Origin of the sequence: Pseudomonas sp. SCPG-7 (assembly GCF_002156405.1) — a bacterium.
In the GTDB taxonomy this organism is placed as follows: Bacteria; Pseudomonadota; Gammaproteobacteria; order Pseudomonadales; family Pseudomonadaceae; genus Aquipseudomonas; species Aquipseudomonas parakoreensis.
Genome location: NZ_MVOO01000002.1, coordinates 343,920 through 401,590, shown reverse-complemented (window position 1 = coordinate 401,590; position 57,671 = coordinate 343,920). Strand labels below are relative to the sequence as shown.

44 protein-coding genes (2 of these 44 cut by a window edge) are annotated in these 57,671 nt (G+C 60.9%); 21 read left to right on the top strand and 23 right to left on the bottom strand.

The window, feature by feature from the left end; genetic code table 11:
- The 4 genes from B1722_RS06125 to B1722_RS06110 form a co-directional block, all read right to left on the bottom strand.
- Positions 1-748, bottom strand: the 5' end (the start) of a protein-coding gene (locus tag B1722_RS06125; RefSeq protein WP_086791842.1) for a Tc toxin subunit A. The gene continues 2,876 nt to the left of window position 1, outside the view; the window shows 748 of its 3,624 coding nt (coding positions 1-748); the start codon lies at positions 746-748; the stop codon falls past the left edge of the window.
- Complete coding sequence (locus B1722_RS06120) at positions 745-4,272, bottom strand: hypothetical protein (protein ID WP_140395988.1); 3,528 nt, start codon at positions 4,270-4,272, stop codon at positions 745-747. The genes B1722_RS06125 and B1722_RS06120 overlap by 4 nt, the downstream gene beginning before the upstream one ends.
- Before the next feature lie 680 nt (positions 4,273-4,952).
- Positions 4,953-5,312, bottom strand: a complete 360-nt coding sequence (locus B1722_RS06115; protein ID WP_041068491.1) for a PilZ domain-containing protein — start codon at positions 5,310-5,312, stop codon at positions 4,953-4,955.
- Between the two features lie 228 nt (positions 5,313-5,540).
- Positions 5,541-5,927 carry a tol-pal system YbgF family protein gene (locus B1722_RS06110; protein ID WP_041068489.1) on the bottom strand — a complete coding sequence of 129 codons (387 nt, stop codon included), beginning with the start codon at positions 5,925-5,927 and terminating at the stop codon, positions 5,541-5,543.
- Positions 5,928-6,099: 172 nt separating this feature from the next.
- On the opposite strand from B1722_RS06110, the gene pyk reads away from it, so the two are divergent.
- Positions 6,100-7,551, top strand: coding sequence for a pyruvate kinase (gene pyk / locus B1722_RS06105; protein WP_041068487.1), 1,452 nt, complete (start codon positions 6,100-6,102; stop codon positions 7,549-7,551).
- A 204-nt stretch (positions 7,552-7,755) separates the two neighbouring features.
- On the opposite strand, the gene B1722_RS06100 is transcribed toward pyk, so the two are convergent.
- The 3 genes from B1722_RS06100 to B1722_RS06090 form a co-directional block, all read right to left on the bottom strand.
- Entirely contained in the window at positions 7,756-8,505 is a 750-nt protein-coding gene (locus tag B1722_RS06100; protein ID WP_041068485.1) for an enoyl-CoA hydratase-related protein, read from the bottom strand.
- 184 nt (positions 8,506-8,689) lie between these two features.
- Positions 8,690-9,625: an iron-sulfur-binding ferredoxin reductase gene (locus tag B1722_RS06095; protein ID WP_041068483.1), complete on the bottom strand. Its 936-nt coding sequence runs from the start codon at positions 9,623-9,625 to the stop codon at positions 8,690-8,692.
- The gene (locus tag B1722_RS06090; RefSeq protein ID WP_041068481.1) at positions 9,618-10,724 is read right to left on the bottom strand and encodes a GGDEF domain-containing protein; all 1,107 of its coding nucleotides are present in this window, start codon (positions 10,722-10,724) and stop codon (positions 9,618-9,620) included. Before B1722_RS06090 ends, B1722_RS06095 begins: the two co-directional genes overlap by 8 nt.
- A gap of 485 nt (positions 10,725-11,209) precedes the next feature.
- Here B1722_RS06090 and B1722_RS06080 point away from each other — a divergent pair, with 485 nt between their 5' ends.
- The 7 genes from B1722_RS06080 (at position 11,210) to B1722_RS06050 (ending at position 27,880) form a co-directional block, all read left to right on the top strand.
- Positions 11,210-12,733, top strand: a complete 1,524-nt coding sequence (locus B1722_RS06080; protein WP_027612504.1) for a fumarate hydratase — start codon at positions 11,210-11,212, stop codon at positions 12,731-12,733.
- A gap of 170 nt (positions 12,734-12,903) precedes the next feature.
- A complete protein-coding gene (locus B1722_RS06075; RefSeq protein ID WP_086791838.1) occupies positions 12,904-17,442 on the top strand; it encodes a SpvB/TcaC N-terminal domain-containing protein in 4,539 nt (1,512 codons plus the stop codon).
- A complete protein-coding gene (locus B1722_RS06070) occupies positions 17,442-20,219 on the top strand; it encodes an RHS repeat domain-containing protein (RefSeq protein ID WP_086791836.1) in 2,778 nt (925 codons plus the stop codon). Before B1722_RS06075 ends, B1722_RS06070 begins: the two co-directional genes overlap by 1 nt.
- A 26-nt stretch (positions 20,220-20,245) precedes the next feature.
- Positions 20,246-23,068: an RHS repeat-associated core domain-containing protein gene (locus B1722_RS06065; protein ID WP_086791834.1), complete on the top strand. Its 2,823-nt coding sequence runs from the start codon at positions 20,246-20,248 to the stop codon at positions 23,066-23,068.
- Positions 23,069-23,146: 78 nt separating this feature from the next.
- Positions 23,147-24,907: an ATP-binding protein gene (locus tag B1722_RS06060; protein WP_086791832.1), complete on the top strand. Its 1,761-nt coding sequence runs from the start codon at positions 23,147-23,149 to the stop codon at positions 24,905-24,907.
- Positions 24,907-26,238, top strand: coding sequence for a sigma-54 dependent transcriptional regulator (locus B1722_RS06055; protein ID WP_041068471.1), 1,332 nt, complete (start codon positions 24,907-24,909; stop codon positions 26,236-26,238). The genes B1722_RS06060 and B1722_RS06055 overlap by 1 nt, the downstream gene beginning before the upstream one ends.
- A 322-nt stretch (positions 26,239-26,560) precedes the next feature.
- Positions 26,561-27,880 carry an MFS transporter gene (locus B1722_RS06050; RefSeq protein WP_041068469.1) on the top strand — a complete coding sequence of 440 codons (1,320 nt, stop codon included), beginning with the start codon at positions 26,561-26,563 and terminating at the stop codon, positions 27,878-27,880.
- A 148-nt stretch (positions 27,881-28,028) separates the two neighbouring features.
- Here the strand turns inward: B1722_RS06050 and B1722_RS06045 are convergent, their stop codons facing one another.
- Positions 28,029-28,784: a membrane protein gene (locus B1722_RS06045; RefSeq protein WP_041068467.1), complete on the bottom strand. Its 756-nt coding sequence runs from the start codon at positions 28,782-28,784 to the stop codon at positions 28,029-28,031.
- Between the two features lie 342 nt (positions 28,785-29,126).
- Between B1722_RS06045 and B1722_RS06040 the strand changes: the two genes are divergently transcribed.
- Both B1722_RS06040 and B1722_RS06035 read left to right on the top strand, forming a co-directional pair.
- Positions 29,127-29,402 carry a hypothetical protein gene (locus B1722_RS06040; protein WP_086791830.1) on the top strand — a complete coding sequence of 92 codons (276 nt, stop codon included), beginning with the start codon at positions 29,127-29,129 and terminating at the stop codon, positions 29,400-29,402.
- A gap of 199 nt (positions 29,403-29,601) precedes the next feature.
- A complete protein-coding gene (locus tag B1722_RS06035) occupies positions 29,602-30,231 on the top strand; it encodes a flavin reductase family protein (protein ID WP_041068463.1) in 630 nt (209 codons plus the stop codon).
- Here the strand turns inward: B1722_RS06035 and B1722_RS06030 are convergent, their stop codons facing one another.
- Positions 30,232-30,474 carry a hypothetical protein gene (locus B1722_RS06030; protein WP_007965872.1) on the bottom strand — a complete coding sequence of 81 codons (243 nt, stop codon included), beginning with the start codon at positions 30,472-30,474 and terminating at the stop codon, positions 30,232-30,234.
- A 43-nt stretch (positions 30,475-30,517) separates the two neighbouring features.
- A complete protein-coding gene (locus B1722_RS06025; RefSeq protein ID WP_086791829.1) occupies positions 30,518-30,871 on the bottom strand; it encodes an antibiotic biosynthesis monooxygenase family protein in 354 nt (117 codons plus the stop codon).
- 430 nt (positions 30,872-31,301) lie between these two features.
- Between B1722_RS06025 and B1722_RS06020 the strand changes: the two genes are divergently transcribed.
- A complete protein-coding gene (locus B1722_RS06020) occupies positions 31,302-32,231 on the top strand; it encodes an AraC family transcriptional regulator (protein ID WP_041068459.1) in 930 nt (309 codons plus the stop codon).
- Between the two features lie 151 nt (positions 32,232-32,382).
- On the opposite strand, the gene B1722_RS06015 is transcribed toward B1722_RS06020, so the two are convergent.
- From B1722_RS06015 to B1722_RS05990, 6 genes are all read right to left on the bottom strand, one after another.
- The gene (locus B1722_RS06015; RefSeq protein WP_086791827.1) at positions 32,383-33,438 is read right to left on the bottom strand and encodes an ABC transporter ATP-binding protein; all 1,056 of its coding nucleotides are present in this window, start codon (positions 33,436-33,438) and stop codon (positions 32,383-32,385) included.
- Between the two features lie 13 nt (positions 33,439-33,451).
- Positions 33,452-34,300: an ABC transporter permease gene (locus B1722_RS06010; protein ID WP_041068455.1), complete on the bottom strand. Its 849-nt coding sequence runs from the start codon at positions 34,298-34,300 to the stop codon at positions 33,452-33,454.
- A complete protein-coding gene (locus B1722_RS06005; RefSeq protein ID WP_007965862.1) occupies positions 34,297-35,205 on the bottom strand; it encodes an ABC transporter permease in 909 nt (302 codons plus the stop codon). Before B1722_RS06005 ends, B1722_RS06010 begins: the two co-directional genes overlap by 4 nt.
- A 201-nt stretch (positions 35,206-35,406) precedes the next feature.
- Entirely contained in the window at positions 35,407-36,510 is a 1,104-nt protein-coding gene (locus B1722_RS06000) for an ABC transporter substrate-binding protein (RefSeq protein WP_086791825.1), read from the bottom strand.
- Between the two features lie 217 nt (positions 36,511-36,727).
- Positions 36,728-38,179 carry an aldehyde dehydrogenase family protein gene (locus B1722_RS05995; protein WP_086791823.1) on the bottom strand — a complete coding sequence of 484 codons (1,452 nt, stop codon included), beginning with the start codon at positions 38,177-38,179 and terminating at the stop codon, positions 36,728-36,730.
- A complete protein-coding gene (locus B1722_RS05990) occupies positions 38,176-39,813 on the bottom strand; it encodes a 5-guanidino-2-oxopentanoate decarboxylase (protein ID WP_086791821.1) in 1,638 nt (545 codons plus the stop codon). Before B1722_RS05990 ends, B1722_RS05995 begins: the two co-directional genes overlap by 4 nt.
- Before the next feature lie 228 nt (positions 39,814-40,041).
- Here B1722_RS05990 and B1722_RS05985 point away from each other — a divergent pair, with 228 nt between their 5' ends.
- The gene (locus B1722_RS05985; RefSeq protein ID WP_086791819.1) at positions 40,042-40,923 is read left to right on the top strand and encodes a LysR substrate-binding domain-containing protein; all 882 of its coding nucleotides are present in this window, start codon (positions 40,042-40,044) and stop codon (positions 40,921-40,923) included.
- Positions 40,924-40,982: 59 nt separating this feature from the next.
- On the opposite strand, the gene B1722_RS05980 is transcribed toward B1722_RS05985, so the two are convergent.
- Positions 40,983-41,597, bottom strand: a complete 615-nt coding sequence (locus B1722_RS05980) for an NAD(P)-dependent oxidoreductase (RefSeq protein WP_086791817.1) — start codon at positions 41,595-41,597, stop codon at positions 40,983-40,985.
- A gap of 220 nt (positions 41,598-41,817) precedes the next feature.
- Complete coding sequence (locus B1722_RS05975; RefSeq protein ID WP_086791815.1) at positions 41,818-42,696, bottom strand: MBL fold metallo-hydrolase; 879 nt, start codon at positions 42,694-42,696, stop codon at positions 41,818-41,820.
- Positions 42,697-42,810: 114 nt separating this feature from the next.
- On the opposite strand from B1722_RS05975, the gene B1722_RS05970 reads away from it, so the two are divergent.
- Positions 42,811-43,716, top strand: coding sequence for a LysR family transcriptional regulator (locus tag B1722_RS05970; RefSeq protein ID WP_217436720.1), 906 nt, complete (start codon positions 42,811-42,813; stop codon positions 43,714-43,716).
- Positions 43,717-43,804: 88 nt separating this feature from the next.
- Positions 43,805-43,981, top strand: a complete 177-nt coding sequence (locus B1722_RS29550) for a hypothetical protein (RefSeq protein WP_174376820.1) — start codon at positions 43,805-43,807, stop codon at positions 43,979-43,981.
- A gap of 133 nt (positions 43,982-44,114) precedes the next feature.
- Here the strand turns inward: B1722_RS29550 and B1722_RS05965 are convergent, their stop codons facing one another.
- Positions 44,115-44,999 (bottom strand): helix-turn-helix domain-containing protein, encoded by an 885-nt coding sequence (locus B1722_RS05965; RefSeq protein WP_041068438.1) that lies wholly within the window; start codon positions 44,997-44,999, stop codon positions 44,115-44,117.
- 187 nt (positions 45,000-45,186) lie between these two features.
- Between B1722_RS05965 and pobA the strand changes: the two genes are divergently transcribed.
- Complete coding sequence (gene pobA / locus B1722_RS05960; RefSeq protein WP_174376831.1) at positions 45,187-46,371, top strand: 4-hydroxybenzoate 3-monooxygenase; 1,185 nt, start codon at positions 45,187-45,189, stop codon at positions 46,369-46,371.
- A gap of 79 nt (positions 46,372-46,450) precedes the next feature.
- Positions 46,451-47,968, top strand: a complete 1,518-nt coding sequence (locus B1722_RS05955; protein ID WP_086791809.1) for an MDR family MFS transporter — start codon at positions 46,451-46,453, stop codon at positions 47,966-47,968.
- 97 nt (positions 47,969-48,065) lie between these two features.
- On the opposite strand, the gene B1722_RS05950 is transcribed toward B1722_RS05955, so the two are convergent.
- From B1722_RS05950 to B1722_RS05935, 4 genes are all read right to left on the bottom strand, one after another.
- Entirely contained in the window at positions 48,066-48,914 is an 849-nt protein-coding gene (locus B1722_RS05950; protein ID WP_086791807.1) for a cache domain-containing protein, read from the bottom strand.
- A gap of 233 nt (positions 48,915-49,147) precedes the next feature.
- A complete protein-coding gene (locus tag B1722_RS05945; protein WP_041068430.1) occupies positions 49,148-50,002 on the bottom strand; it encodes an ATPase in 855 nt (284 codons plus the stop codon).
- Between the two features lie 116 nt (positions 50,003-50,118).
- Positions 50,119-51,111 (bottom strand): NAD(P)-dependent oxidoreductase, encoded by a 993-nt coding sequence (locus tag B1722_RS05940; RefSeq protein ID WP_086791805.1) that lies wholly within the window; start codon positions 51,109-51,111, stop codon positions 50,119-50,121.
- Positions 51,112-51,164: 53 nt separating this feature from the next.
- A complete protein-coding gene (locus tag B1722_RS05935; protein ID WP_041068427.1) occupies positions 51,165-52,058 on the bottom strand; it encodes a LysR family transcriptional regulator ArgP in 894 nt (297 codons plus the stop codon).
- Positions 52,059-52,154: 96 nt separating this feature from the next.
- Here B1722_RS05935 and B1722_RS05930 point away from each other — a divergent pair, with 96 nt between their 5' ends.
- From B1722_RS05930 to B1722_RS05910, 5 genes are all read left to right on the top strand, one after another.
- Positions 52,155-52,556: an ACT domain-containing protein gene (locus B1722_RS05930; RefSeq protein ID WP_041068425.1), complete on the top strand. Its 402-nt coding sequence runs from the start codon at positions 52,155-52,157 to the stop codon at positions 52,554-52,556.
- Between the two features lie 6 nt (positions 52,557-52,562).
- Complete coding sequence (locus tag B1722_RS05925) at positions 52,563-53,165, top strand: LysE/ArgO family amino acid transporter (protein WP_086791803.1); 603 nt, start codon at positions 52,563-52,565, stop codon at positions 53,163-53,165.
- A 176-nt stretch (positions 53,166-53,341) separates the two neighbouring features.
- Positions 53,342-53,938 (top strand): superoxide dismutase, encoded by a 597-nt coding sequence (locus tag B1722_RS05920; protein ID WP_003227660.1) that lies wholly within the window; start codon positions 53,342-53,344, stop codon positions 53,936-53,938.
- A gap of 413 nt (positions 53,939-54,351) precedes the next feature.
- Entirely contained in the window at positions 54,352-56,403 is a 2,052-nt protein-coding gene (locus B1722_RS05915; protein ID WP_041068421.1) for a bifunctional diguanylate cyclase/phosphodiesterase, read from the top strand.
- 228 nt (positions 56,404-56,631) lie between these two features.
- Positions 56,632-57,671, top strand: the 5' portion of a protein-coding gene (locus B1722_RS05910; RefSeq protein WP_041068419.1) for an imelysin family protein. Its footprint extends 304 nt past the window's final position; only the first 1,040 of its 1,344 coding nucleotides appear in the window; the start codon lies at positions 56,632-56,634; the stop codon falls past the right edge of the window.

Sequence of the window (57,671 nt, the reverse complement as noted above, 5' to 3'; positions counted from 1 at the left end):
CGGGCTGCAGGAAGTAGGGATAGGCCAAATCCACCATCTGGACGATATTGCCCACCGACAAGCCGTGTTCACGGGCGACAAAATCAAGCGTGACCCAGTGCTGGTAGTACGGCAGACCGTTGGGATAACGGGTCTGGATCAACGCCTCTTCGAGGTCAGCAGTGTTATCGTTTTCCTTGATGAACGTCTCGAGCACCGGGACGATGATGTCCAGCGCCGACACCGCCTGATGCACGGCATTGAAGTCAACCAGCAGCCTCTTCAGATCCTGACGACGCCTATGCAAATCGAGTTTTTCGGCGCTGCCGACGGCGTATATTTTCTCCTCGATCCAGCGCAACAGCTCGATCAGGTAGGCCACCGGGGAGACGATTGACTCCAGTGCCTGCGGCGGGCACAGGCCATCGAAATCTGGGGAGAACAGTTGCTCGTAGCTTGGCCCTTCGACCCTCGACAACAGGCCGCTGGCGGGGCGGGTGACCCGGGCGTTCGAACCGCTCAACGAGTGTTCGATGAACCGGCGCCGGACAAAAACAGCCAGGCTGTTGGCTCTGCGTAAAAATGTCTGCGCATCGTCGGGGTTCAACCGGTAATGCTTGACCAGCCCCTGAACGCCTTGCTCGACCAGCGGAAAAATCGAACCACCGTTTTCGAGGTGTTCACAAAAATCGGCGTAGCTTTCCCGCTGTTCGTCACTGAATACTTGTTTCAGCCACTGCTGCACTGGGCGGATCAAAGGCTCGGTCATGGTCGGGCTCCCGGAGCAATCGACGCTATCTCGAAACGCTCGCTTTCAACCCAGTCGGATACGGTCGAGCCATCCGCTGCGTCGGTGATGGTTTGTTGGAATCGACACCACTGGCCGCCCGGGAGCAGGGGTTGCGTGGCCTCGCCGCACCAGCCTTCAGCAGTGACGGCAATGCCTGCGCTCAGCACGGTTTCAGGGTTGAACCAGGGCACTACGCGCCCGACGCCCGTGCGGCCTTTGCCGACGAAGCGCAGCGGATTTTCTACCCAGAACCCCGGCGCCGGTTCATCGAACGCTGGCAAATATGTGCCCAGTACCACTGGAAGTGCAGCCGAGGCGGCAGATTGGAAATCATCACGCGAAGCCACCGCCACCAGATCCGCGGGGCCGAGGGACTGCCCCGTTTCAAGCATCAATGACCAGGTACGGTCTTCAAGCACCGGAGCGCTCGCTCGCACCGTGCCTCCGTTGCCTGTCAGCGTCACAAGAACGGTGTCACCCGGATAGCCGAAGCCGGACACAACGACCTGACGACCGACATGCACGCCTCGCCCGGGGCTTTCGATAACGGGGGCGGCAGGCACCACTTTGTAAGTGCGCGGAGCGCTTTCCTTTGACTCGTGGGTCTCGAGAAATTGCCGGCCTTTTACGGTGTAATTGCCGACCGGCGACGTTACCTCGGCACGCCATTTTCCCAAAGAGTCGACCGGAACTTTATCGAGCAGGATTTCACTCGGATTTTCACGCCAGATCGTCACTTGACCAAAGGGTTCGGCGGTGCCCGAAAGCGTCGAGGTACGGGCCAGCGATTGATTCGGCGCCGGCACCTCGATGACCGGCGGCACCACCACTACAAAATAGCTGCGCACGGCACTGGGCAAAGAGGGTCTGCCAGCAATGGTTTGCACGGCATCGATCTGGTATTTGCGAAACTCGAGTTTTTTCAGTTCGACGAACCAGGCGCCATGAGTGGTCAGCCGTTTCGGCTCACCCAGATTCCGCCCGAATTGCGCGTCCCGCAGTTGCAACGTCGCACCGCTGTAGCCGTTGATACCGCGCACGGTCATGTCGTAGTGGGTGTCTGCGTTTTCACCCGGCTCGGTGATGACCGGTTTTTCCGGGCTGACCGAAAACGCTTGCGAAACTGGCGGCGAAGGACGTCCGGCAACGGTCTGGATCACTGTCACGGTGTGCTGCTTGTCCGGAGCGAATCCCGCGTCGCGCTTGAAGGTCCATGTGCCGCTGGTGCCGACCGGCCGGTGCTCGGTCGCACTGTCGCTGTACTTCAGGCTCAACGTCGCGCCGGGCCAGCAGGTGCCGGAGATTTTCGGTGACAGTCCATCGTCCTCGACGGCAGTGATGATGGGGGCCAGCAGCGGCACGGTGATCGTCATTTCCACCGGGTCGGAAGCCAGCGCACCGTCCTTTTGCACCAATAGCACCACCTTGGTGGTGTTCGGTTCCCAGCGTGCAGATGCCTGTGCCGACCAAACCTGAGCCGATACCGATGCCGGCGGCGCAATCGCCGCTCCGGTAGCCTTGTCCGTCACGTGCACCGTCGCGCCACTGATCCCCTTGCCAGTGAGTATCGGCGTGTAATCGACCACCGTATAAGACAGGTCGGTTGGCGCTGGAAAACGGTCGATATTGATGATCCGCTTTACCGCATCCGACACCGCATTACCCAGTTTTTGCAGGATGAGTACCGTGCGCGTCGAACCTGGCGCCCAGGCTTGAGAAGCCCGGGTCGACCAGCCTTGCGCCGTGACGGTGGTTGCCGGCGCAACCGCATTGCCATTGGCCTCGTCGGTAACCTCGACCGATGCGTTGGTAACGCCCTTTCCGGTGAAGGTGGGGGTGTAATTGGAAACGGTGTAAGTCACCTCCGTGGGCGCCGGCAACTTCGATGAAGTCTTGAACAGGTACTCGTGGGAGGGAATCCAGCCCCCGGCGTTATCGGAAACCTTCTGCACGATCTTCAGATCGTAGTCGCCGATGGGCCAGTTCTGTGAAGTTGCTCTCCAACTGCCTGCGGACACAACTACAGCAGGTGGCAGCGTCGCACCTGCCGGGCCTTTGACAATCGTGATCTCGACTGTGGCGTTGGTAAGCCCTGCACCGGAAAACTCGATGGTAGTGAGTGTCGGGTAAATGACGCTGACTGCGGTCAGTGCGGGCGGGCGAACCTTGAAAGTACGTGGCGGACCCGCATCAGAAGTAACCCCTGACACCGTTTGCTTTGCGACGATCGTGAACGAACCGAACGGCATGTCTCGGGTGAACGTCGTGACCCGCCATTGTCCGTTGCTATCTGCTGTGCCCTGGCCAATCTTGAATGAATGTTCTAAATCCTTGAGGACTTCGACGACGGCGCCTGAAACAGCTCGCCCCCCAGCGATTGTGCCTCTCGGATCGGTCACTGCGCCTTCGGCCGGCGTCGTGATTGTCGGGCGCAGAAGCAAGGTGAAGAATTGCGGAGTGGTCCAATCATTCATGTCACGGTGGCCAGCCGTGATATCGACGCGACCGCCGTCAGGGTAGTTGGACTGGTTGAATGATGCTTCCCATGTATCGTCAGGCTTGACGGTTGTCGTGGCGTGTAACACAGCGCCCCCCGGTGTCATCACATCGATGACTTTGCCTGGCGTGCCTCGGCCTTTGATCAGCAATCCGCTGGCCGACTGAAGCACAGCGCCGTTCGCCGGAGAGTCGACGCGTGGTGCCACGTACCTTGGCTTGAGGTTAACGATATTGGACTTACCGGAGTTCTGGTTGCCAATGATTTGCTCGGCGTAGAAAGCCAATACGCCGGGTGGCAACCCGATGGAGGTATTCCACCTCCCGTTGCTCAGGACAGGAGCAGTACCCACTGGAATTTCGGTACCGTTGTACTGACACTTCAAGTGAATTGTGCCGGGGACAAGCCCGTTTCTACCGGAAACAGTGAACGGTTTCTCGACATCGATCTCGGCTCCGGAAGTCGGAACCTCAATGATCGGTTTCTGTGCTGGATAGATATCAAGGCCCCAGCCTTCGTGGGGTTCAACATCGTTGTTGGTTCCGTCGTAGTCAACCCTGATTGCCAGCGACACGCCATAATCAGGAGGACCGAGCGGGGAGTCGAGCAGAACTTCGTAATCGTGCCATTGGGTGTCCTGACGCATGGAGTCAGGGGAGTCCTTGCGAACCCAGTCACGAGCTTGAAGACCCACATCGATATTGGCGCGATACCAGTTCCCGGAGCGCGTGGTCATTTTGTAACGCAAGGTCTTCACATAGATGCGGCCGGATTCGAACTTGTACCGGCACACCATCTGAGTTTGCAGCTGCGGCACTCGGGGGTGGGTCTGGTAAAGCGATGTTTCGACCGCATCCGCCCAGAACACCTCGGAAAACTGCGCTCCATCGCCCAGTTCCTTGAGTGATCCGTCTGCCAGTTTCGTGACCTGAGCGACACTGATCTGAACCTTTTCAGTCTCAAGCCAGGCTCGTCCTTTCTCGTCGTCCTCGACGGTTTCGTTCATGTCGGCAGTGCTCCGGGCAATGGATCGCTCACGTTGTGGGATCAACATACGTGTGCTCATTGCGCGCAACCACTGTCAGAACTGACAGTTCAAAAGATCCAATTCATCTAAAAAAACATTGTTTGATTACTAGAACAGCTAAGGCTTTCCACGCCCTATTTCGACACCCGCAGCAAACTACATCGCCTTGTGCCTTTGCCTACAGATCCGTCAGAATCCGCCGGCTTGTGCGCCTTGCCGATGCCCCGTAACGTGATCCGTGCCGCTGCCAATCAGTGGTCGGGTTCAGTCGCCCGGGGGGTTCACCAATGTGCATAAGCGTCATCAAGTCGGGTATTCCCTATCCCCGCACTCGATGGTGGCTGTCGCAGGTCGCCTTGGGGCGCAACGGTTTTTAGTGATGGTTTCCCCCGGTCGACTGAACTTGCGTCCAGCCGCCACCCTCGCGCAATTCCGTGGATCGCGGCATGCAGATGTTCCCCGTTGCGGCGCAGAAGACGCTGGACAGTGAGCGGGGGATTGCTGTGGGTCAGCTCATGAATAGACGTTGTCTGGGCTGATGCATTCGCGGGCAAGCCCGCTCCCACAGGGATTTGTAGTGTGCACAAACGCTTTGATCAACCGAGAACACTGTGGGAGCCGGCTTGCCCGCGATTGCAATCGTGCGAGCGCCGCCGAAGTCAGGCCGAAGCCGGCAATGGCTGGAAGCTGAAGTACTGGCGCAGCGCCTCGACCAGTTGCCCGTATTCCGGAGGCGGGCATTGCAGGCTGAAGCCGGCATCGTAATGCAACGGTGTGGCGTCTTCCTGGCACCACAGGCAACACGCGTTGAGGTCGATCACCTGCTGGCAAGCATCGCTGGCAGGGATTTTCAGGCGTAGATGGAATTCGGCGCCGATCATCATCGGCAACTGACTGATGAGCATCAACCCGTCTTCGGACACGTTGCCCAGAAAACCGATGGGTTTGTCGGTGACGCTGTTGTACACCCGGAGGAAGTACGGCAGTTGATGCCGTTCGATTCGGCGGTCGGTAAACATGCGCAGTACGCCATGCAAGGCTCCATCACAGAGCCGCACCTTTGCTTCGGAACGTGCCTGTCTCGCAGACACGCTCTCCCCGCTCCCGGTGTGACGGTCGCCAATACGCCATCACCTCAACCTCTACCAGTCGCAGGTGTTGCCCCGGTTCAGACGCCAGGCGCGAACCGGATCACTGGACTATAGCTCAGCTTGTACAGTCAGCCAGCGTTTGTATGACACCCGGCATCAGAAGCGTTGCGGACCTGGCACGGCCACTGCGCTGCGCGTCGGGTAATGGCCCAGGCTCTGCAGGGTTTCCAGGCGCGCGCGAGCACGGAAGGCGTATTCGCTGTTGGGGTACGAGGCGATGATGAATTGGTAGGTCTGCGCGGCGTCGATGTACATTTTTTGCCGTTCCAGACACTGGCCACGCATCATCGACACTTCCGGCCACACATACGGGCGGGCCCGGCTGGCGCGTTCGACCTTGGACAGTTCGAGCATCACCTGCTCGCAATTGCCCCGGTCATAAGCGCTGTAGGCATTGTTCAGATGATGGTTCATCGACCAACGGGTGCAGCCCGTGACGGCGAGGACGCTGAGGGCAAGGGCGGCAATGGGCACGAATCGCATGGGGTATTCTCCTGTCTTGTGATCATTATCGACCTCGGGCGAGAAATCTTCAGAGCCCTTTGTTCCGATTGTCGCGTTCAATAAAGAAAACAATAAGTAGTGCAAACGAACAATGACTACACCCAAAGAGCGTAGTAGCCTCTGCGAGCGCTTGAACCTGAGGAGTCTTTGCATGTCAGTCCGTCGTACCAAAATCGTCGCTACCCTTGGCCCGGCCAGTAACTCGCCGGAAGTTCTCGAACAGCTGATTCTGGCTGGTCTGGACGTCGCCCGTCTGAACTTCTCCCACGGCACCCCCGACGAGCACAAGGCTCGCGCGAAGCTGGTGCGTGACCTCGCGGCCAAGCACGGTCGCTTCGTCGCCCTGCTGGGTGACCTGCAAGGCCCGAAAATCCGTATCGCCAAATTCGCCAACAAGCGCATCGAGCTGAAGATCGGTGACAAGTTCACCTTCTCCACCAGCCATCCGCTGACCGAAGGCAACCAGCAAGTGGTCGGCATCGACTACCCGGATCTGGTCAAGGACTGCGGCGTGGGCGACGAGTTGCTGCTCGACGATGGTCGCGTAGTGATGCGCGTCGAAACCGCCACCGCGACCGAACTGCACTGCATCGTGACCATCGGCGGCCCGCTGTCCGACCACAAAGGCATCAACCGTCGCGGCGGCGGCCTGACCGCGCCAGCCCTGACTGAAAAAGACAAGGCCGACATCAAGCTCGCCGCCGAAATGGAAGTCGACTACCTCGCCGTGTCCTTCCCGCGTGATGCGGCCGACATGAACTACGCCCGTCAACTGCGCGACGAAGCCGGCGGCACTGCCTGGCTGGTGGCGAAGATCGAACGCGCCGAAGCCGTGGCCGATGACGAAACCCTCGACGGTCTGATCAAGGCCTCCGACGCCGTCATGGTTGCCCGTGGCGACCTCGGTGTGGAAATCGGCGACGCCGAGCTGGTGGGCATTCAGAAGAAGATCATTCTGCACGCACGCCGCCACAACAAAGCGGTGATCGTGGCGACCCAGATGATGGAGTCGATGATCCAGAACCCGATGCCGACCCGCGCCGAAGTGTCCGACGTGGCCAACGCCGTGCTCGACTACACCGACGCCGTGATGCTGTCTGCCGAATCCGCTGCCGGCGCTTATCCGCTGGAAGCCGTGCAGGCCATGGCGCGCATCTGCGTTGGCGCCGAGAAGCACCCGACCAGCAAGACCTCCAGCCACCGCATCGGCAAGGAATTCGAGCGCTGCGACGAGAGCATTGCGTTGGCGACCATGTACACCGCCAACCACTTCCCGGGCGTCAAGGCGATCATCGCGCTGACCGAGAGCGGCTACACCCCGCTGATCATGTCGCGTATCCGTTCGTCGGTGCCGATCTACTGCTTCACCCCGCACCGCGAAGCCCAGGCCCGCGCGGCGATGTTCCGTGGCGTGTACACCGTTCCGTTCGATCCGGCTTCACTGGCCCCGAACGAAGTCAGCCAGAAAGCCATCGACGAGCTGGTCAAGCGCGGCGTCGTGGAAAAAGGCGACTGGGTCATCCTGACCAAGGGCGACAGCTACCACACCACCGGTGGCACCAACGGCATGAAGATCCTGCACGTGGGCGATCCACAGGTCTGAGTGATTCGCTGAAAAACAAAAGCCCCGGCATGTGAGTGTCGGGGCTTTTTGCATTCGGATCCAACAGATTTTGTATCGGCTCTGGCCTCATCGCTGGCAAGTCAGCTCCCACAGGGCTAGGCGGTGATCACAGATCTTGCATCCACCACAAAAACTGTGGGAGCTGGCTTGCCAGCGATGAGGCCAGCCCGGCCAGCGAACCTATCAATGCCGCTTGATAAACCCGGTCAATGCCGCCAACGCCTCCGGCGAGCGCAAGCGTTGGGTGAACAGCGCGCCCTCCTCCTCGATCACCTTACGAATCAACTCGCGATCCGGTGCCCTCATCAATTGCTTGCTGATGCGCACCGCGTCCGGCGGCAATTCATCGAAACGCAACGCCATCTCCCGCGCCTTGTTCAGCGCCGCTTCGCCGCTGCCCAGCGCCTCGCTGGCGATGCCCCACTGCGCCGCTTGCTCCCCCGTGAAGCCTTCGCCGAGCAACAACAACTCGGCCGCTTTGGCCTGCCCGAGCAAACGCGGCAGGATCAGGCTGGAACCGAACTCCGGGCACAGCCCCAGGTTGACGAACGGCATGCGCAACCGCGCATCGCGGCTGACGTAAACCAGATCGCAATGCAGTAGCAACGTGGTGCCGATGCCCACCGCCGCGCCTGCCACGGCGGCGATCACCGGCTTGCGGCATTCGAGCAGATTGAGCATGAAGTGGAACACCGGGCTGTCGAGGTCGCTCGGCGGTTGCTGGATGAAGTCGGCGATGTCGTTGCCGGCGGTGAAGCATTCGGCGCTGCCAGTGATCAGCACGGCATTGATTTCAGGATCGCTGTCGGCCTGCTTCAGGGCCTCGGCAAGGCGACTGTACATCGCGCGGGTCAGGGCGTTTTTCTTGTCCGGGCGGTTGAGGCGCAGGGTAAGCAAACCGCGTTCGCGTTCCAGCAGGATGGCTTCGGTCATCAGCGTTACTCAACATTAAAAAGGGCTGACAAAGTTCTTTTTTGGTGAGGCAAAACTTCTGTGGTGAGGGGATTTATCCCCGATTGAGTGCGCAGCACTCACAAAATCCTGGGGCCGCTGCGCAGCCCATCGGGGATAAATCCCCTCGCCACAGGGTTCCGCTTTGCTCCAAAAGGATCAGCGCTTAACGGCGGGACAAAAACACATCGGCCAGCAGTTGATTGCGCGGCAGTCCGGCCAGGTACAGACGCTTGGCAAACGCATCGACGCTGGCCGTTGAGCCGCAGACTAAGGCCAGGGTCTGCCGTGAAACAAGGCGCAGTTGCGCCAAAGCGGCGGCTGACTCGGCCGCCGTCCATAGCTCGACGCTGAGGTTTTCGCGCTGCGCGGCGAGCGCCGCCAGAGGTTTGGCCAGATAGTGCTCGCGCGCGTCATGAGCCAGGTGAATGACGCGGATGGCGCCTTGGTGATCCTGACGCAAGGCTTCGCGCAGCACGCCGAACAGTGGCCCCAGCCCGGTGCCGGCGGCCAGCAGCCACAGCGGGCGCGCGTGCCAGTCCGGGTCGTAATGCAGGGCGCCGCCGCGCAGCTCGCCGAGGCGGATCGTGTCGCCGATCTGCAGGCGCCGCGCCGCATCGCTGAATTCGCCGGGCTGGCGACAGTCGAGGTGGAATTCGAGATAGCGGTCTTCCTGCGGCAGACTCGCCAGCGAATACGGTCGGGCGATGTGGTTGATCCACAGCACCAGATGTTGCCCGGCGCTGTAGCGCAGCGGTCGTTGCGGGGTCAGGCGCAAACGCAGCACGTTGTCGCTGAGCCAGTCCAGCGCCTCGACCAGCGCCGGGCGACCGTCAGTGAGCGGGTCGAACGTGTGTACCTGCAAGTCTTGCGTGACCTGACACTGACAGGCCAGCCGCCAGCCCTCCTGGCGCTGTTCAGCACTCAAGGCGTCCGGGCGACTGTCGGCGGGCAAGCCGTTCACGCACTGCACCAGACAGGCATGGCAACTGCCGGCGCGGCAGCTGTAAGGCACCGCGACGCCGTGCTGATTCAGCGCGTCGAGCAAATTGCTGCCCGCCGTCACCGACCATTGCCGGTCACCGACCCGAAGTTCAGGCATCCACATTCTCCCACGCCGCTGCACAGCGATTGCGCCCGTCGCGCTTGGCCCGGTACAGCGCCTGATCGGCGCGCTGCAAGGCATCGTCCAGATCATCGCCCAGTTCCAGCAGGGTCATGCCCGCCGAGAGGCTGAGGTTGCGCACATTCAGCCCCACCAGTTCAACGTCGGTGAAAGCAATGCGCAGGCGTTCACAGCAAGCAGTCAAGCGTTCGGCATCGCAGTCGGGCAGCAACACCACGAACTCCTCGCCACCGTAACGCGCCAGCACGTCGCCGTCACGCAGACAGGCACCCGCCACGCCAGCGAATGCCTGCAACACCTGATCGCCGGCGGCATGGCCGTGCAAATCGTTGATGCGCTTGAAATGGTCGAGATCGATCAGCGCCAGACCGTGAACCACACCCGGCTCCATGTCGTCGAGTTCGCGGGAAGCCAGACGCAGAAAATGCCGGCGGTTGAACAGCCCGGTCAACTCATCGGTGGCCACCAGATCTTCGAGCTGGCGCATCATGCCGCGCAGGGTGTCCTGATGCGCCTGCAGGGCAAACCGGCGCTGGCGCATGCGTTGTCGTGAGACCTGGACAAAGCGTGCGTAAATCACCAGCCACGCCAGGACCATCGCCAGAATGCACACCTGCAACGCCGCCAGCGCCGGATCCGGCAGACGGAAGTGGTAGCCGTCCCAGAGGGTGATCGCACAGAAACTGAAAAACACCAGCAGCGCACAACGAATGAACGCGCGACGGGTTAAATGAAACAGGCCGAACAGCAGGATCAGCACGTAGAACACCAGAAACGCGCCGCGTGCTTCGTCCAGATGAGCGATCAGCCAGGTCTGCCAGCCGAGCCCGAGCAGCACTTGCGCTTCGGTCAGGCTGGGGTCGGCAAAGCGCTGGTTGCGCCCGGACCAGAACAGCGCAAACAACGTCGCCTGGCAGATCACCACCAGCGCGCTGCCGATGGCCACGCTGTTCAGTGATTGCGGGTAATGCCCGGTGAAAAACGCCAGCCACAGCAGCAGCAAAGCCAATCCATAGGTGGCCGCAGCGAGGGCGAAGCGTTTGAGCAAAAGACGTTGAATGGCGTTATGGGTCAATCGTTGACTCACCGTGCGATAGGAGGCTGACCGAGTGTCCTACTCTACAGACCGGATGCCACTTTAGAGGCGTAGTCGATAAATGACCATCGATTTTCGGCGCCAAAAATTGACGTCAAATGCATGACCCGATTGTCGGATTGATGCCGCCCTCTGTGGCGAGGGAGCTTGCTCCCACTGGCCTGCGCAGCAGGCCCAAATCCAGCCAACTCAAGATTTCAGTTCCACTGTGTATACCGATTTACGGCTGCTGCGCAGCCGAGCGGGAGCAAGCTCCCTCGCCACAGGGGCCAGCAGTGTTCGGTATGCGACCAACGAATGACTGCCGACGCGTGTATGCCCCGAAGAGGCGCGGTATACTGCCGCGCCTTTTTAGCGTCGCGCCAGCAGCCCCGGCGTGCCTTGAAAGGTGCTTGCAACCGACCGATGCACCCAAGCTGCAAGCACCTTATTGAATGTTCCCGTCTTTTAGAGGAGCGCGACTCATGACCGTGATCAAGCAAGATGACCTGATTCAGAGCGTTGCCGACGCCCTGCAATTCATTTCCTACTACCACCCCGTGGACTTCATCCAGGCGATGCACGAAGCCTACCTGCGCGAAGAATCGCCAGCGGCCCGTGATTCGATCGCGCAGATCCTGATCAACTCGCGCATGTGCGCCACCGGCCACCGTCCGATCTGCCAGGACACCGGCATCGTCACCGTGTTCGTGCGTGTGGGCATGGACGTACGTTGGGATGGCGCGACCATGAGCCTGGACGACATGATCAACGAGGGCGTGCGCCGCGCCTACAACCTGCCGGAAAACGTCCTGCGTGCCTCGATCCTCGCCGACCCGGCGGGCGCTCGTAAAAACACCAAGGACAACACCCCGGCGGTCATCCACTACTCCATCGTCCCGGGCAACACCGTGGAAGTGGACGTGGCGGCCAAGGGCGGCGGTTCCGAGAACAAGTCGAAAATGGCCATGCTCAACCCGTCCGACTCGATCGTTGACTGGGTGCTGAAGACCGTTCCGACCATGGGCGCCGGCTGGTGCCCACCGGGCATGCTCGGCATCGGCATCGGCGGCACCGCCGAGAAAGCCGCGGTCATGGCCAAGGAAGTGTTGATGGAGTCCATCGACATCCATGAACTCAAAGCCCGTGGCCCGCAGAACCGTATCGAAGAGATCCGTCTGGAGCTGTTCGAGAAGGTCAACCAGTTGGGCATCGGCGCCCAGGGCCTCGGTGGCCTGACCACCGTGCTCGACGTGAAGATCATGGACTACCCGACTCACGCCGCCTCTCTGCCGGTGTGCATGATCCCGAACTGCGCCGCCACCCGTCACGCACACTTCGTGCTCGACGGCAGCGGTCCGGCCTCGCTGGAAGCGCCATCGCTGGACGCCTACCCGGAAATCGTCTGGGAAGCCGGCCCGTCGGCCCGTCGCGTCAACCTCGACACCCTGACCCCGGAAGAAGTGCAGAGCTGGAAGCCGGGCGAAACCGTCCTGCTCAACGGCAAGATGCTCACCGGCCGCGACGCGGCGCACAAGCGTATGGTCGAGATGCTGAACAAGGGTGAAACCCTGCCAGTGGATCTGAAAGGTCGCTTCATCTACTACGTCGGCCCGGTGGATCCGGTCGGTGACGAAGTGGTGGGCCCGGCTGGCCCGACCACCGCGACGCGGATGGACAAGTTCACCCGTCAGATCCTTGAGCAGACCGGTCTGCTGGGCATGATCGGCAAGTCCGAACGTGGCCCGACCGCGATCGAAGCGATCAAGGACAACAAGGCTGTGTACCTGATGGCCGTGGGCGGCGCCGCTTATCTGGTGGCCCAGGCCATCAAGAAATCCAAGGTGCTGGCCTTCGCCGAACTGGGCATGGAAGCGATCTACGAGTTCGAGGTCAAGGACATGCCAGTCACCGTCGCGGTGGACAGTAACGGTGAGTCGGTACACATCACCGGCCCGGCGATCTGGCAACAGAAAATCGCCGAAAGCCTGGCGGTAGAAGTGCAGTAAGCGCTTCATAGCCATGAACAAGGCCGGCCCGTCCTGTGACGGGCCGGCCTTTTTTGTACCCAGCACATCAATAGCCCTTTGGCACCTGTCAGATCTGACAGGTTACGCACTCCCTACTTGTTGGTAGCGTCTGTGCACTCACGTGTGTCACGTGTGCAATGGATCCGACCATGGCCGATCAAGAGCTGAGCATCATCACCCCGTCCATCGCCAGCAGTGCATCGATCACAACGATCGGCAAAAGCTGGGGGGCAGTGGGTGCCACTGGCGCGGCTTCATTTGAACTGCCGCTGCCTTTGTCCGCCGGACGCGGCTGGGATCCACAACTCACGCTGACTTACAGCAGCCAGGCCGGCAACGGGCCGTTTGGCATCGGCTGGAGCCTGGGCATTGGACAGATCAGCCGTCGTACTCAAAAAGGTGTACCGCGTTATAGCGATCTCGATGAAATCATCGGTGACGATGGTGAAGTCTGGCACCCCGAACTGAACAGTGACGGCACACTAAAGTCACGTGTAGAAGACAGCTACAACGCCATTCCCGTCGGCGCTCATAACGTGGTGCGCTTCTGGCCACGGGTAGAGAGCGACTTTACCCTGCGCGAACGCTGGCAGCCGGTCTCTGCGCAGGGTGAACCAGAGGAGCCACCCTTCTGGCTGATCCACGGCGCGGACGGTTCGCTGCACGTATACGGCAAGACCAGCGCCTCGCGCCGGGCCGATCCGGACGATGCACATCGCGTCGGCAGTTGGTTGCTGTGCGAGAGCATGAATGCGCTTGGCGAGCACATCTGCTTCGCCTATCTGGCCGATGATCAGGACCTCGACCCGATTCACGATTACCGCGCCCAGCGTTACTTGCACGCGGTGTTCTATGGCAATGTCACGGCCAGCCAGCATTTGTACAGCTGGACCGTGGACGATCCGGCCGAACTGGATTGGCATTTCCATCTGTTGCTCGACTACGGCGAGCGCACCCGTTCACTGACGGAGGCTCCCGTGTACGCTGGCGACAGCCTGGCTGTCTGGGATAAACGCCGGGATCCGTTCTCCACCTTCGGTCAGGGTTTCGAGCTGGGTACGCGGCGCCTGTGCCGACAAATCCTGATGTTCCACAACTTCTCGCGACCTGCCGGTGCGGATCCACAGCTGGTGCGGCGGCTGCTGCTCGAATACCCGTCGCCCTCTGATCCGTGGACTTACAACCGGATCAACGCCGCTCACTATCAGGCCTTCGATGCCAGCGGCGCGCTGGAGACGACACCGCCGGTGGAGTTTGACTATTCGCCCTTCGAGATCAATAAAATCCCCACACAGATGTTCGCCGAAGACACTGTGCCAGGCATCGAGGATGGGCAGTTTTACCAGTGCGTCGATCTGTACGGCGAAGGTGTACCGGGATTTCTCTGCCGCTACGAGCAGTGCTGGTATTACCGCGAACCGCTTCGTGCAATGGCGGGACCTGACGCCATCACCTATGCGCCCTGGACTGAACTGGAACAGATCCCGGTGGCCAGACGCGACGGCGCCGCCCGGCAAATCTTGCTCGACCTGACCGGCAACGGACGACTGGACTGGAGCGTTGCCCAACCGGGCATCAGCGGATATCGCACGTTGAATGCCGACCGCAGTTGGGCGCCATTCATCGCGTTTAACGGCATGCCGCTGGAATTTTTCAACACGCTTTCGCAGCTCGGCGACCTGGTCGGTGATGGCCTCAACTCACTGGCACTGATCGGTCCGCGCGCGGTGCGCTTGTATGCCAACCGCCGGGAGCAGGGATTTTCCAGCGCCGAAGACGTGCCTCGCGAAGACGATGAGGACAGTCTGCCGCTGTTCGGCAACGCCCCCACAGAACTGGTGTTTCTGGGCAACATGCTCGGCAGTGACATGAGCGAGCTGTGCCGGATCCGGCACAACGAAATCAAATCCTGGCCCAATCTGGGGCATGGCAAATTCGGCCAAGGCCGGGTGATCAGTGCCCTGCCCTTCCTGTATGGCGAATTCAACGTCGAACAACTGCGGATCGCCGACATCGACGGCTCCGGCGCACCGGCCTTGTTTTATCTGAAAACCGCCGGCTTCGAGATCTACCTCAATCGCGGCGGCAAAGGCCTGGAACAGACGCCCGTCTTCGTGCCGTGGCCGGAAGGCGTGAGTTACGACCGCCTGTGTCAGGTCAGTTTCGCCGACCTGCAAGGCCTGGGTTGTGCCAGCCTGATTCTGACGGTGCCGCACATGACCCCGCAGCACTGGCGCTACGACTTCGTCGCGGCCAAGCCTTACTTGCTGACCGCTAGCAACAACAACATGGGCTGCGCCACGCAAGTGGTCTATCGCAGCTCTGCCCAGGAATGGCTGGATGAAAAACAGCAGTGGCTCACCGATCATCCCGGAGAAATACCGGTCTGCCATTTACCGTTCGCGGTTCAAGTCGTCAGCCGGCAACGCCAACTGGATGAAATCACCGGCAATTGCCTGACGCAATCGTGCCTCTATCGCGAAGGCGTCTACGACAGTATCGAGCGTGAGTTTCGAGGTTTCGGTCACCTGCAGCAGAGCGACAGTGAACGTGCGGCGGGCGATGACGACGTTGGCTTCACAGCACCGGTGCGGGTCTGTACCTGGTTCTTGACCGGGCAGGCGATGGATCGGTCAAGGCACGGCTACTTCGGCGGTGATCGTGACGCAGTTGATTTGCGACCCACCGTCTTCAGTCGCTATCACCCCGGCGATGAATACGATGAACCCGTAACGCCAGAGGACGAAGGCGTACGCCATACAATCGCGCGCGCGCTGGTCGGCGCCGTCGCCCGCATCGAAACCTGGACCGGCACTGACGAGCCGGCCAATACACGGCTCTGTGCGGTAGAAGAGTTTCGTTATCGGGTACGAGATGTCCAGCCCACAGGTCGGCAGGGAGCGGCAGCCGTGCTGCTGGTGCAGACCCTGGAAAAACTCAGCTATCAGTACGATGGTTTCATTGACGACCCGTTGTGCCGGCATGAAGTGTTGCTCAACAGCAGCGAATACGGCCACGCCACGCACAGCCTGACCATCAGTTATGCACGACGGCGCCTGCCCGGTGACCCGCCGCCTTTCAGCGACCCCGACGAGCAACAGTGGTGGCGGGACGCGCATGACCCGGCGCAGCAGTCGTTTTATATCAACGAAACACGCGCGCGCGCGATTGATCTGGACGACAAGCTCTATCAATGGCGGCTGGGCCTGCCCTGGCAGCAACGCAGCAATGCGCTGGCGCTGCCCAAAGGTGATCTGCCGTCGGGCCTCAATCCGCAACAGGTGACATGGGAATTACTCAAAGAGCATGTCCGCTCGCCCGAGTGGAATGCCCTGCGGGTGCTGACCGGGCAATCCGTGCAGCGCTATATCAACAAAGAGGACGGCAGTCTGCTGCCCGATGGCTCGGCGCAATTCGAAGCGCTGAAAGCGCCGCTGGAAATGGCCAGCTTTGACAAGACGGCCCTCGCCGCCTACGACGTTGTGCCGCTACCGTTCGATATCCTGCAGGAGCTGGCGAACATCGGTTACACACCGATGGCGTTGCTGTTCGAAGACTCGGCGATCAATGCGGACGCAGAAAGCCTCTGGTCCGCGCATTACAACTACGCGAAGTACGCCGAGGCCAAGGATTTCTTCCGGGTCCTTGAGTACCGCGAAACCCTGAGCCACGGCTGGACCGAGGCGCAATACGACGAGTATCGCCTGTTGGTCATCAGCGTCGAACTGCCGGATGGCTGCATCACCCGCTGCGAATACGATCGCCATGCCCTGCAGCCCGTGCGCATCATCGATGCCAACGAGAACATCCAGGAAGCGCTTTATGCACCTTCCGGCCAACCTTTTGCGACCAGTTTCCATGGCACAGAAAACGCTGTCGCTGCCGGTTTTCGACCGCTCGACGAATACGTCCGCCCAGTAAATCCAGGCCCGGACGCCGCCATCGCCAACCCGCAAGCGACCGTACAAAAAGCGGCCAGCACCTTGCACAGGGATTTGTTCAGCTGGATGGGACGGTTGCCTGCGACGATCAACGCAACACCGCAGCTGCTTGACCATTGGCTGGCCAGCGGCGATGTGTTGCCGAGCCTGCACATTCGCGCCAGCGCGCGCCGACGGCTCGCACAATTGACGGCGCCCACACCCGCCGAACAGGCACTGCGTGAGTTCATCGACGCGGTTGCGCGCATACCGGTGCACAGCGTGACGCTGAGTGCCGACCGTTATCCCGATGATCCGGTGGCGGCACAGGTGCAGATCATCATCAGCTACGTGGACGGTTTTGGCCGCGCGTTGCAAACCCTGCAACGGGTCGAACCCGGCATCGCCTGTGCGGTGGCCGCTGATGGGTCGCTGATCGTCGATCGCGGACAGCTGCGCGAGGAACACGCCGAGTCACGCTGGCGGGTCAGCGCCCGGGTCGAATACAACAACAAGGGCCTGGCGGTGCGGCAGTTCCGGCCGTTTTTTGCCGACACTCACGGCTACGTCAATGATCAATCGCTGCGACGGTACGGCTACTTCGATCAGCTGTTCTATGACCCGCTCGGGCGTCCGGTCAAGTTGATCAACGCCAAGGGCTATTTTTCTCGCGAGACTTATCATCCGTGGTATCAGACCAGTGAAGACTTCAACGACACCGACGAATCCGTCGAGTCGAAGCCGGCATCACCCTGGACCCTGCACTGATGAACGCTAATCTCCATCGGCGCACGCCGTCGCTCCTCGTGATCGACAGTCGCGGCTTGCCGCTGCGTCAGGTTGCCTACCTGCGCGCACGGGCTGATGAACCGGCCGTGGCCTTGGTGACGCGGCAACAGCACGATATGGCCGGGCATCTGGTGGCGCAGTTCGATCCACGCCTGAACGGTCCGACTATCACCCACCTCAACGACCTCAACGGCCAGCCACTCAAGGTCAGCAACGTCGATGCCGGCTGGCGCCTGAGTCTGCCCGGGCTGGCGGGGCAAGTCTTGCAGCGCTGGGACGCACGCGGCGTGCACTGGCGCAACCGCTACGATGCGCTACTGCGCGTGGTAGCGAACAGCAACAGCGCCGATCCGCTCAGCGACACCTTCACCTATGCCGATGCCAGTGCCCCGGCCGATCACAATCAGCGCGGACGATTGCTGGAACAGCTCGACCCGTCCGGCACCCTGTACCTGGACAGCTACAGCCTGACCGGTCAGTTGCGGTGTGAACGGCGCACCTATACCGATGCCCGGGAATTTGTCACCCAGCGCATCTTCAGCCCGCTGGACGCGGTGCTGGAACAGACCGACGCCGGCGGCCACCGCCAGCAATCGCGCTATGACCTCGCGGGTCAGCTCAAGCATCTGCAACTGCAGTTGGCCGGACACACCACTTGGCAAGCGGTATTGCTCGACGCGCACTTCAACGCCGCCGGACAGATCATAGCGCAGCATGCCGGCAATGGTGTCAGCCGCTACTGGCGTTATGAGCCGGACACCGGGCTTGTGCAACGGCAATGGGCACAGAAAGGTGCGCAGCAGCCCCTGCAGGACTTCGTGCATGAATACGACCCGGTCGGCAATCCGACCCGGATCCTCGACCACGCTTTCACGCCCAGCCATTTCGCCAATCAGCGGGTCGACGGCGAACGCACCTTCAGCTACGACTCGCTGTATCGGCTGATCAGCGCCAGCGGTTACGACGACGCAGCACCCGACGACCTCCCCGGCCGACCGCAACCGAGCGACCCCAACGACCGACGCAATTACCTGCAGACCTATACCTACGATCACGGCGGCAACCTGACGCAACTGTGTCATGTGCGCGACGGCGCCTGCCAGACCCGGTTGATGCGTATCGATGCTGCGAGTAATCGCGGTGTGCGCTGGAAAGAAGGTGACCCCGCTCCGGATTTCGGTCAGCTATTCGACCGCCACGGCAACCTGACGGCCCTGCAACCGGGACAGACATTACGCTGGGACGCCCGCGATCAACTGGCCTCGGTGACCCTGGTCCAACGCGAAAACGGCGCGGATGACGCCGAGTTTTATCACTACAGCCAAGGCGTGCGCGTGTACAAACGCCACGACACCTACAGCGGTTCTACCCGGCATTTCCACGAAGTGCGCTACCTGCCGGGACTGGAGATCCGCAGCAAGGACAACGCAGAGCAATTGCACGTCATCAGCCTCGCCACCGGCGGTGCCCATGTCGTTTGCCTGCATTGGCTCAGCGGAAAACCGCCGGGAGTTGCCGACAACCAGCTGCGCTACACCCTCAATGATCACTTGGGCTCCTGCGTGATGGAACTGGACCAGCAGGCACGCCTGATCAGCCACGAAGGCTATTACCCGTTCGGTGCGACCGCGTGGATGAGCGCGAACTCGGCTGTTGAGGTTGACTACAAGACGCTGCGCTATTCAGGCAAGGAAATGGATGTCAGCGGTTTGTATTACTACGGTGCGCGGTATTACGCGCCGTGGTTGCAACGATGGGTCAGTGCGGATCCGGCGGGAGATGTCGATGGGCCGAACCGGTTTGCGTTCGTCGGTAACAATCCGCTGCGCTATGTGGACCCTGACGGAAACAGCAGGGAGGAAAGTGTGATCATGCTGTATTCAGCCTTTCTTTCAAGGCTCCAGGGACACTCCACGCAGGTGGCGGGGCAAATCCACAACATTCTCCATGAGGAGGGTGTGGCAATGAATCTGGCACTGAACATGGCAGGAGAAGTCGTGAGAGGGGTCGTCGGCTATGAGGGCGGTGTAGCAGGCGGCAAGCAGGTTGACCTGATCATGCCCAATGTACCTGGCACCACACCCTACACCACCACCGGCGGGGTGATCGGCGGCAATATAGGCGGCGACTCCGCCACGGCCATGATCGATCCGATAGCCGACAGCGCTGGTCTCAGAACGGGCCCACTGATTCCGCAAACCTCGCAGATCTCGGTCAAGGCCATTGATCACGGGCTGGGCATCAGAGAGGGCGCCAAGGAAATCAGCTCTTGGCGAGACGTGAAGGACAACCTGATTCATCCGGGCCTTGATGCGGTACTCAACCCCTCCTTCGTGATGGGCCGGCTCATGGCTTCGTGGATATCGATCATCCCCGCAGCACTGAACATGTTTGCCCGGGCAGTAGAAGCAGAAGACATCAAAAACCGCCTTGATCCGGTAAAGATCAAGAAAATAGACACAATGCTCGATGACTGGAAAACGGCGGTAGAACAACGCGCCGGCTGGGCTGAAAATGCATTCGATGCGCTGGGCACCGACATCGTTTACCCGGCCAACTCCTTGCCGAACATCAACCATATGACATCGGCAGAGACCCTGGCCCCCATCTCTCGCTCAGACCTGCGTCGTCTGACCCGTTTTACGCTGTCCAACATCAAGCGCTCTCAAGACATGATGACGGCGTACAAAGCGATGGGCACTACTGACAATCAGTTCTTGCTGGCGCAGCGCCGAACCCGGAAAAAGGCAGCCTGAATGATCCGTTTCACGGAGGGGCGGGCATGAGTTCTTCAGTGCACTGGCGAACGCCCACCCTGTCGGCTCACGATCCCAGGGGGCTGCCGGTCAGAACCGTTGCTTATCTGCGGGCGGTGGTGGACGCCGAAGTCCAATGCCTGACCAGCCGCCAATGTTACGACCCCCACGGCCGTCTGATCGAACAATATGACCCACGGCTCCCAGAGCCCTGCCTGACCACCGCCTACCGTCTGGACGGCGAACGACTGAGAGTCGACAGCGTCGACTCCGGCTGGCGCGTCAATCTGCCCGGTCTGGCCAATGAAGTGTTGCAACGCCACGACCAGCGCGGGAAGCAATGGCACTATCGATACGACCCGCTGATGCGGTTGATCGCCGTCACTGAAAATGCGCAAGACGATGTCGAGCGCTACAGCTATGCCGACCACAATGCCGACCCCGGGCATAACCTGCGCGGTGAGCTGAGCGAAAGCGCCGACCCGGGCGCCACGGTGGTGGTCGACGGATACAACCTGCATGGCAAGGCCTTGGGTGAAACCCGTACGCTGTCTGGCGAGACAGCAGCGTTCATCACTTGTATGGATTTCGACGCGCACGGCAATGTGGTGCAAGTCACCGATGCCGGTGGTCACCGACAACGCTCGAGCTACGATGTCGCCGGCCAGTTAAGTCGGGTATCACTGTGGATAGCCGGGGCTGACGCGGCACAACCGGTGCTCGACGCTGCCACGTACAACGCCTCGGGTCAGCCGCTGGAACAACTGGCCGGCAATGGTGTTCGCAGCCGCCGCGCATACGATCCCGCTGACGGTCGGCTGCTGAATCTGTTGGCCGGCAAGGATCAGGAAAAACCGCTGCAGGACTTGCGCTACACCTACGACCCGGTCGGCAATGTCCTGCGTATCGAAGACCGCACCCTGGCCACGGTGTATTTTGCCAATCAGCGCGTCGATGGCGTCCGTCTCTTCGTCTACGACTCGCTTTATCGTTTGATCGAAAGTCTTGGCTTCGAAGGCGAGATCCCGCAGCAGGCGCCCGGTTTACCGCAACCGACACAGCCTGTCGATCCAGGGAGACGCTACAACTACACCGAACATTATGCATATGACGCGGGAAACAACCTCGTCGAGCTTGTGCATGTGCGCGAAGGCCACAATTTCACTCAACCGATGAAGATCGACCCGAACAGTAATCGTGGGGTGCGCTGCAAATCCGGTGATCCCGACCCGGTGTTCAGCGATCACTTCGACGAGCACGGTAACCAGTTGAGACTGCAACCCGGCGCACAGCCTCTGGCGTGGGACAGTCGTGATCAACTGATCCGCGTTACCTTGCTGCAACACAGCAACGGCTTGCCCGACGACAATGAAACCTACCGCTACAGCCAAGGTGAGCGGACCTACAAGTGCGCGCTGAGCCACACCCCATCCGTCACCCACCGTCACGAGGTACGCTACCTGCCAGGCCTGGAAATCCACAGCCGCAGCGACGGCCAGCAACTGCACGTCATCATTCTTCCAGGGGCGCGTTGCCTGCACTGGCTCAGTGGCCGACCGCCCGGCATCGAAGCCGATCAACTGCGCTTCAACCTTGATGACCATCTTGGCTCCTGCGCACTGGAGCTTGATCGGCAGGCTGACGTCATCAGCCTGGAGCATTACTACGCATTTGGTGGAACCGCCTGGCTGGCAACTCGCTCGACGCTGGAAGTCGGCTATAAAACCATTCGCTATTCAGGCCGGGAAATGGACAGCAGCGGCCTTTACTACTACGGCGCACGCTATTACGCACCGTGGTTGCAACGCTGGGTCAGCGCTGATCCGGCCCTGGATATCGACGGGCTGAACCTGTATGCCTTTGTCGCCAACAATCCGATTGGCCACATCGACACCGACGGCCAGACCTTGGACGGGTTTCTCGAAACACCCGCTCAACGCGATCAGAGAAAGGCACTGAGCAAAGAGAAAAAGCAGCAGTACCGGGCTCGGGCAAACCTGTCGCATCAGGTCGAACGTCACCTGAACATTCTGGCGCTGTCGCTGCGTCGCGGTCTGGATGCCCAGCAACAGGTACTCAACCAGCGCTCGACGGGGCAATTTGCCGGGGCCGTCCTGCGCCGCACCGGTGTACACCTGACCGGCCAAGTCGTGGCTTACGGCGGCGGCATTCTGGTCGGTATCGGCGCCCAGGCGCTGGGCGCCGTCGCTCCCGGCGCAGGTAACGTCGTAGGGGTTGCAATGGGCATTGGCGCGAAGAAACTGATCAGCGGATTGTGGGATTACGCCGCAGAACGCACCGGCACCAGCGCTTCTGTCAAATTCAAGGCCAGCCGTCTGTCCAAAGAAAAAATTGTCGAGAAAGCCGAATATAAAACCATGGCACCGATCAATTACCTGCAGCAAAAGTACGCGAAAATGATCCCCGATACGCAGAAGGGCGTGCTCAAGGGCTCCAAGGAAGTGGCGTCGACTCTGATCAGTGTTGGCGCCAAGGAAATGCTGCCGCAAGCTGCCGCTGAAATCAGCGCCACGGCGGGGGCACTGTTGGGTGCAATTGAAATAGGCCATGAAATCGCCGGAGCCAGTCATGAGCTCAGCGCTGAAAAAATGGCCAAGGGCATCGCCAATGCGAGCGGCCTGATCGATTATTTGTCTGCCAACATGCTCGATATCGAAAAAGCCTTCGAAAGCGCAGGTTTGACGGCAATCAATACCTATGGGCTATTGGGCCGAAACGAAGGCGATACACCGCACAATCTATGGCATGCCACGGCGGCCGTGATCAACGAGCTGGAATACACGCGCACTCTATTGCGCTCCAGATCCCGTCAGTTCACTGCGGTCTGATCCGCTGACACATGAAGCGAACAGGATCGCCGGCCCCATGCTATCGTGCCCGCCCGTCCCCTTATTCATCAGTCCAGCATGCTGCCGACTTCTCGTACCCTGCGTTTGTCGTTGTACACCCTGCTGATCATTGCCGGTGCGGCCATCGCCGCGACCCTTGCCATCCGCCACGCCGAGCGTCAGGCGCTGGAGGAAGACGCCACCCGCGCCAGCCAGCAATTGGCGTTGTATGCCAATTCACTGCATACCCTGATCGACCGCTACCGCGCCCTGCCCGCCGTGCTGGCGCTGGATCCGCAATTGCGCGGCGCGCTGGCCGGGCCAGTAGGTGCGGAACAACAGAGCGTGCTGAATCTGAAGCTGGAGCAGATCAACGGCGCGGCGCAGTCCTCGACTCTTGAACTGCTCGATCACACTGGCCTTGCGGTGGCCGCCAGCAACTGGCGCTTGCCGAGCAGTTACGTCGGCCACAACTACGGTTTTCGTCCGTACTTCAGCCAGACCCGCACTCAGGGCAGCGGGCGCTTTTATGCAGTGGGCGTGACCAGCGGCATCCCCGGTTATTTTCTGTCCAGCGCCGTGCTCGGCGACAACGCCGAGTTCCTCGGGGCGATGGTGGTCAAGCTGGAGTTCCCCGAGCTTGAACGCGAATGGAGCCAGGGCAGTGACACGCTGCTGGTCAGCGATGCGCGCGGGATCATCTTCATCGCCAACCAGCCTGGCTGGCGCTATCGCTCGTTACGGCCGCTGGATAGCCGCGACATGGACGAGATCAAGCGCACGCGCCAGTACGACAAACAATCGCTGATCCCGCTGACGCATTTGTCGCTGCGTCACTTCGACGACAACAGCGACTTGCGCCGGGTCGAAGGCCCGGACGGAACAGCGGATTACTTGTGGGAATCGCTGCCGCTGACCACCGAAGGCTGGACCCTGCACCTGCTGCGCCGCCCGCAGGTGGCGTTCGAAGACTTGCGCAACGCCGGGCTGGCGGCTGCGGGTGTGTGGCTGGCGCTGGTGTTTTTGCTGTTGTTCCTCAATCAGCGCTGGCGCCTGTCGAAAGTCCGCCAGCGCAACCGCGAAGAACTCGAACAATTGGTAGAGGAACGCACCCGCGACCTGCGCACCGCGCAAGACGGTCTGGTGCAATCGGCCAAACTGGCGGCGCTGGGGCAGATGTCCGCCGCACTGGCCCACGAAATCAATCAACCGCTGACCGCGCAACGTATGCAACTGGCGACCCTGCGCCTGCTGCTTGAGCATGGCCGCGTCGATGACGCCTACAAGGCGCTCAAACCGGTAGACGACATGCTCACGCGCATGGCGTCGCTCACCGGCCACCTGAAAACCTTCGCCCGCAAGAGCCCCAGCGGCCTGCGCGAACGCCTGGATCTGGCGACGGTGGTCGATCAATCGCTGCAATTGCTCGACGCCCGACTGCGCGATGAACAGGTCAGCCTGGTGCTGCACCTGACGCGTCCAGCTTGGGTGCGGGGTGATGCGATCCGCCTCGAACAGGTGCTGATCAACCTGCTGCGCAACGCCCTCGATGCGATGCAGGGCAAGCCGTGCAAGCGTCTGGAAATCCGCCTGGAAGCCGACGAACAGCTGTGGCGCCTGAGTGTGATCGACAATGGCGGCGGGATTGCCGAAGAACACCTGAATCAGGTGTTCGACCCGTTCTTCACCACCAAACCGGTGGGTGACGGACTCGGCCTCGGGCTGGCGGTATCCTTCGCTATCGTGCACGAATCCGGTGGGCGTCTGAGCGCGGAAAATGGCGAAGCCGGCGCGGTGCTTGCCCTGACCCTGCCGATCGATCTGGAGGCACACCTCTGATGCTCAATTCAGTGATGGTGGTCGATGACGAAAGCAGCATTCGCAACGCCGTGGAGCAATGGCTGAGTCTTTCGGGGTTCGAGGTGCAGCTGTTCAGCCGCGCCGAAGATTGCCTGGCGGCACTGCCGGCGCACTTTCCCGGGGTGATCCTCAGCGATGTACGCATGCCCGGGCTCAGTGGTCTGCAGTTGCTGGCCGAAGTGCAGAAACGTGATGCCGATCTGCCGGTGATTCTGCTGACCGGTCACGGCGATGTGCCGATGGCAGTCGAAGCCATGCGTGACGGCGCCTACGACTTCCTCGAAAAACCGTTCAGCCCGGACACCCTGCTTGGCAGCCTGCGCCGCGCGCTCGACAAGCGTCGGCTGGTCCTGGAAAACCGCGCCTTGCACGCGCAGGCCGACCACCGCGCCCGCCTCGATGCGACGCTGCTCGGCGTGTCCCGTGGCATGCAGACCTTGCGCCGCCAGGTGCTGGATCTGGCGGCGCTGCCGGTCAACGTGTTGATCCGCGGCGAAACCGGCAGCGGCAAGGAACTGATCGCCCGCTGCCTGCATGATTTCGGCCCGCGCGCTGACAAGCCCTTCGTGGCGCTGAACTGCGCGGCGATTCCCGAGCAGTTGTTCGAAGCCGAGTTGTTCGGTCACGAAAGTGGTGCGTTCACCGGAGCGTCCGGCAAGCGTATCGGCAAGCTGGAATACGCCGACGGCGGCACGCTGTTTCTCGATGAAATTGAAAGCATGCCGCTGGCCCAGCAAGTGAAACTGCTGCGGGTGTTGCAGGAACAGAAGCTGGAGCGCCTCGGGTCGAACCAGAGCATTCGTGTCGATCTGCGGATTGTCGCCGCGACCAAACCGGATCTGCTGGATGAGGCCCGGGCCGGACGTTTTCGCGAAGACCTGGCGTATCGCCTGAACGTCGCCGAGCTGCGGCTGCCGCCGCTGCGTGATCGGCGCGAAGACATTCCGCTGCTGTTCGAATCCTTCGCCTTCAACGCCGCCCAGCGTTTGGGCCGCACCTTTGCGCCTCTTTCCGGAGCGCAATTGAGTCACCTGCTCAGCCACGACTGGCCGGGCAACGTGCGGGAACTGGCGAACGTTGCCGAGCGGCAGGTGCTGGGGCTGGATGAGCCGGTGCAGGACATCGACCCCGGCCAATCCCTCGCTGCGCAGCAGGAAGCGTTTGAAGCGCAGTGCCTGCGTGCAGCGTTGACCCGGCACAAGGGCGATGTGAAAGCGGTGCTGGAAGAATTGCAGCTGCCGCGCCGCACCTTCAATGAAAAGCTGCAGCGGCATGGGTTGAATCGGGAGATGTTTGTTTCGGGCAGCTGAGTTTTGCAGTGTCTGATCGGGCCTCTTCGCGGGCAAGCCACGCTCCCACAGGGTTTTGTGCTGAACACAGAATGTGTGAACACCACCGACCACTGTGGGAGCGGGCTTGCCCGCGAAGAGGCCCGCACAGGCAACATTTATCCATCAGCCTGAATGAGCGACTTTCCGCTCACCACAATCCAGCCATAAGCGGATTTCCGCTCATAAAGTCCTGCCGCCCCCTCTAAACCGGCCCTCCCTCCGTTGGCACAGCTCCTGCTATAGCCCCTGCAGGCTGCGTTTCTACGCGCTTCACAAAAACAATTAAACGAAGGATCCTTCAATGGATAACTCCAACGCCCTGCCCCTTGGGTCGGCTGCCGCGCCCGCCAAAGAAAGAACCACCGCCAGCCGGATCAAATCGATCTTCAGCGGCTCGGTCGGCAACATGGTCGAGTGGTACGACTGGTACGTCTACGCCGCTTTCTCGCTGTACTTCGCCAAGACCTTCTTCCCCGCCGGTTCCACCACCGCGCAACTGATGAACACCGCCGCGATCTTCGCCGTGGGCTTCCTGATGCGTCCGATCGGTGGCTGGCTGATGGGCCTCTACGCCGACAAGGTCGGTCGCAAGAAAGCCTTGATGGCCTCGGTCTACCTGATGTGCTTCGGCTCCTTGCTGATCGCCCTCAGCCCGAACTACGAAACCATCGGCATCGGCGCGCCGATCCTGCTGGTCTTCGCGCGCTTGCTGCAGGGCCTGTCGGTGGGCGGCGAATACGGCACCTCGGCCACCTACCTGTCGGAGATGGCGACCAAGGAACGTCGCGGTTTCTTCTCCAGCTTCCAGTACGTGACCCTGATCTCTGGCCAGCTCATCGCGCTGGGTGTGTTGATCGTGCTACAGAACCTGCTGACCACCGAACAGCTGTACGCGTGGGGCTGGCGTATTCCGTTCGCCATCGGCGCGTTGTGCGCGATCGTTGCGCTGTACCTGCGTCGCGGCATGGAAGAGACCGAGTCGTTCACCAAGAAAGAGAAGTCCAAGGAAAGCGCCATGCGCACCTTGCTGCGCCATCCGAAAGAGCTGCTCACCGTGGTCGGCCTGACCATGGGCGGTACGCTGGCGTTCTACACCTACACCACTTACATGCAGAAATACCTGGTGAATACCGTCGGCATGAGCATCTCCGACTCCACCACCATTTCCGCGGCCACGCTGTTCCTGTTCATGTGCCTGCAACCGATCATCGGTGGCCTGTCGGATAAAATCGGCCGGCGTCCGATCCTGATCGCTTTCGGTGTGCTCGGGACGATCTTCACCGTGCCGATCCTGATGACCCTGCACACCATCCAGACCTGGTGGGGCGCGTTCTTCCTGATCATGGCGGCACTGATCATTGTCAGCGGCTACACCTCGATCAACGCCGTGGTGAAGGCCGAGCTGTTCCCGACCGAAATCCGCGCGCTGGGCGTCGGCCTGCCGTACGCACTGACCGTGTCGATCTTCGGCGGTACCGCCGAATACATCGCACTGTGGTTCAAGAGCATCGGCATGGAAACCGGTTACTACTGGTACGTGACCGCGTGCATCGCGGTGTCGCTGCTGGTGTACATCACCATGAAAGACACGCAGAAACATTCGCGGATCGTGACTGACTGATCGGGTTTTCACAGCCACTGCAATGGTGGCTGTGGTGGCCTCATCGCTGGCAAGCCAGCTCCCACAGGTTCAGGTGGTGCACACAGATTTGGTGAACATCACCGATCATTGTGGGAGCTGGCTTGCCAGCGATTGGGGCGACTCGGTATCAAGTCAACTCGGCAACCGGCGGCTTGCCATAACGCTTCTGCGCATACGACGCGCCGACAATCATCACCAGCAGAATCCCTGCCAGCACCGCCGACGAGCCGATGGTGCCGAAGTCCAGGCCACCCTTTTCATGGGATTTGGTCATCAGGTCGCCCAAGGTCGCACCGAACGGCCGGGTCAGCACGAACGCCACCCAGAACAAGACCACGGTCGAAATCCTGGTGAAGTATTTGAGCGCAACCACCACGGCAATGGTCGAGCCGATCAGCAGCGCGCCACCGGCAAAACCCAGGCCCGAATCATCGGCCAGGTAGTCGCCGAGCGCGGTCCCCAGGGTGTTGGAAAACAGAATCGCCATCCAATAGAACATCTCGCCGCGGAAGGTTTGCACCTTGCTGACGTTCAGCGAATCGCCGCTCAGGCGCCAGGCAGCGAAGATCGCCAGAAGAATCGCAATCAGGATCATCGATCCGGTGGCGTAGCCCAGTTCAAGGGTGCGGTCCATGAAGTCGGACATGGTGGTGCCGGCGGTGCTGGTCGACAGAATCACGATCCAGTACAGCAGCGGCTTGTAGGTCTTGGCCATCAACTGGGTGATCAGGGTCAGCACGAACACGCTGATCAGGATCAGCGAGCTGAGGGCGTAACCGACGTTGAGGGTCATCGACAGCAAATCCCCCGCGGTTTCCCCCAGGGTCGTCGCGCAGATTTTCATGACCCAGAACGCCAGGGTGATTTGAGGCAGTTTATTCATCGCAAGCAAAGCTCCAGTGTGAGACGGCCGGTTCTTGGTTTTCTGGCCGTGGGCAGACTGGCGTTGCACCGGTGAAAAACCGGTCGGGAATGTATGAAAAATCTGTCACACAGCCCGAAGGAGGCCATTAATTAGCGGTTAATGCATCTCCCGCATCCTGCACCTGCCTGATCGATGACCTGCGCGGCGCTCGCTCTAACGACGAAAGCGAATTGAATGCGCCGCCCTTAATATCAAGTTAATCGATTGTTTTTAGCATTTATTTGCGCTTTTTAATCAATTTAGTTGGCGTAGCATTAGATCCAAGCAAGACACATCGCCAACGCATCTGGAGTAACTGACATGAAAACCAAACTGATCCTCGCCCTGACCCTGTCCGTATTGGCCGCCAACACTTTCGCTGCCGATGGTTCGGACAAAACCAAATCGGCCGACTTCATTTCCGGCGCCAGCGCCGCCATCGAAACCAGCCACTCGGGCACTTACGCCGCTGACGGTTTCGATAAAACCAACATCGGCAAAACCGTGGCCGCCGATGGCTTCGATAAAACCGGTACTGCCAACGCCATCGCGGCTGACGGCTTCGACAAGACCGGTACTGCTGCAGCCATCAGCTAAGTTTCAGCAGTCCATTCACAGCCCGGCCTCGGCCGGGCTTAGTCATTTCTGGGGCAGCACAATTTCTGAAATCCATACAAATCCCCTGTAGGAGCTGCCGAAGGCTGCTCCTACAGTGGGATCAGCGTTCGACTGGAAATACGCGGTGCGCTCTTACACTATGGCGTCTTTCAGATTGCCCTTTTGAGGAACTCCATCCATGTCCGATGACATCCACTTCTACGAACCCGCTCACGGCCACGGCCTGCCCCACGATCCGTTCAACGCCATCGTCGGCCCGCGCCCCATCGGCTGGATTTCTTCGCAGGATGCCAATGGGCAGTTGAACCTGGCGCCTTACAGCTTCTTCAACGCGTTCAACTACATTCCGCCGATCATTGGTTTTTCCAGCGTCGGGCGCAAAGACAGCCTGAACAACATCGAGCAGACCGGCGAGTTCGCCTGGAACCTCGCCACCCGGCCGCTGGCCGAGCAGATGAACCAGAGCTGCGCGATGGTCGCGCCGCAGGTCAACGAGTTTGAACTGGCCGGACTGACGCCCGTAGCGTCGAAGGTGATTGCGGTGCCACGGGTCGCCGAAAGCCCGGTGTCTTTCGAGTGCAAGGTCACGCAGATCATTCAGCTGCAGCGCGCCGATGGCGAAACCGTGCCGAGCTGGCTGATTCTCGGCGAAGTGGTTGCCGTGCATATCGCCAAGTGGCTGTTGAAGGACGGGATCTACGACACCGCCGCGGCAGAACCGATTCTGCGCGGCGGCGGGCCGGCGGATTATTTCCAATTGGGGCCTGAAGCCCTGTTCAAGATGTGGCGCCCGGGGGCGGTCAAATAACTACCAGATCAACTCGGCGTCATCAGTGACACCCTTGAGGCGATCCAGCTCATTGATGGCAGCCTCATCGGCAGCGATGGCGCCGGGGAACACCTGGTCACCCAGCAGTTTGTGAAAGCGTGGCGCACCGCCATCGACCAGGGCCTTGACCGCGATTGCCGCGTGATAACCCTTGTTGCCGCCCAACTCGACGGGGACGACTGCGGAGACTGCTTCGAAGTGTTCAAACTCTTTACGTGCCATGGCACACATCCTGGCTCAGACCAATAAGCCGGACATTAAACCCTCAACCGGTGAGTTTGTGTATCGGTGCCGGGCATTGTCCGAGCGCCTGCGCCGCCGACACCTCTTTGAAGGTGTGGAAATCAAGGCTGTTGACCACCAGGTCCTGGACCAGCTCGGCAAAGATCTGCATCGACGGGCTGTTGAAATACGCAGTCATTGCCTGTTGATGACTCCAGAAACCGGAGACCAGCCACAGTTCCGGATCGCATTGCGAATGCTGCAAGGCGAAGTTCAGGCAACCGGGGGCGTTGCGTGACGGTTCGATCAAGGCACTGAGGCGTACACCCAGTTCGGCGGAGCGTCCGGCGCGCGCTCGAACGAAGGCCATATGACTGACGGGAATCTGCTTGGACATGTTCAACCCTCCCAGGGAGTCGCGTGGCAGCCGGGGGACGGGCTGCGACAGGATCCAAGGTTAAGGGCCGGGCGCAAGGTGCCGTTAGTCGATTCCTGCCGCTGCGTTGCACAATCCTGCGAGACTGCATAAACGCCCCGCATCGATGGGTAGAAACCTGTCACACCGCTGTCACAACGCTTTTGTGTAGGAGCTGCCGAAGGCTGCGATCTTTTGACTTTTGTTTTTAAAATCAAAAGATCGCAGCCTTCGGCAGCTCCTACAGGGGTCTTCGACCCAAGGGGTAAGGTGGCGGTCGCGGGCTGATGGCCGGCAAGCAAAAGCTGCCCATGCAGAATCAGGCAAGCATTTGACAGGATGTGTCTACCGCTGGCGCTTGCACAAATATAGGCTCTGCCCCATTCCAGATTCCTTGCCGAGGATGCCGCGCATGACGTCATTCGATCGTTTCCAGTCTCCGCCCGATGCCGACATGGAAAAACAGCGTGCGGAGCTCGCGGGGATCATCCGCCGCAACACCACCGACGACGGCAGTTACCAGACCGCCATCGGCTCACTGTTCATGTCGCGCCACACAAAATCCCATGATTTCGCCCCGGTGCTGGCGCAACCGGCGCTGTGCATCATGGCCCAGGGTCGCAAAGAGGTACGGCTGGCCGATGAGTTCTTCAATTACGACCCGCTGAATTACCTGGTGGTCTCGGTCTCGATGCCGCTCAGCGGGCGGGTGGTGAATGTCTCGCCGGAGGAGCCGATCCTCGCTGTGCGCCTGGACATCGACCCGGCGGAAATCACCGCACTGATCGCCGACGCCGGCCCCATGGGCGTGCCGACCCGACCGACCGGGCGTGGCCTGTATGTGGAAAAGATCGACAGCGCGATGCTCGACGCAGTGTTGCGTCTGGCGCGACTGCTGGATGCGCCGAAAGACATTGCCATGCTCGCGCCACTGATTCGCCGGGAGATTCTCTATCGCCTGCTGCGCAGTCCGCAGGGCCACCGCTTGTATGAGATCGCGATTGCCAACAGTCAGAGCCATCGCATCAGCCAGGCGATCAAATGGCTCAACGGCAACTTCGAACAACCGCTGCGCATTGATGATCTGGCGAAAGAAGTAAACCTCAGCGTCTCGACCTTGCATCACCGTTTCAAGGCGATGACGGCGATGAGTCCACTGCAGTATCAGAAGCAATTGCGCCTGCAAGAGGCCCGGCGCCTGATGCTGGCCGAAGGGCTGGAAGCGTCGGCGGCGGGCTATCGCGTGGGCTATGAAAGCCCGTCGCAGTTCAGCCGCGAGTACAGCCGCTTGTTTGGTGCGCCGCCGTTAAGGGATCTGGCGCGGTTGCGGCAGTCGGTCTGATCAAGGTGTTGTGTTGTATCGACTGACGCCATCGCTGGCAAGCCAGCTCCCACAGGGTTTTGTGCTGAACACAGAATTTGTGCACCCCCGAAAAACCTGTGGGAGCTGGCTTGCCAGCGATGGGGCCAGTCAAGACAACCTCAATCCAGAATCAGGCACCGAGTACCCGACACGCCTCACTCGGCAACGTCACCGACACCGGATGCCCGATCCCCAATCCGATCCCCTGACACGGCGTGCTCAACGCGGTGAACGTCACCCCGGAACACTCCACCGTGGTCTCGATGGTCGCGCCAATATCACGCACAAACGTCACCTTGCCGAGCAAGCGATTGCCCGCCGTTGCCTGTGGCGCGGACAGTTGCAGGTCTTCCGGACGAATCAGCATCTTTACCTTCTGCCCCGCCTCGATGCTGCCGCAGATCGGCACTTGCAGCGCATCACCGCCCGGCAGGCTGACTTTGCCGTCGCCCAGCGCCGTGGCCGGAAAGATGTTGCCCGAACCGATGAAGTCGGCGACGAACTCGTTGGCCGGGTGCCGATAGATTTCGATCGGCGTGCCCACCTGCTGCACCTTGTGCTCGCCGAGCACCACGACGATGTCGGCCATGGTCATGGCTTCGCGCTGATCATGGGTGACCATGATCGTGGTGATGTTCAAGCGCTGCTGCAACTGGCGGATTTCCACCTGCATCGACTCGCGCAACTTGGCGTCCAGCGCCGACAGCGGTTCGTCGAGCAGGAGGATTTTCGGCCGCGAGGCGATGGCCCGGGCAATCGCCACCCGCTGTCGTTGCCCGCCGGAGAGTTTCGCCACCGGCCGGTCGATCATCGCTTGCAACTGGATCAGCTCCAGCAACTCCACTACCCGCGTCTGTTGCTCGGCCTTGCTCACGCCGCGCAGTTTCAGCGGGTAGGCGATGTTCTCGCCAACGGTCATGTGCGGAAACAGCGCCAGCGACTGGAACACCATGCCGAAGTTGCGCAGGTGCGCCGGGGTGTGACCGATGTCCTCGCCGTCGAGGCGAATCTCACCGCCGGTGAGGGTTTCCAGCCCGGCGATCATCCGCAGCAAGGTGGTTTTGCCACAGCCCGACGGGCCGAGAAAACACACCAGTTTGCCTTCCGGCAAATGCAGGTTGACGTCTTGTACCGCGCACGCCGAGCCGTAGAATTTCTCGACGTTTTCCAGAATCAGACCAGTCATGTTGCACCTCAAATCAAAAGGAAACGCCGCCCTCGCCCACCAGCTTCTCCAGCGCCCAGATCAGGACGAAGTCGATCAGCACGATCAGCACGGCAAACGAGAACACGGTAGGGTCGAGCGATGACACGGTGCGGCTGTACATCCAGATCGGCACGGTCATGACGTCGATGGTGTAGAGGAAATAGGTCACAGTGAATTCGTTGAACGAGACGATGAACGCCAGCAGCATCCCCGCCAGAATCCCCGACTTCATCAACGGCACCACCACATCGACAATCGCCCGCAGCGGTGAGGCGCCGAGCATCCGCGCCGCCTCTTCGACTTCGTTGCCGATGGAGAGCATCGCGGCGGTGCAGTTTTTCACCACGAACGGCAGCGCCAGAATCACGTGGGCAATCACCAGCCGCGAGGTGGTCAGGTGAAACGGCAGGCTGTCGAACACCAGCAGCAAGGCCAGGCCCAACACCACCATCGGAAACACCAGCGGCAGCGACATCAGTTGCAGCGCCACGGCTTTGCCACGGAACTCGCAGCGGGTCAGCGCATAGGCGGCGGGCACCGCGATCAGCGTGGCGAAAACCATGGTCAGGCACGACACCAGCAGACTGGTGGCCATGGCCTGGCCGAGGCTCAGCACGTCGCTGGCGTCCGGCGAAACGAAGGTGTGCCAGGCCGCCTTGTACCATTGCAGGCTGTAGCTGCTCGGCGGGAAGTCGAGGTTCGATGCACCACTGAACGACATGACGATCATGGTCAGGATCGGCAACACCGCCAGCAGCAGAATGACCCCGGAAAGGATCCCGGCGAACTTGCCGGTGTCGCCGGGCAGCAGCGCCATGCGCTTGTTGGTCAGGGTACTCATTGCGAAGCCTCCAGCAGGCGCCGACGACGGCCGGTGATGTATTCGGACAAAGTCATGATCGCCAGCGTGGTGACGATCAGTACCACCCCGGCCGCCGATGCGGCGGGCCAGTTCATCAGCGGCGCGATCTGGTCATGCACCATCACCGCGAGCATCGGCACACGGCGCCCCCCGAGCAGCAACGGCACGACAAAACTGCTGGCGTTGTAGGCGAACACCAGCGTCGCCCCGGTGATGATCCCCGGCAGACTCATCGGCAACACCACCTGACGGAACACCTGAAAACGACTGGCTCCCAAGGTAGCGGCGGCCTCTTCGTAGGTGCGCGCAACACCGCGCATGGCGCTGGCAATCGGCAGCACGGCCAGTGGAAACGCAGTCTGCACCAGGCCCATCAGCACGCCGTTCTGGTTGTACAGCAACATGATCGGGCGCTTGATCAGGCCCAGGCCCATCAGCGTCTGGTTGAGCATTCCGCCCGGGCCGAGAATCACCAGCCAGCCGTAGCTTTGCAGCAGCAGGTTGACCAGCAGCGGCAACAGCACCGCCGCGAGAAAAATCCGCCGCACGAACGGCGAGGTCAGCCGCGACATGGTGTACGCCACCGGGATCGCCAGCAGCACCGCGATCACCGCACTGATCAGCGCCAGACGCAGGGTCAGCAGCAGGGATTTGAGGTAATAGGGTTCGAGTAATTGCGCGTAGCTGGCGAGGCTGAACCCGCTCCATTCCGCGCCTTTAGTGCCGACGCTCATGCGTAGCACCAGCAGGCTGGCGGCGATCAGCACACCGAGAAACAGCATCGACGGCGTGAGGAAAAACCACGCCCGGGCAGTCGGCGAAACACCGCGCGCCGGACGCACGTCAGCGGCGCCGACCGGTTGGGTCAGGGATTGATGTTCCATAGCAATGATCTCGTCAATGGAAAAACAACAGGATTGAAATCCGGGATAAACCCTGTGGCGAGGGAGCTTGCTCCCGCTGGGTCGCGAAGCGGCCCCATGAATGGCTAGACGCATTCGCAAGGTTGCCATTCAGATTGCGGCTGCTTCGCAGCCGAGCGGGAGCAAGCTCCCTCGCCACAAAAGATCTTCAGTCCTCGGAAATCAGGAAGAAAAAATTTCCGTATAGCGACGAATCCATTGGTCATGCACGGTCGCCAGGAAGGCGTTGTCGTGCATGATCGCCTTCTCGGCAATCTGCTCCGGGGTGAGGATGTACGGGCTCTTGCGCGCTTCGGCGGAGATGATCGCCTTGGCGTTGACCGGGCCGTTGAAGATGTCTTCGGCCATCTTGCCCTGCACCAGCGGATCGAGAGAGTGGTCGATGAAGGCGTAGGCCAGGTCGGTGTCGCCCGGACGGTTCTTCGGCATCACCGAGAGCATCAGGTCAGTGTAGAAACCTTCCTTCATGCCGAACGTGGCACCGAGACCGTAGTTCGGATCGCGGATCTGCTTGGGGAAGAATGCCGGGGCGTACAGCCCACCCATGTCCAACGACCCGGTGCGGAACAGCTCGGCGATCTGGTTCGGGTTCTCGCCGAGGGTGACCACGCGATCCTTGAGCTCGGCGAGTTTCTTGAAGCCCGGCTCGATGTTGTGTTCATCACCACCGGCGAGTTTTGCGGCGATGATGATCAGGTCCATGGCCTCGGTCCAGTTCGGCGGCGGCAGGAAAATGTTCGGCGCTAGATCGGCATCCCACAGCGCGGCGTAACTGTCCGGAGCCTGTTTGAGGGTGCGGGTGCTGTAGACCAGACTGTTGCACCACAGCAGGTAACCGATGCCATGCCCGTTGGCGCCGGTGCGGTATTGTTCCGGTACGTCGATCAGGTTGGGAATGCGGTTGAGGTCGGGCTTTTCCAGCAGCCCGGCGGCGGCCAGACCTTCAGCGCCGACCCCGGCCAGGGTGATGATGTCGTACTGCGGACGGTCACCGCCGGCCTTGAGTTTGGCGACCATTTCAGAGGTGCTGCCAGTGCGGTCGGCGATGACCTTGGCGCCGGTCTTGGCCTCGAACGTGGCGGCGATGTTGCGCAGTGCGGCGAGGCCGGTGTCATCCGACCAGGTCAGCAAACGCAAGGTCTTGCCGGCAAACCGTGTGTCGCTGGCGCTGGCCCGGATGAAGGGCATGCTCAGGGCCGCCGCTGCTACCGAGGCGACGCTGACGGTTTTAATGAATTGACGCCTGTTCAGATCATGCTCGCCCATGAAGGACTCCCTTTGTTCTTTTAAGTATGAGGTTGGTCGCAACCGTTGCATCCGCGCGGCCGGATCCGCTGCAGGCCTTGTATTCAAAGGCCTGCAGCGCAGCCGACGGGTTCATCCTGAGGTCGTGCAATACACCTGACTATCGATAAAAACTCATCGAAGCCATGACACCGACGCATGCCTCGTTGCGAGGCATGCGCTCACCTTTTTCGGGCGCTCAGAGCGCCCGGATCACGTGTTTGATTTCCTGAAACGCAGCCAGGCCCCACGGCCCCAATTCACGGCCGATGCTGCTCTGCTTGTAGCCGCCCCACGCCGTCTGCGGGAAGATCACTTGCGGCGCGTTGAGCCATACAAGCCCCGCCTGCAGGGCGTTGGCGACGCGGTCGGCAGTCTCGGCGTTACGCGTCACCACACTGGCGACCAGCCCGAACTGGCTGTCGTTGGCCAGGGCAATCGCCTCGGCTTCGCTGCCGAAACTGCGCACGCAGAGCACCGGGCCAAAGATCTCTTCACACCACAGCGCACTGTCGAGGGGCACGTCGGTGAACACCGTCGGCTGCAAAAAATAACCGCGCGGCAGATCCGCCGGACGATTGCCGCCGCACACCAGCTTCGCTCCGGCGCTCAGACCACGGTCGATGTGGCCGAGCACGCGCTGGTATTGCGCCTGATTGACCAGTGCGCCCATCTCCACGTCCGGGTCGAACGGGTCGGCCACGCGAATCGCTTGCGCGCGCTTTTGCAGACGCTCAAGAAATTCATCGGCCAGCTCATCGGCGACCAGCACGCGACTGGTGGCTGAGCACATCTGCCCGGCATTGAAGAAACCGCCGCCGCAAGCCAGTTCCACGGCCAGTTCCAGATCGGCGTCTTCGAGCACCAGCAACGAAGATTTGCCACCCAGTTCCAGGCTCACGCCCTTCACGGTTTCGGCGGCACGCTGCATCACTTGCACGCCGACAGCGTTGCTGCCGGTGAAGGAAATCTTCGCGATGCGCGGATCCGCCGACAGCGGCGCACCCACTGCCAGCCCGGTGCCGCAGACCAGGTTGAACACGCCCTCGGGCAGACCGGATTCAGCGATGATCGCCGCCAGTTCCAGCTCCGGCAGCGGCGTGACTTCCGACGGTTTGAGCACCACGCAGCAACCGGCGGCCAAGGCCGGTGCGAGCTTCCACGCAGTGGTGACCATCGGAAAATTCCACGGCACGATCAGCCCGACCACACCGCACGGTTCACGGCGCAGACGCGCACTGAAATCGTCGCTGGGCAGCGCCACGTTGCTGTCGAGTTGTGCGTCGAGGCCTTCGGCCAAACCGGCGTAATACTCGAAGGTGGCGATCACATCATCGACGTCGATGGCCGCTTCGAACTGTGGCTTGCCGTTGTTGCTCGACTGCAACTTCATCAAGTGGTCACGCCCGTTGCGCACACCGTTGGCAATGTTGCGCAGGATCGCGCCGCGTTCGGCACCGCTGGTTTTCGACCAGTTCTTGAACGCTGCAGTGGCCGCGCTGACGGCCAGATCAACCGCGCGTTCATCGCCGCCATTGACCGTGGTCAGCAGTGCTTCGGTGGCCGGGTTGATCACCCGCAGGTGCTCACGCCCGGCCGACCATTGACCATTGATGTACAGACCATCGAGGGTGGTTGGCAAGTTGATCATTGGGCCACCGCCTGCATCCATTGGGTCTGGTCGATTTCGATCACGGTCGGGCCTTGGCGGTCAGTCGCTGCACGCAGCGCGCCACGCAATTGTTCAACCGAACTGATCGCTTCGGCGGCGCAACCCAGAGCCTTGGCCACACCGATGAAATCGGGGGTGTAGATGTCGACGCCGACCGGCTCGATGGCGCGGTTGACCATGTACTTCTTGATCTCTTCGTAACCCTGGTTATTCCACAGCAGCACGATCACCGGGGTGCGCGCTTCAACTGCGCTGGCCAGTTCCGGCAGGGTGAACTGCAAGCCGCCGTCGCCAATCAGGCACACCACCGGCGGACGAGCGCCGCCCTCGAGGTTGCCGCCAAGCCACGCACCAATCGCCGCCGGCAGGGCGTAACCGAGGGTGCCGTAACCGGTGGACGAGTTGAACCAGCGCCGTGGTCGCTCCGGGTTGAAGGTGAGGTTGCCGGTGTACACCGGTTGCGTGGAGTCGCCGACGAACACCGCGTCCGGCAACTCGTGCAGCACGGTTTCGAGGAAGCGTGTCTGAGCCAGTGTTGGCGCATCCCAGGTCGCGGCCAGCTCATCGCGCAGACGCGCTGCCCGCACCTGGCCCCAATCGTTGCGTCGCTCAGCCAGCGCCTGCTGCGACAGCGCACCGAGCAGCGCTTGCGCAGCGTTGCGCGAGTCGGCGACCAACGCCACGTGCGGCGGATAGTTGCGCACGGTCTGATCGGCGTCGATGTCGATGCGCAGCAACTTGCCGGGAATCTCGAAGCCGCCGGCGAAGGTCACGTCGTAATCGGTTTCGGCCAGTTCGGTGCCGATTGCCAGCACCACGTCGGCATCGGCCACCAGCGCGCGCGTCGCGACCAGGCTTTGCGTCGAGCCGATCAGCAGCGGATGGCTGGTCGGCAACATGCCTTTGGCGTTGATGGTCAGCGCCACCGGGGCGTCGAGCAACTCGGCCAGTTCGGTGAGTTCGGCGGCGGCATCGATGGAACCGCCACCGGCGAGAATCAGCGGACGCTGAGCGCCGGCCAGCAATTCGCTCATGCGCCGTACGGCAGCCGGTGCAGCCCCGGCGCGGTCGATATTGACCGGGACGCTGGCGAGCAGTTCGTCAGCCTGTTCCACCAACACATCCAGAGGAATCTCGATGTGCACCGGACGCGGACGCCCGGCCTGAAACAGTGCGAAAGCACGGGCCAGCACGGCCGGCAATTCTGCCGCCGACATCAAAGTGTGGGAGAACGCCGCGACGCCGCCGACCAGCGCGCTCTGGTTCGGCAACTCGTGGAGCTTGCCGCGACCGCCGCCCAACTGGCTGCGGGTCTGCACGCTGGAGATCACCAGCATCGGGATCGAGTCGGCGTAAGCCTGGCCCATCGCGGTGGTGATGTTGGTCATGCCCGGGCCGGTGATGATGAAGCACACACCCGGTTTGCCGCTGGTGCGCGCGTAGCCGTCGGCCATGAAACCGGCGCCCTGTTCATGCCGTGGGGTGACATGGTTGATGCTCGAACGGGCCAGCCCGCGATACAGCTCCACGGTGTGCACCCCGGGAATGCCGAACACCTGCTCGACCCCGTAATCCTCGAGTAACTTGACCAGTACTTCGCCACACGTCGCCATGTCGATTGCCCTTCTTGTTGTTCAATACGCCGTGCCAGTGTGGGAGCGAGCTTGCTCGCGAAAGCGGTGTATCAGCCACATTGATGCTGAATGGAAAACCGTATTCGCGAGCAAGCTCGCTCCCACATCGATCCGGGTGGAATGAGCTCATTGAACGGGCGGCAGGTAGCGGCAACAATCGATTAAAAGTCATACTAGCCATGTCCTCACGTCATACCTTGGATCCACATGAAACGACTGCCTCCCCTGCCCGCCCTGCACACGTTTCTGATCACTGCGCAGTGCTGCAACTTCACCCGGGCGGCCGAGCAGTTGCACATCACCCAGGGCGCGGTGAGCCGGCAGATCGCCGGGCTGGAAGATCATCTGGGGTATGAGCTGTTCATCCGTCTGGCCCGAGGCCTGGAGCTGACCGCCGAAGGGCGCGAATGGCTGCCGCGGGTGGAAAAGATCTTCGGGTTGATCAGCGAGGCCACCGAGCAGATCGGGCGCAAGCGTCAGACCCTGCAACTCAAGGCGCCCAGCTGCGTGATGCGCTGGCTGGTGCCGCGCCTGCTGCAATGGCAAAAGGAACGCCCGGACGTGCCGGTCAAACTGACCACTACACTGGCCCATGGCGTCGACTTTCAGCGCGAGCAATTCGATGCGGCGGTGATCTACGGCACGCCGCCGGACAACTCATCGACCGCGCTGCATCTGTTTGATGAACAACTGACGCCGGTCTGTTCGCCTGCGTTATTGAAAGGCCCACCGGTGCTGAGCGAACCGGCCGATCTGCAACAGCATCTGCTATTGCATCCGACCCGCGATACGCAGGATTGGACGGTGTGGCTGACGGCGGCCGAATTGCAGTTGAACAACGTCAACACGGGCCAGCATTTCGAGACACTGGATCAGGCGATGTCGATGGCGTCCCACGGGACGGGTGTGGCGATTGGCGACTGGTCGCTGATCGGCGATGACCTGCACGCCGGACGGTTGGTGATGCCGTTTGATCTGAAGGTGAAGACGGGGCTGGGCTACTACGTGGTAATGCCGCAGGGTGCGGGGGCGTCGCCGCAGCTGGAAGAACTGATGATCTGGCTGGTGGAGCAGGCGCATACCCGCTGAGCCACCCAAACACCCTGCAGGAGCTGCCGCAGGCTGCTCCTACAGGGGGCGTTTGCAGGTCAGTAGCCGACGGTAAACCGCTGACGCGAGTGCTTCGACGTTTCCACTTCGTCGATCAACGCAATCGCGTAATCGGCAAAGGTGATCCAGCTGCGACCTTCGGCACTCACCAGCAAGTGATCCTTGCCGACGCGGAAGCTGCCGGTGCGCTCACCTTCGACAAACTCGGCCGATGGCGAGAGAAAGGTCCAGTCCAGTTCCTTCTCCTGACGCAAGGCATCGAGAAACGCTGCCCCGGCGCTGGCCTCGGCTTTGTACTCGGCCGGGAAACCGGCGCTGTCGATCACTCGGGTGTCGTCCGGCAGCAGCAGCGAACCGGCACCACCGACCACCAGCAGACGTTTCACGCCCGCCTGCTTCACCGGGCCAACCACGGCACTGGCCGGTACCGTGGCGAAATGCGCGGCGCTGATCACCACGTCGTGACCGGCGACGGCGGCTTGCAGCGCTGCCGAATCCAGCACATCGACATTCTTGCTGACCACACCGGCACGTGCGCCGATCTTCGAGGTGTCGCGGGCGATGGCGGTGACACTGTGGCCACGACGCAGGGCTTCTTCTAGCAGTTGGCTACCGGCACGACCGGTGGCACCAATGATTGCGATCTTGCTCATGACATTCTCCAGTTGGCTTGAGAGTTTCGACGACTGCATAAATCTAATTTTGAAGCGGTATTCCCTGTGGCGAGGGCGCTTGCTCCCGCTGGAGGGCGGAGCACTCCCCGCCTGTTTCAGCTACAACGCATTGGCAGGTTTTACGCCTGCTGCGCAGGCGGGCGGGAGCAAGCTCCCTCGCCACAAAAGTCCTCTCGACCTGTGTTCCAGATCAATCGGCTTACCACTGCATTTCGCCCTTGGCGACTTTGGCGCTCAGCTCCAGCGAGCTTTCTTCGCCGAGTGTCGGGTAGCGCTTTTGCATGGCCTTGATCAGTGCGGCGGAATCCTTGGCCTTGGCGGTTTCTTCGTCGAAAGCCTTAATGTAGTCGGCGGTGAATTTCACGCTGGCCAGCGAGCGGCTGCTCTCGCCCAGGTAGTGACCGGGCACCACGGTTTTTGGCTTCAAGGTTTCAATCGAATGCAGGGTTTGCAGCCAGTCGGCGTGGGATTGCGCGGTCTGGGTATCAGCCATCCACACATGAATGTTCTCGGCGACTACCACGCCACCGACCACAGCCTTGAGCGACGGAATCCACACGAAGCTGCGATCCGGTTGTTTGCCTTCAAGGCCGACCACCTGCAGTTTCTGCCCTTCGAGCATCAGGCTGTCACCCTTGAGCACGCCCGGCACGATGGTTTTGGCCGGTACGTCGGCGCCCATTTTCGGGCCCCAGAAAGCGAGTTTGCCGGCGACGGTTTTGTTGATGTGATCCACGGTCGGCTGCGAGGCCAGCACTTCGGCGTCGGGGAAGGCCTGGGTCAGGGTGTCGAGGCCGAAGTAGTAATCCGGGTCACCGTGGCTGATGTAAATGGTGGTCAGGTGTTTGCCGCTGGCGCGGATCTTTTCTACCACTTGCTCGGCCTGGGCCTTGCCGAATTGCGCGTCGACCAGGATCGCGTCTTTCTCGCCGCTGACCAGCACCGAGGTCACCGGGAAGATCGCGTTGGTGCCCGGGTTGTAAACGTCCAGGGTCAGGTTGGCGGCAGCGGCGTGGGCCGCAAAACCGAGGGTGGCGGTGGCCAGCAAAACGCGCTTGAGGGTGGTGAAGCCGATCATCTGTTGCTCCGTGATCCGAATGCCGTGTTTGGCGATGGGACAGAGCTTAGTTGCCTGACTCGGTACAAAAAATGCGATGCTTGAACATAGTTTGTTTCTGAAAGCGGGCAAATCATGGATCGTCTTCAAGCAATGCGCGTGTTTGTCACGGTGGTTGATCTGGGCAGCCAGTCGGCAGCCGCCGATCATCTGGACCTGTCACGGCCGGTGGTGTCGCGTTATCTGGCGGAGCTGGAAGACTGGGTCGGCGCGCGCCTGATGCACCGCACCACGCGCAAATTGAGCCTGACCGCCGCCGGCAGCGAAATCCTGCCGCGCTGCCGACAGATGCTCGAACTCTCAAGCGACATGCAGGCCGCCGTCAGCGAACCCGACGAGGCACCGCGCGGACTGCTGCGCATCAGTGTCAGTACGTCGTTCGGTCAGGCACAACTGGCCGACGCGATGGCGGCGTACGTCAAGCGCTACCCCGGGGTCAGCATCGATCTGCAAATGCTCGACCGCACGGTGAATCTGGTGGATGAACGCATCGATCTGGCGATCCGCACCAGCAATGACCTGGACCCGAACCTGATCGCCCGGCGCCTGACGGTGTGCCGTTCGGTGGTCTGCGCCGCGCCCGCCTACTTGCGCGACAACCCGCCGCCGCAGCGGGTCGAGGACCTGAGCCGGCACAACTGTCTGACGCATTCGTATTTCGGCAAGAGCCTGTGGCATTTCGAAGAGGACGGCGAACCGGTGTCGGTGCCGGTGCAGGGCAACATCAGCGCCAACGAAGCCAGCACCCTGCTGCGCGCAACCCTGGCCGGAGCCGGCGTGGCGATGCTGCCGACCTACCAGGCCGGGGTGCATGTGCATGCCGGAGAACTGGTGCGTCTGCTGCCGGATGCCGAACCACGGCAGATGAACATCTACGCGGTGTACGCCTCGCGCAAGCACATGCCGGCGGCGCTGCGCAGCATGCTGGATTTTCTCGTCGAACGATTCCCGGAAAATCCCGAATGGGATATGGGCCTGTAGACTCCCACAGTGTTTGTAGCTGGCAACTCTATGCCGCTGACCTATGCTGAAAGTAATACCGCAGGGTATGCGTTCAGAGGTCTACGCCATGAACATCAGAACAAGAAGGTACTTCGCGATCTTCATCACCTGCGCCGCCACGCTGGCGCTGTACGGCACTGCGGCCTGGCGGGTCGAGCAACTGCGACAACTGCCCCGCGATTATGCGAGCTGCAATTTCGAGCGTTGTATTCCGCACAATGCGACGCTGAATGCATTGCGCTGATTCGGCTTGCTATCAACCCTGTGGGAGCTTGGCTTGTCAGCGATGGCGGTGGCCCAGACGCCTTCAGTGCTGACTGACAGGACGCAATCGCTGGCAAGCCAGCTCCCACAGGGGGCGGTGGTGTTTTACCCGATCACTGCTCGGCCTTCAGCCGGTCGCGAAACGCCTTTGGCGAAATGCCCACCCTGCGCCGGAACAGGCGCGTGAAGTTGGTCGGATCGGAAAACCCCAACAATTCCGACATCTCGTAAATGGTCATGCTGGTATAGGTCAGCAAACGTTTGGCTTCCAGTAACTGGCGTTCGTGCATGATCTGCAGCGCTGGCTGCCCTGCCAGCTCCCGGCAAGTACCGTTGAGGTGTGACACCGAAATCCCCAGGCGATGCGCCAGGTCTTCGACCTTCACATGCTGGCGGTATGTCTCCTCGACCAATTGAATGAAACCGTTGAGGTATTCGCGCTGGCGTTGTGGGCGCTGACTGGCGTTATGGCGCACGATCGCCTGACGGCTGACCCAGACCATGATCACGCTGACCAGCGAATGCATGAGCATTTCCCGCGCGGGTTGATGGCCGTTGTACTCGGCCTGCAATGCTGAAAACAGACTGTGCAGGTATTCCGCATCCTTGCCCGCCGGATAGTGCTCGGCCTGCGCCAGGGCATGCACCGAATTGCCCAGTTGCGCCTGCAGGTGGTTGATCAACGGATTGGCGAGGGTAACGACGAAACCTTCGACGTCCTCGGAAAAACGAAAGCCATGCACCGACAACGGGGGCAGGACTTGAATGGCGGGTTCGTTGAGCTGCGTGCGTTGACCTTCGATTTCAAGCTCTGCCTGACCTTTGAAAACGAAGAGTAACTGGCACAAATCGGCGTGGCGGTGGGGTTTGATTTCCCATTGATGTTCGCGGCTGCGTTTGGAAATGGTTTCACAGTGCAGCAAGTCAGGGGTCGGCCAGTCCAGGCTTTCACCGTAGAGCTTGAACACCGGAATCGAAGGCAGGTCAGGCTTGTTCATCACTTCAATCCAGGCCTCGAGGTTTGCGGGCGATAATCGCACCGATTGGCAGAATGTACAGTTATCGGCTCAGTTTTCACCTTCAATTGACAGACCCGCAAGGGAAAAATGCAAGCACTCGATCCATAAAAATCATTCACCGACTCACGTCGCGTGAAGCTTGCGAGTCATAAAAACAATGAAAACGCTGAAAACCCAAGTCGCCATCATTGGCGCCGGTCCTTCCGGATTGCTCCTCGGTCAGTTGCTGCACAACGCCGGCATCGACACCCTGATTCTCGAACGCCAGACACCCGATTACGTACTCGGGCGGATTCGCGCCGGCGTGCTCGAACAAGGCATGGTAGAGCTGTTGCGCCAGGCCGGAGTCGGCCAGCGCATGGACGCCGAAGGACTGGTGCACGGCGGTTTCGATCTGGCCCTGGACGGGCGTCTGGCCCACATCGATCTGCAGGGTCTGACCGGTGGCAAAACCGTGATGGTCTACGGCCAGACCGAGGTCACGCGGGACCTGATGGCCGCTCGTCGGGAGGCCGGTGCGTCGACGATTTACGAGGCGAGCCATGTCGTTCCTCACGGCATGAAAAGCGACGAAGCGTTTGTCACCTTCGAAAAGGACGGTGAAACCTGGCGCGTCGATTGCGATTACATCGCCGGTTGCGATGGCTTCCACGGCGTGGCCCGGCAGTCGATTCCCGAAGACTGCCTGAAGATTTTCGAACGGGTCTACCCGTTCGGCTGGCTGGGAATTCTCGCCGACACCCCGCCGGTGCACGAAGAACTGGTCTACGCCCGTCACAAACGCGGCTTCGCCCTGTGCAGCATGCGTTCAGCCACCCGCACCCGTTACTACTTGCAAGTGCCGGCGGAAGAAAACGTCGCGGACTGGTCCGATGAGCGCTTTTGGGCTGAGCTGAAAACCCGTCTGCCCGCCGAGCTTGCCGAAAAACTGGTCACCGGCCCGTCGATTGAAAAAAGCATCGCGCCGCTGCGCAGCTTTGTCGTTGAGCCGATGCAGTATGGGCGGATGTTTCTGCTCGGCGATGCCGCGCATATTGTGCCGCCCACCGGGGCCAAGGGCCTGAACCTGGCCGCCAGCGATGTCAGCACTTTGTTCAACATTCTGCTGAAGGTTTATCGCGAAGGCCGCACAGATCTGTTGGAGAAATACTCGGAAATCTGCCTGCGCCGGGTCTGGAAAGCCGAACGGTTTTCCTGGTGGATGACCTCGATGCTGCACCGTTTCGACGAACATGATGCTTTCAGCCAACGGATCAGCGCCTCGGAACTGGACTATTTCGTCAGTTCAGAAGCGGGTCGGAAAACCATTGCAGAAAATTACGTCGGGCTTCCTTATGAGGCTATCGAATAGCTTCCTACCGACTTACACTGGCGAGCATCCCCGCTCGCCCGATGGCCTGCGGGATTCTCACTGCCCGCAGGTTCCGCCCGTGACCAATCTTCACCAGCCTGAAACACCCAAACCGGCCATTCGCAGCGTGCTGGTCGCGCTGATGCTGGCGATCTTTCTCGGGGCATTGGACCAGACCATCGTCGCCGTCTCGATGCCCGCCATCTCCGCACAGTTCAAGGACGTCAGCCTGCTGGCCTGGGTGATTTCCGGGTACATGGTGGCGATGACCGTGGCCGTGCCGATCTACGGCAAGCTCGGCGATTTGTACGGGCGGCGCAAACTGATGCTGTTCGGCATGGGCCTATTCACCCTCGCCTCGCTGTTTTGCGGCATGGCGCAAAGCATGGAACAACTGGTGCTGGCGCGGATTCTCCAGGGCATCGGCGCCGGCGGAATGATCTCGGTCAGTCAGGCGATCATCGGCGACATCGTCCCGCCCCGCGAACGCGGGCGCTATCAGGGTTACTTCAGCAGCATGTATGCGGTGGCCAGCGTCGCCGGGCCGGTGCTCGGCGGTTACATGACCGAATACCTGTCGTGGCGCTGGGTATTCCTGATCAACCTGCCGCTGGGGCTGGGCGCCTGGTGGGTGGCCAATCGCAACCTGCGCGGGCTGCCGATTCCGCAACGCAAACCGATCATCGACTACCTCGGCACGCTGTTGATGATCATCGGTTTGACCGCGTTGCTGCTGGCCATCACTCAGGTCGGTCAGGGCCATTCGTGGCGCAGCAGCGAAGTGCTTGGCTTGTTCGCCTGTGCGGTGCTGGTGCTGGCGGTGTTCGTCTGGCATGAACGCCGGGCGCGTGAGCCGCTGCTGCCGATGCATCTGTTCACCAACCGCAACGCGTTGCTGTGCTGGTGCACGATTTTCTTCACCAGTTTTCAGGCGATCTCGCTGATTGTGCTGATGCCGCTGCGCTTTCAGAGCGTCACTGGCGCCGGTGCCGATGCGGCGGCGTTGCACTTGCTGCCGCTGGCGATGGGACTGCCGATAGGCGCCTATTTCGCCGGACGCCGCACCTCGGTGACCGGTCGTTACAAACCCCAGATCCTGACGGGTGCGATCCTGATGCCGATTTCGATTCTCGGCATGGCGTTCAGCCCACCGGATGCGACGCTGGTCAGCAGTCTGTTCATGCTGCTCAGCGGGATTGCCGGCGGCATGCAGTTCCCGACTTCATTGGTGGGCACACAGAACTCGGTGGAACAGCGCGACATCGGCGTCGCCACCAGCACCACCAACCTGTTCCGCTCGCTGGGCGGCGCAGTGGGTGTGGCGTTGATGTCGGCGCTGTTGCTGGCGTTATTGCAGGATTCGAGTTTTGCCCACCTGGCGAGCAACTCGCTGCTCAGCGAGGGGCATTCGGGCAACGTGCTGCTCGACGGTTTGAACGCCGCACCGGGCGATGCGCAGAACGCCTTGCGCGCCGAGCTTTCGGTGACGTTCCGGCATTTGCTGTGGGTGAGTACGGCGGTGTCGTTGCTGGGGCTGGCGGCGGCGATTGCGATGCCGAACAACCTGCTGCGCGGGCGCGAGCATGGTGCCAAATAACAGCAAAAGATCGCAGCCTGCGGCAGCTCCTACAGAGATGCATTCCCATGTAGGAGCTGCCGAAGGCTCGGGCCGCGTTCGGACGATCTTTTGATTTTCAGGGGCTGTAGTAACCCACCGCCACCAGAAAATGCCCGACCTTCTTCAGGTACGCATGCTTGTCCTCGACCTTGCCGGTCACCGGGTTTTTCCAGCGGTATTCGTATTCACCGTCATCCTGCTTGGCGATCAGCGCCAGCATCGGCTCGCCCACCGGTTTACCTTCCGGGTCCTTGATCTTGCTGAAGTCGGTGTTGATCAGGCGCAGGTTGGTGCCGTGGGCAACGTAGCGTTCGGTCTGCAGATCGACCACGAACACATACAAGTCATCCTGCAGATAACCACCCTTGAGCGAGTTGATGGCAGTCAGCGTGCCCTTCTCGTTTTTCCCCAGATCGGTTGCAGCCTTGTCGAGCAGTGCCTTGGCCTGCTCGGCTGATGCACGCGGCAGGTAATAACCGACGGCCAGAATCCGCTGGCCGATGCGCTGGTAGTAGACATGCTTGCGCTCGACCTTGCCGTCGGCCCAGTTCTGCCAGCGGTACTCGGCCTGTTGAATGCCGTTGCCTTCCGGCACCAGCAGAGCGTCCTTGAAGGCTTTCTGCAAATCCGGCGCGAGCACCTCGCTGACGTCACGGCCGATCAAGGCTGAAGAAGGCCCGCCGCTGGCGAGCATCACGCCCTTGGTGTCGACCACGAACACGTAGCGATCCTTGTCGACGAACTCGCCCTGACGGCTGAACGCGGCGAAGGCCTTATCGCCGTTGTCGTGGTAATAGGCCAGGGCCTTTTCCAGCAAAGCGATGGCGGCCTTGCTGTCGTCCTTTTGCGTGGCGGCAGCGTTGACCTGCCCTGCCCCCACAAAAAGCATCACCCCGAGCCACGCCACTTTATGCAAAAACCCCATAACGCATCCCTCGTTCTTGTTGGTGTTTCAAGAGCGTAGACGGCTTGGGGTCGGACGGAGGTCGAAGATGAATCCAGAAGTTGCCGCTTTTCCTGTGGTGAGGGAGCTTGCTCCCGCTCGGCTGAGAAGCAGTCGCAAAACCTGCAAATGCGCTCTACCTGAACGAAAGCAGGGGAGCGCTTCGCACTCCAGCGGGAGCAAGCTCCCTCGCCACAGATATCCTGACTTCGGCCCTACGGCCGGGCGTTGATCTGCTGCTGCAAGTTCTGGATCTGCGCCTGCAGGGTGTTGAGGTTGCGGGTCATCTGCCCGCGGAATGCGTCGAACTCGGCGGTATTGCCGCCACCCTGCGCAGCGGCCGGACGGTTGTCCTGTTCACTCTTGAGAACGACGATTTCCTGCTCCAGACGCTCGATCGCCGCGTTCGAATTGCCCTGCTTCTTCAGCGCCGTGATATCAGCGCCGAGGCTTTTCAACTGAGCGTCATAACTCTTGAGCTGGGCATCGACCTTGCCGGTGTCGGCCGGGGCGCTTTTCAGAGTGGCCAGTTCGGCGCTCAAGGCTTTGACCTGCGCCTGCAACTGGCTATTGGCGTTCTGTTGTTCGGTGGTCTGCGCGGTCATTTGCGCCAGACGCTTGTCCAGATCACTGGCCTGACCGACCACGCCTTGCTGCTGTTTGCTCTGATCCAGCAACTGGGTTTCCAGCTGTTTGATCTGCAACTTCAAGGCCTCGCTGTCACTGTTGACGTTGCTCTGGCTGGCGACGACCTTGCCGGAAATGTCCTGAAGGCGCCCCGCTGCTTCCTCGCTGATGCGCGCAAAGCTTTCCTGGGTCGCGACCAATTGCTGCTCCATCAGCGAAATCTGCTGGAAGCTCCACCAGGCCAGACCGATGAAGGCGAAGAACAACGCGCCGACCAGTGCCCACAGCGGCCCGGTACTCGCGGCCTTGACCTTGACCACCGGCGGCGTGCGCGAGTGCACGGAGGTGCGGGCGCTGGGCGGAATGTCATCGTCGTCAAAGGTGTCGGCGCGCAGGCTCGGTACATCGTCGAAATCGTCGTTGGCATCGTTACGCATGGACATTGAGGCAACCTTTGTGGAACGCGGTGATGGCTAAATGCTGCGAAGTATAACCGCCGCAGCCGCAGGGATTGACCCTCAAGCGGCAGTGCGGTTCATTGCTGGCCGGGCGACTTGTATCAACGGATGTCCTGGGCTTTCCACCAGCCACAGAACTCGTCGAGGGCCGACCACAGGCTGACTTTCGGATCGTAGTCCAGATAATGCCGGGCGCGACTGATGTCGAGGGTGAAATTTTTCTTCATGACCTGCATGCCCAGCCGCGACAGGGTCGGCTCCGGGCGGCCCGGCCAGAGTTTGCACACGCCTTCGTTGAGCGCCGCAACGCTGTAGGCCAGGCCATACGAACGGTATTTGGTGACCTGCGGCACCTCCATCTTACGCATCACGTAATTGACCACATCCCACAACGGTACCGGCGCGCCATTGCTGATGTTGTAGGCCTTGCCCAGCGCGGAGCCGGCCGCCAGCAAGCTGCTGAGCAGCGCTTCGTTGAGGTTCTGCACACTGGTGAAATCGACTTTGTTCAGACCGTCGCCAATGATCGCCAGACGGCCCTTGCGCTGCATGTTCAGCAGGCGCGGGAAGATGCTCATGTCGCCGGCACCCGTGACAAAGCGCGGACGCAGAGCAATGGTTTCCAGACCGAATTCCTGCGCACCGAAGACCTTTTGTTCGGCCAGGTATTTGGTCGCCGCGTAGTGATGTTTCAAGCGCTTGGGCACTTGCTCTTCGGTCAGGCCGAGGTGATCGCGGCCATCGAAATAGATCGACGGCGACGACAGATGCACCAGCCGCCGCACGCGTTGCTTGAGGCAGGCTTCGACGACGTTTTCAGTGACCTGCACATTGCCCTGATGAAAGTCCTGATAGCGCCCCCACAAACCGACGGCACCGGCGCAGTGCACCACGGCTTCGACGTCGGCGCAGAGTTCGCGCACCAGATCCGCATCGGTGAGATCGCCCGGGACGAACTCGGCGCCACGGCGCACCAGATGCTCGACGCTTTCGGCCCGGCGACCGTTGACCCGCACGTCCAGGCCCTGCTCCAGGGCGAAACGCGCAAAGCGTCCGCCGATGAAGCCGCTTGCGCCGGTGACCAGAATTTTCATGTAACGCTCCGATGACTTTCGTTTACCTGATACGTCTGTCTTGACGCTGATCATCAGCCCAAGGGCACCAGCCAGCGCGATGAAGAACGTAGCAATTGTTCGGTCAGCAAGGCCAGCAGCTGACCGCCATTGCGCCAATGATGCCAGTACAACGGCACATCGATCGGTTTATCTGGCAACAGTTCGCGCAATACACCGCGTTGCAGTTGCTCGCGCACTTGCAGTTCCGGCACCAGTCCCCAGCCGAACCCGGCTTCGGTCAGGCGCACAAATCCTTCAGAGGACGGACACAAATGGTGCTCGAATCCGCCATCGACACCCAGCGATGCGAGATAGCGATGCTGAAGGAAATCGTCCGGGCCAAACACCAGCGCCGGGGTGCGCGGCAGCTGTTCGGCGCGTACCCCGTCGGGGAAATGCCGCTCGATGAATGCCGGACTGGCCAGCGCTCGATAGCGCATCGCCCCGAGCAACACGCTGCGCGCACCGGCCACCGGGCGTTCGCTGGCGCAGACACACGCCGCCACTTCCCCGGCCCGCATGCGCTTGAGGCCGACGGTCTGATCTTCCACCACCAGATCCAGCAATAAATGCTGCTCGGCGCAAAAATCGCCCACGGCTTCGGCCCACCAGGTGGCGAGGCTGTCGGCGTTGAGGGCGATGCGTAAACGTTCCGGCAGCCCCTCTTCGTCGAGCGCTGGCACCAGGGTCTGCAAGTCACGTTCGAGCAGGCGCACCTGCTGCACATGGTTGAGCAGCCGCCGGCCAATCTCGGTCGGAGATGGCGGCGTGCCGCGTACCAGCACCGGTTGGCCGACCCGCGCTTCCAGCAATTTGATCCGCTGGGAGATCGCCGATTGCGACAAGCCCAGCACCTGTGCAGCGCGTTCGAATCCGGCCTGCTCGACCACAGCGGCCAGCGCGGAAAGTAATTTATAGTCGAACATCAGTTTTCCTAATGAGCGATCAGCACTATTGGTTTTTCTTATACCGCTTTCGACCGGAGAATAGCCAGCAAGCACTCTTTATCAAGGAACACGGCAATGGCTGGCGAAACCTCTCTCACGACGCTGCTGCGCAGCATGAGCCCGCAGCTCAATGCCGGCGAATACGTGTTCTGCACCCTGCGCGACGCGCCGTTGCCCAATGGTCTGGAAATTGTCGGCAGCTTCCGCGAGCAGGAAGGCCTGACCGTGATTCTCGAGCGTTCCCAGGCTGAACGCGCCGGGTTCAGTTTCGATTATGTCGCGGCGTGGATCACCCTCAACGTGCATTCGGCACTGGAAGCCGTTGGCCTGACCGCTGCGTTCGCAAGCGCACTGGGCAAGGCCGGGATCAGTTGCAACGTGATCGCCGGGTACTACCACGATCATTTGTTTGTCGGTCAGGCCGACGCCGAACGCGCCATGCACGTGCTGCGCGATCTCGCAGCCAATGCGGAGTAATTATTGATGTGGCAAAGCTATGTGAACGGGCTATTGGTGGCCTTGGGGCTGATCATGGCGATCGGCACCCAGAACGCTTTTGTACTGGCGCAGAGTCTGCGACGCGAACATCACCTGCCGGTGGCGGCGCTGTGCGTGGCCTGTGATGCGCTGCTGGTGGCGGCCGGGGTTTTCGGCCTGGCCACGGTGTTGGCGCAGAACCCGACATTGCTCGCAGTGGCGCGCTGGGGCGGCGCGGTCTTTCTGATCTGGTATGGCAGCCAGGCGCTGCGCCGGGCGTTCTCGAAACAGAGTCTGGATCAGGGAGAAAACCACACCGTACGCTCGTTGCGCGCGGTGATGCTCAGCGCGCTGGCAGTGACGTTGCTCAACCCGCACGTTTATCTGGATACGGTATTGCTGATCGGCTCGCTGGGGGCGCAGCAGTCGGTGCCGGGGGCTTATGTAGTGGGCGCCGCGAGCGCGTCACTGCTGTGGTTTTTCACCCTCGCCCTCGGTGCCGCATGGCTCGCGCCGTGGCTGGCAAGGCCGAGTACCTGGCGGATTCTCGATCTGGTGGTGGCGTTGATGATGTTCACGGTCGCCGGGCAATTGATATTGGCCCAGTGATTTATTCCAAACAGCTCTGGAACCTCTATCCCACACAGTTGTTGCGTGGTTAAGCCTTGACCCCGGTGCTATGATCCGAACCCTGCGCCGCAAAGAGTAAAAACTCGTCGGTGCATTTCTGGCCGCCCGTGATCGGCCTTGCGCTCACCGCAACAGACCTGATTAGGAGAATCATCATGGCTTTCGAATTGCCGCCGCTGCCTTACGCACACGATGCCCTGCAGCCGCACATTTCCAAGGAAACCCTGGAATTTCACCACGACAAGCACCACAACACCTATGTCGTGAACCTGAACAACCTGGTGCCAGGCACCGAGTTCGAAGGCAAGACCCTGGAAGAGATCGTCAAGACTTCCTCGGGCGGCATCTTCAACAACGCCGCTCAGGTCTGGAACCACACGTTCTACTGGAACTGCCTGGCGCCAAACGCCGGCGGTCAACCAACCGGCGCACTGGCTGAAGCCATCAACGCAGCGTTCGGTTCGTTCGACAAGTTCAAGGAAGAGTTCAGCAAAACCTCGATCGGCACCTTCGGTTCCGGCTGGGGCTGGCTGGTGAAAAAGGCTGACGGTTCCCTGGCCCTGGCCAGCACCATCGGCGCCGGCAACCCGCTGACCAGCGGCGACACCCCGCTGCTGACCTGCGACGTCTGGGAACACGCTTACTACATCGACTACCGCAACCTGCGTCCGAAGTACGTTGAAGCGTTCTGGAACCTGGTCAACTGGAAGTTCGTTGCCGAGCAGTTCGAAGGTAAAACCTTCACCGCTTAAGCTGCGCGCCAGTCAAAAAACCCGGCTATTGCCGGGTTTTTTTATGCCTTTGCTTTGTGTAGGAGCTGCCGCACCGTGCCACGATTTCTGGCGCCTCTGTTTTTCTGTAGGAGCAGCCTTTGGCAGCTCCTACAGGAAATAGCGTTTTTTTCACGATGAACGTTGTCTGCGGCGGCTTGCCGGGGAAGCACATCGGACTAACATCAAACAGAGGAAAAATTGTCCCGCACCGCTCAAGTTGAGGGCCGAAACTACCGACACAGTACAAATAGAGCTGAGACTCCAGACAGCAGTATTTCGGCCAAGGCCACGGGCAAATGTTCCGAGGCTTGATTGTCCCTTTGACTGCCAACACGGGATTGCCAATACTCATGGCAACTTGACGCTACCCGCACGGAACAAGGAATAACCCTTTGAAGCTGGAACTCAAGAACAGCTTGTCGGTGAAGTTGCTCCGGGTCGTGCTCCTTTCGGCATTGATCGTCGGCGTGGTCTTGAGCTGCGCCCAGATTGTTTTCGATGCCTATAAAACCCGCCAGGCGGTGGCCGGCGACGCGCAGCGCATCCTCGACATGTTCCGTGATCCCTCGACGCAGGCCGTCTACAGCCTGGATCGGGAAATGGGCATGCAGGTGATCGAAGGCCTGTTCCAGGACGATGCCGTGCGCCAGGCCTCCATCGGCCACCCCAATGAAGCGATGCTCGCGCAAAAGTCCCGTGAGTTGCAGCACTCCAACAGCCGTTGGCTGACCGATCTGATCCTCGGTCAGGAACGCACCTTCACCACCCAATTAGTCGGTCGCGGCCCGTACAGCGAGTATTACGGCGACCTGAGCATCACCCTCGACACCGCCACCTATGGCGAGAGTTTCATTGTCAGTTCGGTGATCATTTTCATTTCCGGCGTATTGCGCGCCCTGGCCATGGGCCTGGTGCTGTATCTGGTCTATCACTGGCTGCTGACCAAGCCGCTGTCGCGGATCATCGAGCACCTCACCGAAATCAATCCCGATCGCCCCAGCGAGCACAAGATTCCGCAGCTCAAGGGCCACGAGAAAAACGAACTGGGGATCTGGATCAACACCGCCAACCAGTTGCTCGAATCCATCGAACGCAACACCCACCTGCGCCACGAAGCGGAAAACAGCCTGCTGCGCATGGCCCAGTACGACTTCCTCACCGGCCTGCCGAACCGCCAGCAATTGCAGCAGCAACTGGACAAGATTCTGGTCGACGCCGGCAAGCTGCAACGCCGGGTCGCGGTGCTGTGCGTGGGGTTGGATGATTTCAAAGGGATCAACGAGCAGTTCAGCTATCAGACCGGCGACCAGTTATTGCTGGCACTGGCCGACCGACTGCGCGCCCACAGCGGTCGCCTTGGCGCCCTCGCCCGACTGGGTGGCGACCAGTTTGCGCTGGTGCAGGCCGATATAGAGCAGCCTTACGAGGCGGCAGAACTGGCGCAAAGCATCCTTGATGATCTGGAAGCGGCGTTTGACCTCGATCATCAACAAATCCGCCTGCGCGCGACCATCGGCATCACCCTGTTCCCCGAAGACGGCGACAGCACCGAGAAACTGTTGCAGAAAGCCGAGCAGACCATGACGCTGGCGAAGACCCGCTCGCGCAATCGCTATCAGTTCTACATTGCCAGCGTCGACAGCGAGATGCGCCGCCGTCGCGAACTGGAAAAAGACCTGCGCGACGCACTGATTCGCGACCAGTTCTACCTCGTTTATCAGCCGCAGATCAGCTACCGCGATCACCGCGTGGTCGGGGTCGAAGCACTGATTCGCTGGCAGCATCCGGAGCATGGTCTGGTGCCGCCGGACCTGTTCATCCCGCTGGCCGAGCAGAACGGCACCATCATCGCCATCGGCGAATGGGTGCTGGATCAGGCCTGCAAGCAATTGCGCGAATGGCACGATCAGGGCTTCGTCGATCTGCGCATGGCGGTCAACCTGTCCACCGTGCAACTGCACCACGCCGAGTTGCCGCGAGTAGTCAACAACCTGCTGCAGATCTACCGTTTGCCGCCGCGCAGCCTGGAGCTGGAAGTCACCGAAACCGGCCTGATGGAAGACATCAGCACCGCCGCCCAGCATCTGCTGAGCCTGCGTCGTTCCGGGGCGCTGATCGCCATCGACGACTTCGGCACCGGCTATTCATCGCTGAGTTACCTGAAAAGCCTGCCGCTGGACAAGATCAAGATCGACAAGAGCTTCGTTCAGGATCTGCTGGATGACGACGACGATGCGACCATCGTTCGCGCAATCATTCAGTTGGGCAAAAGCCTGGGCATGCAGGTGATCGCCGAAGGCGTGGAAACCGCCGAGCAGGAGTCCTACATCATCTCCGAAGGCTGCCACGAAGGTCAGGGCTACCACTACAGCAAGCCGCTGCCTGCCCGGGAGCTGACTGCCTACCTCAAGCAAGCCCAACGCAGCAACGCGGCTATTTTATAAAGTCAAAAGATCGCAGCCTGCGGCAGCTCCTACAGGGATCGCATTCCCCTGTAGGAGCTGTCGAGTGAAACGAGGCTGCGATCTTTTGATCTGCGCCATCACACCGGCGTAAACAAGAAATATTTCCAGCCACAACCCTTTACACATAATGCGAAAGATTTGCATTATGTCGCAGCTTTGCGCACCCCCGCGCCCTGTCCATTCCATTACCGAAGCAGGATGTTCGCCATGATTCGTATGCCTCTGGCTACCGCCAGTCTGCTGGCCATCGCTATTTCCCTCGCCGGTTGCGGCGAAGGCAAAGACAAGGCTGCCGCCCCGGCCGCACCGACGCCGGCCGCCAGCACCGCCGCCGCTCCAGCACCTGCCGCTGCCGGTAAAGTCGATGAAGCCGCCGCCAAGGCTGTGGTCGCGCACTACGCCGACATGGTCTTCGCCGTTTACAGCGATGCCGAATCCACTGCGAAAACCCTGCAAACCGCGGTCGACGCGTTCCTCGCCAAGCCGAACGCCGACACCCTGAAAGCCGCTCGTGCAGCCTGGGTCGCTGCGCGCGTGCCTTACCTGCAGAGCGAAGTGTTCCGCTTCGGCAACACCATCATCGACGACTGGGAAGGTCAGGTGAACGCCTGGCCGCTGGACGAAGGCCTGATCGACTACGTCGACAAATCCTACGAGCACGCGCTGGGCAACCCGGGCGCCACCGCCAACATCATCGCCAACACTGAAGTGCAGGTCGGCGAAGACAAGGTCGACGTGAAGGACATCACCCCGGAAAAACTCGCCAGCCTCAACGAGCTGGGCGGTTCCGAAGCCAACGTCGCCACCGGCTACCACGCGATCGAATTCCTGCTCTGGGGCCAGGACCTGAACGGCACCGGCCCGGGCGCCGGCAACCGTCCGGCGTCGGACTACCTGGAAGGCGCAGGCGCCACCGGCGGTCACAACGATCGTCGCCGTGCGTACCTGAAAGCCGTGACTCAACTGCTGGTCAGCGACCTGGAAGAAATGGTCGGCAACTGGAAGCCGAACGTGGCTGACAACTACCGCGCCACCCTGGAAGCCGAACCGGCTGAAAGCGGCCTGCGCAAAATGCTGTTCGGCATGGGCAGCCTGTCCCTGGGCGAACTGGCGGGCGAGCGCATGAAAGTTTCGCTGGAAGCCAACTCGCCGGAAGACGAACAGGATTGCTTCAGCGACAACACCCACAACTCGCACTTCTACGATGCCAAAGGCATTCGTAACGTGTACCTGGGCGAGTACACCCG

Coding starts and splice junctions, on each gene's coding strand:
- B1722_RS06005 (WP_007965862.1), bottom strand. CDS start 35,205: ATGGAACATCAATCCCTGACCCAACCGGTCGGCGCCGCTGACGTGCGT.
- B1722_RS05920 (WP_003227660.1), top strand. CDS start 53,342: ATGGCTTTCGAATTGCCGCCGCTGCCTTACGCACACGATGCCCTGCAG.
- B1722_RS05965 (WP_041068438.1), bottom strand. CDS start 44,999: ATGAACAAGCCTGACCTGCCTTCGATTCCGGTGTTCAAGCTCTACGGT.
- B1722_RS06100 (WP_041068485.1), bottom strand. CDS start 8,505: ATGACCGAAGCCATCCTGCTGGAACGCGAACGCGGTTTGCTTACCCTG.
- B1722_RS06030 (WP_007965872.1), bottom strand. CDS start 30,474: ATGGCACGTAAAGAGTTTGAACACTTCGAAGCAGTCTCCGCAGTCGTC.
- B1722_RS06040 (WP_086791830.1), top strand. CDS start 29,127: ATGAAAACCAAACTGATCCTCGCCCTGACCCTGTCCGTATTGGCCGCC.
- B1722_RS05940 (WP_086791805.1), bottom strand. CDS start 51,111: ATGAAAATTCTGGTCACCGGCGCAAGCGGCTTCATCGGCGGACGCTTT.
- B1722_RS05925 (WP_086791803.1), top strand. CDS start 52,563: ATGTGGCAAAGCTATGTGAACGGGCTATTGGTGGCCTTGGGGCTGATC.
- B1722_RS06000 (WP_086791825.1), bottom strand. CDS start 36,510: ATGGGCGAGCATGATCTGAACAGGCGTCAATTCATTAAAACCGTCAGC.
- B1722_RS06115 (WP_041068491.1), bottom strand. CDS start 5,312: ATGTTTACCGACCGCCGAATCGAACGGCATCAACTGCCGTACTTCCTC.
- B1722_RS05995 (WP_086791823.1), bottom strand. CDS start 38,179: ATGATCAACTTGCCAACCACCCTCGATGGTCTGTACATCAATGGTCAA.
- B1722_RS06060 (WP_086791832.1), top strand. CDS start 23,147: ATGCTGCCGACTTCTCGTACCCTGCGTTTGTCGTTGTACACCCTGCTG.
- B1722_RS06110 (WP_041068489.1), bottom strand. CDS start 5,927: ATGCGATTCGTGCCCATTGCCGCCCTTGCCCTCAGCGTCCTCGCCGTC.
- B1722_RS29550 (WP_174376820.1), top strand. CDS start 43,805: ATGAACATCAGAACAAGAAGGTACTTCGCGATCTTCATCACCTGCGCC.
- B1722_RS05935 (WP_041068427.1), bottom strand. CDS start 52,058: ATGTTCGACTATAAATTACTTTCCGCGCTGGCCGCTGTGGTCGAGCAG.
- B1722_RS06095 (WP_041068483.1), bottom strand. CDS start 9,625: ATGCCTGAACTTCGGGTCGGTGACCGGCAATGGTCGGTGACGGCGGGC.
- B1722_RS06055 (WP_041068471.1), top strand. CDS start 24,907: ATGCTCAATTCAGTGATGGTGGTCGATGACGAAAGCAGCATTCGCAAC.
- B1722_RS05985 (WP_086791819.1), top strand. CDS start 40,042: ATGAAACGACTGCCTCCCCTGCCCGCCCTGCACACGTTTCTGATCACT.
- B1722_RS05975 (WP_086791815.1), bottom strand. CDS start 42,696: ATGATCGGCTTCACCACCCTCAAGCGCGTTTTGCTGGCCACCGCCACC.
- B1722_RS05930 (WP_041068425.1), top strand. CDS start 52,155: ATGGCTGGCGAAACCTCTCTCACGACGCTGCTGCGCAGCATGAGCCCG.
- B1722_RS06010 (WP_041068455.1), bottom strand. CDS start 34,300: ATGAGTACCCTGACCAACAAGCGCATGGCGCTGCTGCCCGGCGACACC.
- B1722_RS06020 (WP_041068459.1), top strand. CDS start 31,302: ATGACGTCATTCGATCGTTTCCAGTCTCCGCCCGATGCCGACATGGAA.
- B1722_RS05980 (WP_086791817.1), bottom strand. CDS start 41,597: ATGAGCAAGATCGCAATCATTGGTGCCACCGGTCGTGCCGGTAGCCAA.
- B1722_RS06050 (WP_041068469.1), top strand. CDS start 26,561: ATGGATAACTCCAACGCCCTGCCCCTTGGGTCGGCTGCCGCGCCCGCC.
- B1722_RS06080 (WP_027612504.1), top strand. CDS start 11,210: ATGACCGTGATCAAGCAAGATGACCTGATTCAGAGCGTTGCCGACGCC.
- B1722_RS05945 (WP_041068430.1), bottom strand. CDS start 50,002: ATGTCCATGCGTAACGATGCCAACGACGATTTCGACGATGTACCGAGC.
- B1722_RS06070 (WP_086791836.1), top strand. CDS start 17,442: ATGAACGCTAATCTCCATCGGCGCACGCCGTCGCTCCTCGTGATCGAC.
- B1722_RS06075 (WP_086791838.1), top strand. CDS start 12,904: ATGGCCGATCAAGAGCTGAGCATCATCACCCCGTCCATCGCCAGCAGT.
- B1722_RS06025 (WP_086791829.1), bottom strand. CDS start 30,871: ATGTCCAAGCAGATTCCCGTCAGTCATATGGCCTTCGTTCGAGCGCGC.
- B1722_RS06120 (WP_140395988.1), bottom strand. CDS start 4,272: ATGAACGAAACCGTCGAGGACGACGAGAAAGGACGAGCCTGGCTTGAG.
- pyk (WP_041068487.1), top strand. CDS start 6,100: ATGTCAGTCCGTCGTACCAAAATCGTCGCTACCCTTGGCCCGGCCAGT.
- B1722_RS05950 (WP_086791807.1), bottom strand. CDS start 48,914: ATGGGGTTTTTGCATAAAGTGGCGTGGCTCGGGGTGATGCTTTTTGTG.
- B1722_RS05990 (WP_086791821.1), bottom strand. CDS start 39,813: ATGGCGACGTGTGGCGAAGTACTGGTCAAGTTACTCGAGGATTACGGG.
- B1722_RS06015 (WP_086791827.1), bottom strand. CDS start 33,438: ATGACTGGTCTGATTCTGGAAAACGTCGAGAAATTCTACGGCTCGGCG.
- B1722_RS05970 (WP_217436720.1), top strand. CDS start 42,811: ATGGATCGTCTTCAAGCAATGCGCGTGTTTGTCACGGTGGTTGATCTG.
- B1722_RS06035 (WP_041068463.1), top strand. CDS start 29,602: ATGTCCGATGACATCCACTTCTACGAACCCGCTCACGGCCACGGCCTG.
- B1722_RS06065 (WP_086791834.1), top strand. CDS start 20,246: ATGAGTTCTTCAGTGCACTGGCGAACGCCCACCCTGTCGGCTCACGAT.
- B1722_RS06045 (WP_041068467.1), bottom strand. CDS start 28,784: ATGAATAAACTGCCTCAAATCACCCTGGCGTTCTGGGTCATGAAAATC.